The organism is Corynebacterium sp. (genome assembly GCF_030826625.1).
Lineage (GTDB): Bacteria > Actinomycetota > Actinomycetes > Mycobacteriales > Mycobacteriaceae > Corynebacterium.
Genome location: NZ_JAPJNQ010000004.1, coordinates 1 through 57,671, shown reverse-complemented (window position 1 = coordinate 57,671; position 57,671 = coordinate 1). Strand labels below are relative to the sequence as shown.

Here is a 57,671-nt window from a genome sequence, read left to right as displayed (position 1 = left end):
CAATTCTTGGCGCGAAATTTCCGGGAACGAACTACCAGAAATCGTCCGCGAACTGCTGCACGGCTATTCCGGTACTGGCAGCGATACTGCAGAAAACCCGCTGCCGCAATCCGTCCATAACGCGTCCGGACATAACATGTCAGGGCATAACGCGTCCGGACATAACGCATTCGAACACACAAATGTATCCACACAAACAGTCAGGCGGCACGTATAATCATGAGCAAACTATTCCGCTATTCACTGTTCTTATTCATCCTGGTGGGGCTGCCATTCATGGCGCTTCCTGTGCTGCCGAATGCCCTCGCTTTGCCCACCCCGGCTGCGATCAGCGCCGTGTTTACCGTGGCGTATTTGGGAATCCTCATGGCGGTGGTGCGTCGCACCCGATTATGGCCAGATCGCGGCTGGGCCCCGGCGCTGTTGGCGGTACTGTGGGGCGCGGGCACCAGTTACGCCCTGGTTTCCGTGAGTGCGCCGTCGATCATCGACCTAGCCGCCCACACTGGTGCAACCACAACGGCTGCGTCCTGGGGCGGGGCCTACCCGGAAGAAATCGCGAAAGCTGCCGGCGTGGTTTTCATTTTATTGGCGTTTCGGCAGCTCAACCGCCCGTGGCACGGTTTTGTCATCGGCATGCTCGTCGGGTTAGGTTTTGAATCTTTTGAAAACCTGCTCTACGGCATCGTGATGTCGCCGATTCATCCGTCCTCGGACATCATGGGTGTGCTGCAGATTTGGGGTGCGCGAGTATTCCTCGGCCCGTTTTTGCACATCGCGTTTACCGGTTTGGCGGGCGGGGGCATCGGTTGGGCCCTGTTTGCAGCGGGCAAGTCGCTACCGTGGCGCCTGGCCCACGCGCTGGGCTGGTTTGCCGTGGCGTTCGCCTGTCACTTCGGCTGGAATATTCTTGGCGATAACCTCGTGCTGCTGATCGGCAGCAAGATCGTCACCGGCCTGGTGCTGTATTCAGCGTTTATCTACGTCTGGGTGGCCGCGTTCAAAGCGGCCAAACCCCAGAACGAGTTGTATACGGCGGTCAGCCAGTTACCAAGCAAACAGTCACCTAGCAGTGAGTCACCGAATAAGCAGCCGACTCACTAGTTACTGTTGACCAAACTGCCCGTGCACGGTCGGAGTCAGGTTGTGATAAACGTGCTTGTGCTCCTGGTATTCGGCCAGGCCGACCTCACCTAGCTCGCGACCATTGCCGGATTGCTTGTAGCCGCCCCATTCTGCCTGCGGCAGGTATGGGTGATAGTCGTTGATCCAGATGGTGCAGTGGCGTAGCCCGCGCACAATGCGCTCGGCTTTGCCCGCATCGGTGGTAAACACTGCGCCCGTCAGACCATAGATGGTGTCGTTGGCGATCTCCAGCGCTTCGTCTTCATCACGGAAGGTTTCGATGGTCACGACTGGACCGAAGGCTTCGTCGTAGACAAAATCCATGTCGGCATTGCGGTCGACGCCATCGATGACTGTCGGCAAATAATAAAAACCTGCGCCCAGATCCGATTGGCCGGTGCCGTGCTGGCCGTTGGTGTCTTCACTGGTGGCGATGCGGCCACCGGAAAGGATTTTCGCGCCATGCTCGCGGGCTTCGTCGACATAGCCGGCGACTTTCTCGCGGTGCTCAGCGGAAATCAGCGGGCCAGTTTCAGCCTTCTCGTCGGTCGGGCCGCCGAGCTTGATGTTGTTGGCGCGCTTAGCGAATTCTTCAACGAATTTATCGTGCAGCGATTCTTCCACCAGGATGCGCGAGCCCGCCGAGCAGACCTGCCCGGAGTGGAAAAACGCACCGTTGAGGGCATTGTCGACGGCCACATCAAAGTCAGCATCCGCGAAGATGATGTTCGGGTTCTTGCCGCCCAGCTCCAGGGCCACGCGCTTGACGGTTTCTGCCGCGTTGCGGGCAATCAGCTTGCCGGTCTGCAGGCCACCGGTAAACGAGACCATGTCGACGTCCGGGTGAGTCGACAGTGGGGTGCCGCAGGCTGCGCCGGCACCGGTGATCAGGTTGGCCACGCCGTCGGGCAGGCCGAGTTCTTTCAGCACCGCCATCAGCAGCATGGCGGTGTGCGGGGTGAGTTCTGCTTGCTTCAGCACGAAGGTGTTACCAGCAGCGATGGCTGGGGCAACCTTGTAGGCAACCTGCAGCAGCGGGTAGTTCCATGGGGTGACCATGCCGACGACGCCGACTGGTTCGTGGTCAATGCGCGAGCGCACATTATCCATGCCAGGGTCAATCACCCGGCCGGCCTGGTGGCCGATCAACGTGCCGAAGTGTTCAAAGGCAGCGGCGATATCGTCCATATCCACCAAAGAATCTTCGAAGCGCTTGCCGGTATCGGCGGATTCCGCGGCAGCGAAGAGTTCTTTGTGCTCGCGGATTTTATCTGCGATTCCGATAACCAACCGGCCACGGTCACGGGCCGGAACCGACGACCACACGCCGGATTCAAAAGTCTCGCGCGCTACTTTGATGGCCGCGATGGTGTCTTCATCCGTGGCTTCCGAGACCATACCCACCGTGGTGCCGTCAGCAGGGCAGCTGATGGTGCGAGTGCCGCCTTCCTGCGCCTGGCGCCACTGGCCACCGATGAACAAGCTGGCCGGTGCGTCGTTTCCGGCGCGGTAGACGTCGGCAAGCAAATCCGTGGTGGTCGGGTCAAACAACGTGCTGCGATTGTTCGCGTTGGTCAAAATGGCACCTTTCGCTTGGGTCTCATCATTTCTGAAAATCCCAATTTTACTGCGAAAGGTGGCCACGCGCTGTGCAAGTTTGCTCACGCCCGTGGCAAGAAACCTTTCAACCGCAACAGTTTATCCATGCCGTTGACCGCTCCATTGCCCAGATTTGGTTCATCTCCATTGCGCGCCATAGTCTGCTTTATCCAGTTGATCTCAGCTGAGATATCGGCCAAGTTCATCGGCGTTCCATTGCCAGAAATCGCGGAGGCTACGCCGGATAACTTACCGTCAATGAACAATGGTCCGCCGGAATCACCAGGCTGTGCATACGCTCCGTCTTTGTGATGAACGGTATACATTTTGCCGTTGTTATAGCTGCCGTTTTGATAAAGGTTTTTCACTTCTGCTTGGGAGTGCGGCAGCCGTTTGTGCGAGGTGCTATCCCAGCCGTAGAAGGTTCCTACCTGGCCCGGCTTCGGCGCTTCAGTAGCCAACTCTGGATAGCTGTCGAATGTGAATGCGGAGTGCGTGGACATACGCACCAGGGCAATATCGCCGGTTGGTGCATGGTAGGCCTCTTCGGTGCCATCCACTCCGGTCTTTTCAACACCGGTGTGCAACAGGTGTGCCGTAGTGCCGTTGCCGAAGCAGTGTTTTGCTGCCAAAATCCAGTGCGGGCTGATGGCAGTTCCGGTACATCCGCCAACGATAACGACGTTTTTCGCCAGTGCATCGTCGTCAGACACTGGGGCGGCGCCTTGGACTGCTTGCGCAGATGGAGTGGCAATGATGCTTGTTGCCACCGTCACGGCAGCAGCTAAGGATAGCGCAATCTTATTTATACTCATGTTCCCTCGGAGTTCCGAATAGAAAATTTTCTGACAGGAATTTACAGGTTGGACGACGACAGCAGCGGGCTACCCTGGTTAGGCCGGGCAGGTTTCGCTGGCTGCTGCTTTCCAGGTTTTGTTTGCGCGGGTTTTGATTCCTGCTTTTCTGGCTGCGCAGGTTTTGGCTGTGTCTGCTCTGACTGCGTCTGCTCTGGATTTGGTGCCTGCTCCTGAGTTTGCTGCCCGTCCTCTTTATCTTTTTCCGCCCCCGGCTTCTTCAGCCCCTTCTCCTGCAAAATTTTGTCCATGCCATTGACCGCGCCGTTGCCTAGGTTCGGCTCGTCACCGTTTTTCGCCATGGTCTGTTTGATCCAGTCCAACTGTGCAGAGATATCGGCCAAATTCAGTGGCACGCCGTCACCGGAAATTGCGGAAGCCACACCAGAGAGCTTGCCGTTGATGAAGAACGGCCCGCCGGAATCACCTGGCTGCGAGTACGCACCGTCTTTGTGGTGCACGGTATACATCTTGCCGTTGTCGTAGCTACCGTCCTGGTACATACCTTGCACCTCAGCCTGGGAGTGCGGCAGCCGCTTGTGCGAGGTGTTATCCCAGCCGTAGAAGGTTCCTACCTGGCCTGGCTTCGGCTCTTCAGTGGCCAGCTCTGGGTAGCTGTCAAAATCAAATGCGGAGTGTGGAGACATGCGCACCAAGGAAATATCGCCACTTGGCGCGTGATAGACCTCTTCGGATCCTTTAGTGCCGGTCTTTTCAATTCCGGTGCGCACCAGCTTTGCGGTGGTGCCGTCACCGAAGCAATGCCGTGCTGCCAGCACCCAGTGTGGGCTGATGGCGGTGCCGGTGCATCCGGAGACGATAACGACGTTTTTCGCGTTTGCATCGTCATCCGAGACCGGAGTTCCGCCCTGTACGGCGTGAGCAAACGGGGTGGCGATGCTGCTTACCGCCATTGTGGCGGCAGCAACAAAAGATAGCGCAATCTTATTTATTCTCATGCGCATTACAATACTTTATTCGGAGAATTCTTGTAATGATCTGAATATGGGTCACAAGTTATTTAATGAATGCGATAATCTACACACTGCTAACACCGGAGCTGCTGCTTTTTGCTGCTGCTTTTTGCTGCTGTTTTTTGTTAAGGAGTCCTCATGAGCTATTCAAAACTGGCACAATCGTGCATCATTGCCACGTGGGCAGCATTAATTATCCCTATACTGTTGATGATTTTTGTTGACTCCACCGGCGGACTGTGGCTTCTGGTTCCAACTTTCCTGACAGCTGCTGCTGTTACTTCTTTTTGGACAGTAAAAGCCACAAAATAGCTTCGTCGGAACAGCAAGAAACCCCCGGAATCACAGCGGACTGTTGCCTACAAGGTGATCTGGGGGCTTCACTATAGCTGTACTGCTGGCGTGCTATTCGCACCGCGGTTACCAGCCAGGGTCAATAACACCGGCTTTATTCGGAGAAGTCTTCCTTCCAGCTACGAACCGGATTCGAATTATCCGACAGGTCCGAAGAACCACGCAGCGGCGCCTGCATGTGCAGGTACTCCAAGTGGCGATCGTAGAGGTCAAGCACGTTATTGATCAGCTGATCCTCGTCGTAGCCATAGACGTCAAAGCCCATAGAGCCATTGTTGTCGAAGACCTCCAAGCGATAATAATCACTATTTCCGTCCACGAAATCCGGGCTTTCAGTCTGGATTGGGTACAGCTGATAACGGAACTCGCGCTCGTCGCCCAGCGCAATTTCCAGGTCTAGCTGTGGCAACTGGCATTCTTCAACCAGGCTGGTGAGCAAACGGGCATCCAGGCCTTCGTTGCGCAACTCGGTACAGAGTTTCTCCAGCGCAGGGGTAGCGGTGTTGTCGAAGTACTCGGTGATTTCCTTGCCACTTGGCCAACGGTTTGCCCGACCAATACGGGATTTCCACCGCGCCCCGCCGACGCGACCGGCGATCGCGGAATGCAAAGCCACCGCACGCGAGTCACGCTGGATATTTTCTTGGCGCAGCGACTTCCACAACGAGAACATCACCATCCACATCACGAACGCGAACGGCAGGCCCATTATCACTGTCGCCGCCTGCACCGCGGCCACACCACCGATGCCCAGCATGCCCAGGGTCAGTACACCAACGGTCAGCGACCAGAACACGCGCAACCACGGTGCACCATCCTGGCGGTGGTCGATGATGTGCGAGGTGAAGTTCGCCATCACCAGCGCACCGGAGTCCGCCGAGGTGATGTAGAGCAGCAGACCACACAGGGTGGCCAGCAAAATCAGGGCCGATGCACCCGGGTAGGTGCCCAGCAGTTCGTAGAAGCCAGATTCTGGCTGTGCCATCGCGGTTTCGGCGAATTCTTCGTTGTTGCCGCCCATAACCAGATCGAGCGCGGAGTTACCGAAAAACGACATCCACAGCACGATGAACAGGAACGGGAACATCAAGGTACCGATGACGAATTGGCGCAGGGTGCGGCCGCGGGAAATGCGTGCCAGGAACAAGCCGACGAAGGTTGCCCACGCGATCCACCATGCCCAGAAGAACAGCGTCCAGGCTTCCATCCATGCAGCGACGGAATCTTGATCGTCAGCGTAGGCGTAGGTGTCCATCACCCATGCCGGGAAAGTCGCCAGCATCGTGCCGACGTTATCGATCAGCGCGTTGAGCAGCCAGGCGGTCTTGCCAGCGATCAAAACGTAGAGCCCCAGGAAGATGGCAACAGCAACGTTGAGCTCCGAAAGACGACGAATACCCTTGTCGACGCCCGAGATCGCAGAAATCGTCGCCACGATCACGCCGACGGCAACCAGGGTGGCCTGCAGCCCCATGGTTAGCTCGACGTCGAAAATGATGTGCAAACCGTAGCTCAGCTGGACGACGCCGATACCCAGCGAAGCAGCAATACCGAAAACGGTGCCCAGCATCGCCGCGATTTCCACCGTGTGGCCGGCCGCGCCGTGAATGCGCTTACCGATGATTGGGTACAGCGCAGAACGGATAGCCAGTGGCATATTCAGGCGGTAGGCGAAGTAGCCGAAAGCCATGCCCATCAGCGCGTACATGGCCCAGCCGACGATGCCGTAGTGGAACATCGCCCAGGCGACGGCTTCTTTCGCCGCGGCATAGGTTTCTGGGTCCGTTGTTGGCGGCTCGAAGTACTGCGTGAGTGGCTCGGCAACACCAAAGAACATCAGGTCGACGCCAATACCGGCGGCAAACAGCATCGAGGCCCAGGTGTACAGGCTGTACTTCGGACGCGAGTGGTCCGGCCCCAGGCGGATATTGCCGGTGCGGGAAAATGCAACCACCAGCACGAAAATCACCACCGCGGTGGCGGTCAAAATATAAAACCAACCGAAGTTGGTGGCTATCCAGCTGGTGATCGCGTTCAGGTTGTCTTCCGCGGATTCCGTCGCCAAGAACGTATACAGTGCAATGGCCAAAATGATCGCACTGGAAAAACCAAACACGACCCAGTTCGGTTTCGCGGTTGGTACGTCATCACCGTGGTCATAACCAGTTTCGGCGCGGAAGGTGCCCACGAGCGCCCGCGGGATAAAGCGCGAGGCCTTATTTTCCGAGGCTTTATTTTCCGAGGCCTTATTTTCCGGGGTGTTATTTTTGGCCGATTGCGGTTTAGCTTGTTCAGCCACCACCATCTCCTTACGTTCTACTGCTGTGCGGATTTTTTGAGGCAGTTTTGAAGAAATTTTCAGATTCCAAGCTTTTTGACTGTATACCATCACACACTTATTGGCTAGGTCTATTTTTCGTCGCTAGGCTGGATTGTCGATTCGCGCACGGCTCCCGCCGTGGGCATGAGCAGTAGAAAGGACGCAGCGTGAGCATTTTTTCGCGACTGTTTAATTCCCTGAATTCCGCGACCTCGGCGAAGAAGGCCTCGACAAACTCGGTGCCAGTTACCGATGAGGTCAGCGACGTCGTTGTCGTCGGCGGTGGATCTGCAGGATCGGTGGTTGCCAACCGCTTGACCGAAGACCCAGATACCCGCGTCGTCGTCCTGGAAGCCGGACGCCCAGACAGCATTTGGGATTTGTTCATCCACATGCCTTCGGGCTTCTCCTTCCCGATCGGCGATAAAGACTACGACTGGATCTACGAAACCGAGCCAGAGCCAGAGATGAACGGCCGCCGCGTGCCGCATGCCCGCGGTAAGGTGCTGGGCGGTTCCGGTTCCATCAACGGCATGATTTTCCAGCGCGGCAACCCGCTGGATTATGAAAAGTGGGCAGAAAATCCGGGCCTGGAGCACTGGGATTACGCTCACTGCCTGCCGTACTTCAACAAAATGGAAACCGCCAAGGGCGCAGACGCCGACGATCCACGCCGCGGCCACAACGGCCCGCTGTATCTTTCCCGCGGCCCGGCCACCAGCCCGCTGTTCCAGGCACTATTCAAGTCCGTGCAGGAATCCGGCTATGAGCTGACTAACGACGTCAACGGCTACCGGCAGGAAGGCTTCGCGCCTTTCGACCGCAATATTAAAAAAGGACGCCGCCACTCGTCGGCACGCGCCTACCTGCACCCGATCTTGCAGCGCGAGAACCTGGAGGTACGCACCCAAGCCTTCACCCGTCGCGTGATTTTCGACGGCACCACCGCCAAGGGCGTGGAATACGAATGGCAGGGTGCTACCCGACGTATCTACGCGGACAAGGTCATTCTCGCTTCCGGCGCTATCAACACGCCACAACTGTTGCAGCTTTCCGGCGTCGGACCGCGTGAGTTGCTGGAAGAACACGGCATTGACGTCGTCAAGGAACTGCCAGGCGTGGGCGAAAACCTGCAGGATCACCTCGAGGTCTACATCCAGTATGAGGTGGACACGCCGCATTCCTCGCAGCCGTACCTGCGCAAGTGGCGTTGGCCGTTCATGGGCCTGCAGTGGTTGCTGACCCACAAGGGGCCGGTGGCGACCTCCCACTTTGAGGCCGGTGGCTTCGTGCGTTCCAATGACGACGAAGAATACCCGAACCTGATGTTCCACTTCCTGCCGATGGCGGTGCGTTACGACGGCACCCCAGCCAAGGTCAAGCACGGTTTCCAGTGGCACGTCGGCCCGATGTTCTCCGATACCAAGGGCTGGGTGCGCATCCAATCGGCAGACCCGCACGTCAAGCCGAAGATGCTGTTTAACTATCTGCGCACCGAGCAGGATCGCCGCGAATGGGTCGAGGCCGTGCACAAGGCACGTGAGTTGATGGCCACCGACGCGATGGCAGAGCACGGCACGCGCGAATTCTCCCCAGGCCCAGAGGTGCAGACCGACGAGGAGATCCTGGAGTGGGTACGCAACGACGGCGAAACCGCTTTGCACCCTTCCTGTACTGCAAAAATGGGTGCCGAGGACGATCCGATGGCCGTCGTGGATCCCGACACCATGCAGGTCTGGGGCACCGAAGGCTTGTACGTCGTCGACTCTTCGGTATTCCCGTCAATCACCAACGGCAATATTTATGCGCCGACGATGATGGTGGCCGAGAAGGCAGCAGATTTGATCAAGGGCAAGAACCCTCTGCCTGCGAATAATGTGCCGTTCTACCGTGCCGGTCAAGACATGCCGTTGTATGCCGAAGGAGAAGAACGCCGCGACCACGTCGAGGCGCCTAGCTCCTGGGAGTAATGAAAACCGATCCTAATTAAGCACGCGCGCTGATCGTGGCATCACACCACGCGCGCTGAGGTTTTTGCTCCACCTGCTTGCCCGGCGCGCTTGCTCAGCAAGACGTCGGCAAGCAACATCGCGGCCAAGCTAATTCCGAATAGCGGCAAGAAGCCGCCCACGGCAACCAGGAATACCGCCACGATGATCCACTGTTTGGTGCTCAGCTTGGTGCGTGGCCCTGGGATACCTGCGGTCGCGCCCGGGGTTGGACGGCGTTTCCACCAGATCATGTAGCCCAGCACCACCAGGCCCGCGATGGCCAGCGCGGTGACCAGCAGCAGGATCTGCAGCGGCAGACCAAACATGATTCCCATGTGCAGGTAAATACCCCAGGAAGTCAGCTTGGAAAACAGTGGCAGTTCGGAAAATGGCAGGCGGTCAATGACTTCGCCGGTCTCACCATCGACGGAAATAGCATCCGAGGTGGTGCGCCATTCGGTCCAGCGCTCGCTGGCCTGCCAGCCGTGCTCAACGCTTTCGCCTGGGTACATGCGCAATGAACCAGTCAGGCCCTCTTCACGAGCCGTCGCCAGAACCTGATCGGCTTGTTCGGCGATTTCCTCCGGGGTCCAAGCACGAGCTTCAGCTTCTGCTTCCGCGCCGCCGCCACCGCCGTGGCCAGCGTGTTCTGCGTGCTCTGCGTGCGGGTCTGCCGCAGCTTCCGATTGTCCACTGAGTTCCGTGGTGATCGGATCCGCCCGCCACTGCAGCGCTTCCACGGTGCGGTTCACGTTTCCGCCGGCGTAGGTAGACCAGGTGATTCCGGTAACTGAGAGCGCCAGCATGCCGATGAGCATCCAGGTACCCGTCACGCCGTGCAGGCTGACCAGGCGACGACGTCCGGTGCCTTTGTTTTTGGCATCTTTAGCATCCTTAGCATCGTTGGCATCGTTAGCGTCACCATTTTTCGCTTCTTTGCCGGTCCTAGCTTTACCGAACCCGAATAGCTGCTGCACCCTTTTGTTGCGGGAAGCCCACAACACCAGGCCGCCCAAGGCAAAGAACCACAGCCAGCTGGCTGCCAGCTCCGAGTACAGCTCACCTACTGGGCCCAAGTGCATGCTTTCGTGCAGGTGGGAAATCCACCGGCGCAACGGCAGCTCGCCTAAACCGGAATAGGAAGGCTCGTCGCCGACTACCGATCCGGTGTACGGGTTGACGAACACGCTGCGCAGTTCCGCCTCATCGATGGTTTCGTCGATCAGCAGCACGCGGGTGGTCTCACCGGGTTCTGAGGATGGCCAGACCTGGGCAATATCCAAATCCGGGAAGGCTTCGTGGGCCTTATTCACCTGTTCTTCCAGCGAAACCGTGTTGGTAACACCTTCCGCCCCAGGTGGCGGGGTAACGGTCAAAACGTCCTGGTACACCAATTTTTCTGCGGTGGGTGCGACTGCGTACAGCGCGCCACTGATGGCTGCGATGAGCAGGAACGGTCCGATGAACATGCCTGCATAGAAATGCAGGCGTCGGAGCAGCGCAACAAGTGCATTGGGTTTGCGTGCGCCACGTGAATTGCGCGCAGAGGTCTCGTCGACGGCGCCAGCAGGCATCGTGGTAGATGCTTGCGCTGGGCGATCTTGGCGTAGAGTCATGGACAAAAGCCTTCGGGTTCGGGGACTAAAACTTGTTTTGGTGAAGTTCTCGTCTGCAGCCGCGAACTACACAAAGTAGTCGCACCGCGAATGGAAAAAGTTCCCAAGCATTTTTAACGTTTCGGATTGGTGATCTTTTCAAGTCAACCGGTTGAAACTTCCCAGTGAAATACGCGTGCGACGCAAAATTGTTAGATTAGCACCCCCTCTAAATTAACAATTTTCGCCAGTTCTCCGAATAATGCGCAATTACGGCTCGCTTCAGCCACACCACCGCGAGGTTTGCAACCACACGACTTAAACTGCTGGGCATGACTTCTCACGCTGAGTTGAATCATCAAGCACCGCACAATCACGCGCTGCAGATCTCCACTGGCAATTACACCGCCACGATCGACCCACATGGTGCTGGCCTGGCCACCTTACTTTACGACGGAAAACCCCTGGTAGTGGGCTATCAGCACGCGCGTCCGTTCACCGCCGGAGCGCTCCTCGCACCGTGGCCGAACCGCACCGGCGACGGCATCTTTTCCCACCACGGCACCATCCACCGCCTGCGCTGCAACGAAACCAACCACAACAACGCCTTGCATGGCTTCGCTGCCGAAGCTACGTGGGAAATCACCGAGCACTCCCGCAGCGCCGTGACTTTGCATTGGCAGGGCCCGGCGCGCACCGACTGGCCGTGGCCATTGGTCTATTCCATCACCTGGGCACTTGCCGACGATGGCCTGTCCGCAGAACTCACTGTCACCAATACTGGCACCGAAACTGCCACCGACACCGCCCACCCCGGCACAACCTCCAGCCCTTTCGGCGTGGGCTGGCACCCGTACCTCAGCGCATTGGGCGCACCGCTGAATGAGTGCACCTTATCCATGCCAGCAGCCACGAACCTGCCGCTCGACCCAGACCGCCTGCTTCCGGCGGGCCCAGAAATTCCGGCGACGGAAATCGTCGGCAAGCAACAAGCCATGGCGGGAATCACGCTGGACCATTGTTTCCGGCTGGAGGAACCGCAGAGCGACGACGGCCCCGCGCACACAGTCGAGCTGCGCAAGGCCGACGGCCACGGCACGCAGCTATGGGCAGATGAGCATTTCGGCTGGTGTCAGGTTTATACTTCCCCGGAATCCGCCCCGAATATCGGGCGTGCCGTTGCCGTGGAACCGATGACCTGCCCGCCGAATGCGCTGCGCAGTGGGAAAAGCCTGCTGGAACTTCCCGCGGGCACAACCACGCAATTTCGTTTCGGCATTGTTGCGGTCTAGTTTCTTCCCCTTTTTCTTCCCCTTCCTAGACCCCACCTCACCCTAAACCAACCCTTTAGGGTTATGATGATTACGCCACGACGCACCGATCAAGTGATGATTACCTAAGTTAGGCGGTTTTCGCTGGTTGGCGCGTATTCACTCTCCTTCACGCAGGGACCGAGCAGGCCAGATACCCCGGCCTTCATCGGCTTTGGGGAAGGCCTATTTATTCCGGGAGGTTCCCGCTATGCAGGAAGATGGCCTGCTTTTGAATGCGTCCTGGGTGGACTACACCCTGGTGGCAATCTATTTCTTGTTCGTGCTGGGCATCGGCTGGGCAGCGAAGTCGAAGGTATCGAGTTCCATCGACTTCTTCTTGTCCGGACGCTCGCTACCAGCCTGGGTGACGGGCCTGGCGTTTATTTCCGCCAACCTGGGTGCCGTCGAGATCGTCGGCATGTCCGCCAATGGTGTGCAGTACGGCTTCGAAACGATGCACTACTTCTGGATCGGCGCCATCCCTGCGATGGTGTTCCTGGGTATCGTGATGATGCCGTTCTACTACGGCTCGAAGGTGCGCTCGGTTCCAGAGTTCATGCGTCGCCGTTTCGGCACCGGCGCACACCTGGTCAACGCACTGTCTTTTGCCCTGGCGCAGCTGCTAATCGCCGGTATTAACCTGTTGCTGCTGGCCAAGGTCGTCAACTCGCTGCTGGGCTGGCCATTGTGGGTCACCCTGGTGATCGCCGCGGTCATCGTACTTTCCTACATCACCTTGGGTGGCCTTTCTGCCGCCATCTACAACGAGGTGCTGCAGTTCTTCGTCATCATCGCTGCCCTGCTGCCACTGACCTTGATCGGTCTGCACAGCGTCGGCGGTTGGAGCGGCCTGAAGGAAAAGGTCGCCGACCCGGGCCACTTCAGCGCCTGGCCAGGCACGGAAATTTCCGGCTTCGACAACCCGATCGTTTCTGCCATCGGCCTGGTCTTCGGCCTCGGCTTCGTGCTGTCTTTCGGTTACTGGACCACCAACTTCGTTGAGGTGCAGCGTTCCATGGCCGCGGATTCCCTGTCGTCGGCACGCAAAACCCCGATCATTGGTGCTTTCCCGAAGATGTTCGTGCCGTTCATCGTCGTGATCCCCGGCATGATCGCCGGCGCTACCGTCACCCCGCTGTTGGATGGCTCCGCTGAGCCGAACGACGCGATGCTGTACCTGATGCGTGATTTGCTGCCCAACGGTCTGCTTGGTGTTGCTTTGGCTGGTCTGCTGGCTGCCTTCATGGCCGGTATGGCCGCGAATATTTCGGCGTTCAACACCGTGTTCTCCTATGACTTGTGGCAGACCTACGTCGTCAAGGATCGCAACGACGATTACTACACCGGCGTGGGCCGCTTGGCGACGATCGGTGCCACCGCGATTGCCGTGTTCACCGCGCTGCTGGCCTCGAACTTCGGCAACGTCATGGATTACCTGCAAACGCTGTTCGGTTTCTTCAACGCGCCACTGTTCGCCACGTTCATCCTGGGTATGTTCTGGAAGCGCATGACCCCGACCGCCGGTTGGGCTGGTCTGGTTGCCGGTACTGGTTCCGCGATTGTGTACTGGGCGATCGCCACCTTCAGCGGCGCCGAGGCTGGATTGTTCAACCTGCCTGGTCAGGGCACCGCGTTCGTCGCAGCGTCGCTGGCCTTCGGCGTCGACATCCTGGTGTCCGTCGTCGTTTCGCTGGTCACCAAGCCGAAGCCGGACAAGGAGCTGGTGGGCTTCGTCAAGTCCGTCACCCCGAAGGAAAATCTGACCGATTCCACCGAAGACGGCCTGCCGTGGTACCGCCGCACCGTCCCGTTGGGTGTGCTGTGTCTGGTGCTGGTCGTTATCCTCAACATCATGTTCATCTAGCTAAGGAGCACGCACGATCATGACTAAGAAATCATCCGCGAGCCAGAACTCGCAGCGCTCCCACACCGCCGGCGCATTCGACATCCGCAACGTCATCGGCGCATTGTTGGGCTTGTACGGCCTCATCTTGCTGCTCAGCTTCCTCTTCCTGGACCCCGGCGTCGATGCCGCGACCGGCGCCGCGAAAGATTCTTCGTACAACCTGTGGACGGGCGTGGCGATGCTAGTTGCCGCCGGAATTTTCTTCTGGTGGACTAAGGCAAACCCGATCAAAATCGACGAGGCTGAGACTAGTGCTGCCACTGAGGCTAGCGCTGCAGCTGAGCCACAATCCGGCGAACCCACCACCCGCTAATTCTGGAGTTTTCCATGCAGCATCCGATGCGCATTACCCGCACCCAGCTTGCCGACGGTCGCGAGCTGCTCTATTTCGACGATACGGAAGAATATGTCTCGGGGCAGCACACTCGGGCGCTCGTCGACAAACGCGAGCTCCCAGCGACCAGCAGCGCTTCCCAGCTGCGGCAGGATCCGCTGACTGGTGCCTGGTACACCTACGCGGCGCACCGGATGAACCGCACGTTTTTGCCGCCAGCGAATGAAAACCCGCTGGCACCGACCCGTCCGGGCCAGCTGCCGACCGAGATTCCTGCCGACGACTACGACGTCGTGGTGTTCCAGAACCGCTTCCCGTCGTTGGCGAAGTCGGAATTACAGGCTGGCTCGGGTGCTGATTCTGGCTCTGCCGGCGCTCCTTTCGTTCCCACCGCACCCGGCCACGGCCGCTGCGAGGTGGTGTGTTTTACCTCGGATTCGCAGGCTTCATTTCGTGACTTGCCTTTTCACCGCGCTCGCACCGTCGTCGAGGCGTGGGCGCACCGCACCAAAGAGCTTTCCGCGCTGCCCGGCATCGAGTATGTCTACCCGTTTGAAAACCGGGGCGAGGAAATCGGTGTCACGCTGCAGCACCCGCACGGCCAGATTTATGCTTATCCGTTCGTGCCGGAGCGCGCCGCGCAGATCGCTGCCCGTGCGCAGGAATTTCGGGAGGCGCAAGGCGGGGCTGACACTGGCACTAGCGCTGGCACCGGCCCAGATCTGTTCGATCACATTCTGGATTCCGAGCATGCCGACGGCCAGCGCATCGTCGTCGAGGGCGAGCACTTTACGGCTTTCGTTCCTGCGGCTGCGAAGTGGCCGGTGGAAATCATGCTCATGCCGCACCGCGCGGTGCCGAATTTCGCAGAGCTGACTGACGTCGAAAAGCACGAACTGACCCGGCTGTACCTGGATCTTCTCGGGCGCATGGATCGGTTCTTCCCGGGCGTCGAGCGCACGCCGTATATTGCGTCGTGGAATCAGGCGCCGGTCAATGCGCCGGATGATGGACGCTTGCACCTGCAGCTGTTCTCGTTGATGCGTTCGCCAGGGCGCATGAAGTTTTTGGCTGGTAGCGAGTCTGGCCAGGGCGCGTGGATTTCCGATACCACCCCGGAGCGCATCGCCGAGCGCTTCCGCGAAGTCACAGAATAAGAACGCAATACAGCGCAATAGTGCGCAGAATTAGAAAGTCGCTGATCACGATGGTTCATTGGTTTTCCACCCGCACCCCTGAGCAGGCAGTCGCCGATGTCACGGCGCTGTATCGGGAACACTTCGGAGCTGCAAAGCCCGCTGTGCCTGCTGAGCCCGCCGGCGTGTGGTCGGCGCCGGGGCGCGTAAACCTGATCGGCGAGCACGTCGACTATGCCGGTGGCATCTGCCTGCCCTTCGCACTGTCGCAGCGCACCTATGTTGCCGCGGCGCTGAACAACGACGGTGTCTACCGCGTGGTTTCGCAGTTCGGAGCTGAGACCATGCACACCGAGATCGCCATGGATCAGGTATGCCCTGGTTATCCGGCTGATTGGGCGGGGTACGTCGTCGGCACCGTGTGGGCGGCGAGCCTGGAACTGTCTGGGTTGGATCTGCCTGGCTTGGATTTGCCTGGGCTAAACATCGCGATCATCTCGGATGTGCCGGTCGGCGCAGGCTTGTCCAGTTCTGCTGCCCTGGAATGTTCGGTGGCGTTGGCTTCCGCGGATTTGGCCGGGCTTGACGACGATGCCCGCACCGATACTTCCCAGTCGTCCATTCGCACTGCGCTCATGCAGGCGGCGATCCGCGCGGAAAACGAGGTCGTCGGGGCCTCCACTGGTGGTTTGGACCAGCGCATTGCGTTATTCGCCGAGCCGGGCCACGCGCTCGCGATTGATTTCGCCACCGATTCCACCCACCAGGTGCCGTTCCAGATCGCCGACCGTGGCTTGGCCGTGCTGATCACCAACACGAATGCCCCGCACACGCTTGCCGACGGCCAGTACGCCTCACGTCGTGCCGTCGTCGATGGCGTCACCGCTGACCTGGGCGTGAGCAGTTTGCGTTATGCAGACGATGCGGAAGTTGCATCCGCGCGCTGGGCAGCGGCAAACACGCCCGAGGGTGTGGATGACGCGGAGTGGCAGGAAACCGTCGCCAAGCGGGTGCGGCATATCGTCAGCGAAATTGCCCGCACAGCGGAGGCGATCGAGCAGCTGCAGGCGGGTGATCTGGCCGGTTTTGGCGAATCCATGCAGGCTAGCCACGCTTCGCTACGTGATGATTATGAGGTGAGCGTCGCGCAGCTCGACGTCTCCGTCGAGGTCGCGATGAAACACGGCGCGCTCGGTGCGCGCATGACCGGTGGTGGTTTCGGTGGTTCGTCAATCGCGTTGTTGCCTGCTGAGAAGGTTGAAGAGACCGCGGAAGCCATCGCGCAGGCGTTTGCCGAGGCCGGTTTCGCCGAACCCGAGTTTGCGGTGGCGCTTCCGGGGGCGGGTGCGCGGCGGGAAGCATAGCGGAGCATAGCGCGAGCTGCAGATTCTGGGTTTCTGCGGGTTCTGGGGGCTCTCGTGCACTAGCCCAATAATGCAAGAGGAACAACTGCGCATCCGATGCGGAAGTTGCATCCGCGCGCTGGGCAGCGGCAAACACGCCCGAGGGTGTGGATGACGCGGAGTGGCAGGAAACCGTCGCCAAGCGGGTGCGGCATATCGTCAGCGAAATTGCCCGCACAGCGGAGGCGATCGAGCAGCTGCAGGCGGGTGATCTGGCCGGTTTTGGCGAATCCATGCAGGCTAGCCACGCTTCGCTACGTGATGATTATGAGGTGAGCGTCGCGCAGCTCGACGTCTCCGTCGAGGTCGCGATGAAACACGGCGCGCTCGGTGCGCGCATGACCGGTGGTGGTTTCGGTGGTTCGTCAATCGCGTTGTTGCCTGCTGAGAAGGTTGAAGAGACCGCGGAAGCCATCGCGCAGGCGTTTGCCGAGGCCGGTTTCGCCGAACCCGAGTTTGCGGTGGCGCTTCCGGGGGCGGGTGCGCGGCGGGAAGCATAGCGGAGCATAGCGCGAGCTGCAGATTCTGGGTTTCTGCGGGTTCTGGGGGCTCTCGTGCACTAGCCCAATAATGCAAGAGGAACAACTGCGCATCCGTCGGCACGCCGATACGCATGGCTTCCCGTGGTGACCACGATTTTGTCGACAAGCCGGGAACCAAGTTGTTCTCCCAGCCAATTCAGATGCCGCACGTCGCGGTCTGTGGGGACCGGGCTGAGTTTAACCTCAAAAGCAATGACCTTGCCGTCGTAACGCTCCAGAATCAGATCGACTTCTCTGCTTCCACCTTGCAACCGCAGGTGTGCTGTCTCTGCCTCGGCTGCCTGGCCGGCTGCGCGAACCGTCAGGGTAACCAAAGATTCAAACAGCTGACCGAACAGCTCCCAGCTGCCCGGATCACGCGAGACCAACATTTCTGCTGTGACGCCCAGCAAGGCTGCTGCAATTCCCGGATCAAAAATCTGATGTTTGGGCCCGGTGGTCAGGCGTTTCAACGGCGTGCGGTTCGGGTGCCACGCCGGGACGGGATCAAGCAACCAAAGTTTTTGCAGCATATCGCGGTAGCCCTGGGCTGTTTCTTTGGAAGTTTTGTTGCTGTCTCCTGCCGTCGCCGCATCCAGTATTTTGTTGTATGCCGTCGGCGTCGACGATGCTGCAGCGTAGGCACGCCACCAGGCCCGCAAGGATTCCGGTTTGCGCACCAACAGTCCTTGCTCCGGAATATCGCGGTCAATAACCCGGTGGATATAAGACGCTACGTGCTGCCTGCGGGCGCGCGGCGGCAGCGTGCGGATGCCTGGCAGCCCGGTCGAGCAAATTGCTTCGGCATAATCGGCCAACTGCCAATCAGTTGCACCACTAATTTCTACGCGGGGATTTTCTACACGGAAATCATTTTTCTGCTCGAATAGTTCCGCTATCCGGACACTAGGCTGCGTGTTGTCACGTTCTGCCACCGATAGCGGGCGCATGCGCAATGACAGAATCCGGCCTGCACCGGAGTGCGTGTCGACGCCACTTGTGGGGGTAGCGCTACCAGTCAGCAAATACCTGGTAGCCACGTGCTTATCGACGTTGCGCCGCACCGCATCCCACACCTGCGGGACATGTTGCCATTCATCAAGACAAATTGTGCCCGGGCCCTGCAAGATTTTATCCATCTGGGCGTAGAGCAATTCGCGCTCGTTATCCCGGTCTAGATGCCAGGTTTCATCTGCCCGACGGATGCTGGTTTCGGACTTGCCGACGCCTTTTGCCCCATCGATCGCGATCGCTGTGAGACCATCCAGCGCTTCCAGTTCGTCATCGATGTAGCGCCAAAGGTAATTCTTCGCGTTGCCGCTTGATCGTGCATTGCTTGATTGTGCATTGCTGCCTGATTTTTCCTGGCCATCTGATTGATACCCGCTAAGAGCCATGACCTCGATATTAGCACTGAAAACGACCGTTTATCTCTTTGCTACCCGACCGTTTATCACTTAGTTACTAGTCTATTTATCACCATTCTAACCGACCATTTAACACCTCATTAGCACGCCGTTTATCATTCTTTTAACCGGCCGATTATCATTTCTTTAACCGGCCGTTTATCACCGCATCACCGTACCGACTAAGGTATGTGCCGTGTTGCGTACCATGCTGAAATCTAAGATTCATCGAGCCACCGTCACGCAGGCGGACCTGCATTATGTCGGCTCGTGCACCATCGACGCGGCTTTGATGGAGGCCGCGGACATTCTCGAGGGCGAGCAGATCGACATCGTTGACATCAACAACGGCAATCGCCTGACCACTTATGCGATCACCGGCGAACGCGGGTCGGGCATCATCGGAATCAACGGAGCGGCCGCGCGCCTGATAAACCCCGGCGACCTGGTGATCATCATCGCTTATGCGCAGTACAACACAGAGGAGCTGCACGATTACCGCTCGCGCGTCATCTTCGTCGACGAGCAGAATAAGCAGGTGGAAGCCGGCGCCGACCCTGCGCATGCTCCGGAAGGCTCGGATCTGCTGAACCCGCGACACCCAGAATAAGCGTGATTCCGGTTGCTGAAGAACGCTGGATGAAGGCGCCGTAGATAATCAGCGCGAGAAAATCGCTGCTAGATAATCACTGCTCCAAACGCATAACCGAGCAGCACCGAGCTGGCAATGCTGACCACACCGGGGACCAGGAATGGGTGGTTAAATACCGCCTTGCCGATACGCGTGGTGCCGGTGTCATCCATTTCGACGGCCGCCAGCAGAGTTGGGTACGTCGGCAAGATGAACAGCGCGGATACTGCCGGGAACGCGGCGACGGCGGTAACCGGGTTGACGCCGAGAGCGAGCGCAGCGGGCATGAGCGCTTTCGTGGTCGCTGCCTGCGAGTACAGCAGTGCCGCACCGAAGAAGAGCACGACGGCCAGCAGCCACGGCGAAGATTCGAGCACACCACCAGCCAAGCTCTGGATATCGTCGAGGTAGTGGTTGATCAGCGTCGTACCCAACCACGCGACACCCAGCACGCAGACACAAGCAGACATACCGGATTTGAATACCGGCGTATTGAGCACATCACCCGCCGGAATTTTCGTGAGCATGACGATGATCGCCGCGGCCGTCAGCATCACCGTCATGATGGCTTCGTTACGTGGCAACGTCGGATCGGCAATCAGGCCGACCTGCTCGGAGGTCACCGTCGCCCAGGCCATGACGACGACGATTGCCGTAATAAACACCAGAACAGAAGCCTTCGCGCCCGCGTCTGGTTGGTAGTTGTGCGCACCGCGTGGTTCCGCAACTAAGCCTTGAGCCTTGCGTTCGAGGTAAACGGGGTCGTCGACAAGCTCTTTGCCAAATTTATTAGCCAACCAGGCGGCCGGGAAGATCGACAGGAACGTCGCCGGCATGACGACGGCAAGCACCTGCAAGTACCCCACGCCTTGCGGTTCCAGCAGGCCAGCCAACAGGACGACGGCGGCGGAAATCGGCGAGGCACAAATCGCCATCTGCGAGGCCACCACCGCGATCGACAATGGACGCGACGGGCGGACCTTGCCCTCTTTGGCGACTTCCACGATCACAGGCAGCGTCGAAAAGGCGGTGTGGCCGGTACCTGCGAGCACCGTCATCAGCCAGGTGACAATTGGCGCGTAAAAAGTGATGCGCTTCGGGTGTTTCCGCAGGAAACGCTCGGCGATGTGAACAAGATAATCCATACCGCCAGCGCGCTGCATCGCAGCAATCGCAGCGATGACCGTCATGATGATGCCGATGACGTCGAAAGGAATATCATCCCTGGTCACCGGGATTCCAGAAAGGCCCAGCAGGACGACGCCCAAACCACCGGCCATACCAATGCCGATGGAACCAATCCGCGCACCCAAGAATATGGCAGCGAGGACGATGACAATGTGTACGATAACCACGTCTGTCTCCCCTGTAGTTAGTTGCTCTCGCGATGCTGCTAGCTGCTCTCGCGATCTCCATCTCTATTGTCGCCTCAATTGCCAGGTTTTATTGTCCAAAGCTCGCCATTTGTGGTGGTTCCCATATGTGTTTTGCACCTCCATACGTCTAGGCGTTAGGACGGTTGCCACTCCTTCCCTGATCTAATTTCACGTTTTCTGATTGGATTAAATATTCGATACTGACATTAGACCATAAGAAAACTTGTTTGGTTAAATCTGCCTGCACATTACACTGTGCAATGTTCGATTGTAAGGTGATGACGTTTATGTTAAATCGCCACTTAACAGCACATTAACGTCAAGAATGACGGTTACTTCGAACGCCGCCGCAAGTTTTTAGGGAAGCAATAAATTCGAACACCATTTCGTTTTCAAACAATCACCGTTAAACTTAAAATATCTTCATTAGCAATCACGTTCGGGGAGCAAATCATGGCAGACAACAACAAGCACGACGAGTCTTCCGATTCTTCGCATGCCGACGGCGCCTCCACCGCGTATTTCACCCATTGCAATCCAGACAGTAAACACGCGCAAACGATGCTCAAACTCCGTCGGCATGAATATCTTGCGTGGAAGACCGCTATTAATCTCGCCGACGATGATTACGACTTGATGCTTCAAGAGATGATTGCGAACAGCGGGTTCAATTCCTTTAAAGTCAGTGCCATCATCAACGCATACTATCGTATGATTGACCTGCCAAAACTCCGCGCACTTGCCACCTCGTTGTGGCATATTGATCTCGATCGGTGGATCGCGATTGACCGCGCCATGCTCAAAGCTGGCACTGTGAATGCGCGGTTGTTCTCGATAATCGACGATTTGTTAGTCGACTATTTAACCCCCACAAAACCGGCACAACAAATGCCATCAAAGCGGGCGATTTCGCGCCGAATCACCAGGGAGATTGAACTTCACGACGAATCTGTGCGCGACAAAACCAAAAAGCAGAAGCCTTCTCGCCCAAACTATGAGGTCACGGATATTCCATGTGTCCTCCGGAATGAAAACGACACGCACGAATTCCGCTTTGAAACTGATGCGGAAACGGCAATCACGGTCGATGCTCATATCCGCGAACACGCCAAACAAGCAGGGATTTCACTTCGCGACGCCACCATTGAATTGCTTTTGAGCAAAGGCCAGACCAACGTGACTTTAAACTGCTACCGGGCTAGCGATGTCGCTAATGCTCCACTGTTTGTGTCCACAACAACTGGCGGTGGCGTGCAGACTTTGCTTGGCGACGCTGCTGACCATCTCGCTTCGCAAGCGTCTAAACACTATGACATGGATGCGACCACAAACGCTGTAGTTGCTGGTTATGCCACTACTCCAACGATGCGCTCTGCTGTGGTTGGTCGTGATGGGCATTGCCGATTCCCTGGGTGCACCCAACCGGCGACCAACTGCCAGATGGATCATGTCGTGGAATACGACCAAGGCGGTCCAACAACCCCGACGAATTTAATCGCATTGTGCCAACACCACCACAACATCAAAACTGACAAACGCGCCCGCCCAATCTTTGAACCAGCGAGCGGCACAATCGTGTGGTTGTTCGCCGATGGCAGTTGGCAATCAACAGAGGCCGACGGCCCCTTAGCCCCTTCCAATCGTCGTTGGGTTCAGACCGTTGCGCAAAAAATGAATTGTCACCGCAAAGAACAGCGCGAGCAAGCACAAAAAGAACATCAGAAACAGCATCGGAGACAACTTCAGAAACAATCGAAAGAACAGGAAGGAACCGGAGGTGATAACAACCGGGAGCAAGCATTCCGAGAGTTACAAGTACAAAATGAAACCCAATCAATAATGACGAAAACTCAGGAAGAGCAATTCTGGCATGACAACGTGTTCCGTCTGGAACACGCGATTAACAACCCGAATCTGCATGCAATCAAGATTGAGGCCTGCCAGGAACAACTAGCGATGATCCGCGCAGCAATTGTGAAATTGAAAGAAAACGGTCCTGGTTCGGATGCCGACGGCAGTGCACACGAAAGTGCCTATGATTTCAATGCCCACTCGGGAACATCAGGCAACTTCGAACCGAACAACGGCACGTCTTACAACGACACAGCTTCGGGCAACAGCTCGACGACAAACAACGACACTGATGATGAGCCGCCATTTTAAAAAAACTATCCGTCGTCAAGCAAGCATTCTGTCAAGATAAAATCAGCAAAACCAGGCGCGGTGAAACTCAGGAATCCATGCCGCGGGGCTTCAATGATCCCTTTATCCATCAATGAGCGCCGCAACTCACTGATGTCCGTCGTCTGCACTCCCAAGGTATCTGCGATGGTCGCACGCTTAACATGTTGAACCTGCTGCTCAGCCATTGCAGCTAAGAAATCCATTTCGCGCCGCGTCGCCTTCTTCCACCGAGCTCGATAAAAATGATTCTGGCTTTCTCGTACTTTCACTTCAGCGGCGACAAAATCAGAGTGCGATAAAATGGTTCCTGCTTTCGGGAAATCAGCTGCCTTCCATACCTCGTCCCCAATGAGCTGCAAAAAATATGGATACCCTGCAGCCATCTCGAGTGCTGCAATCTTTGCCGAACTATCCCATTTAACGTCTTTGCTTCGCGCGGGATTAATCAAAGCTTCAGCTGCAGCTTCTCTCGACAGATTCTCCAAATACGTGTACTCGAAGCGCTCAGCAAAACTCACTGCATCCGTAATTACATCCTGGGTGTGACTCAAGCCCGCACACACCGTCATCAACGGCACATCAGGGGATTCCGATTGCATGTGCTGCCAGGCATAACTGAGAGCCCGTAATCCTGCAGCATCTGCTTCCTGTACTTCGTCGATAAGCAAGACAATTCCGTTTCCAGATTTCTTCTCTTGCTCACCAGCGAGCGACATCACCTCTTGTAGCTGTCTCGACAAAGCAGCCCATCCCTGAGGCTTTTCTCCCGCACCACCAGAAGCAACCGCAAAACCACCGAAACTGAGCGAGATTCTGTCCAGTAATCCTTTCAACGAATTACGCGCTGAATCCACCCAGGTGCTGCTAATCCGCTCAAACCCCTGCAACAGGGAATCCAAGAAAATTGCATCCCCAGCGGTAACCCAAACCGTCGAAAAGCCCTGTTCTTCAGCAAGATGCTGGACGGCACGCAGAAAACTCGTTTTACCAACGCCCCGGGGCCCCACAAATGCTCTGATGCGCCCTTCTAGGGCAGGTTCGTCGGCCATAAACATCAAAGATCTTTCAAGATCTTTCAGCTGCCGCTCGCGGCCGGGCAAATGAGTTGTGACTCGCCCTGGGGTGTAAGGACTTTTCTGACTTCTCTGCATCATTTCCTCGTCATTCTAAAATTGATAGTTATTGATAATTCGAACGGTTCTATCAATTGCTATCAATACTAAGGCGGGTCGCTCCCAAATGTCCAGGTAGTAGCGTCAAGAATTTAAGGTTTTCGCCTTGATAGTTATTGATAATTCGAACGGTTCTATCAATTGTTATCAATTGCTATCAATGGCAAGCATTCCGCATCATTCCCAGCAACATGCCAGAATGAAACCATGAAGGTCATCTCCACCAATGTCGCCGTCCGTCGGGCTGATCCGAGTGGAAGGCATACATACACCGGCATCGACAAGCAGCCACAGCCCGCGATTGAACTCAAGATTCCCGGCCCACATTATGGCGACGGTTCCGGTGTCGCTGGTGATTCCATCGGCGACCACGAACACCACGGAGGCGCCGACAAGGCCGTCTACGCATTCGCCCGCGAAGAGCTCGACTACTGGGAAAACGAGCTCGGCCGAGAATTCCGCGACGGATACTTTGGTGAAAACCTCACCACCACTGGGCTTAACCTGCAATCGCTGCTGATCAACCAGCAAATTAAAATCGGCGACGCACTTTTAGAAGTCTCCATCCCACGCAGCCCCTGTGCCACGTTCGCAGGCTGGGTTAACGAACCAGGTTTTCTGAAATCCTTCACCGACCACGGCGACTGCGGAGCGTACTTCCGCATCATCACACCAGGAACAATCACCGCAGGTGACAGCATAGAATTCGTCGGCAAGCCAGGTCACGACGTCACCATGGGCATGGCGTTCCGGGCGAAAATGGGGGATATGGAGCTGGCGCGGTACGTCGTCAAGGTTGGTTGCTTGGCGACGGTGCACCACGAACAGTTAAAAGCAAAGCTCACGAAGTATGACGCGCGCCAGCAACGGCCGCAACACCAGCAACACCAACAACGCTAGAAACGGCAGCAGCAAAGCGAGCAGCGCCAGCAACGCTGCACCCTCACGCTCCCTACTGCCTAAACTTATCCGCCAAGCCCCGGGCCGCACCGGCAAGCAACTGTACATCGGCGCCAACCAGCACAAACGCAGCTCCGGCGTCCAGATAAGCCTGCGCTTGCTTCAGATCGAACGCGTTCACGCCAACCGGCTTTCCCGCATCCTGACATGCCTTCATCGCACGAGAAACCGCATCCAGCACATCCGGGTGCGTCTGTTGACCCAACACGCCCATCGAGGCAGCCAAATCAGAAGGCCCAATGAACAACTGGTCAACGCCATCGACAGCAGCAATCTCTGCAGCGTTGTCCACAGCAGTCGCCGACTCCAATTGGATGGTCAGGCTGACGTGGTCGGAAGCATTCTGTAAATAGTCTTCCACCGCGTTCCACCGGGAAGAACGCGCCAATGCGGCACCGACACCACGCACACCACGTGGCGGGTAATGCATCGCCGCAACCGCATCGCGGGCCTGCTCAGCAGTGTCAACCATCGGAATCATGAGATTCTGCGCACCGAGATCCAGGTACTGCTTAATCAGCGCGGTGTCCCCAACCGGGACGCGCACTACCCGCGTCGCACCATAGGCGTCGGTAGCACGCAACAGGTCGGTGACGGTTTCCAGGCTGTACGGCGAGTGTTCACCGTCGACAAGCAGCCAATCAAAACCGGCCGAGGCAACGATTTCTGCAGCGACCGGCGAGCCCGAAGAAATCCACGCGCCCACCTGCGGGCCGGTCTCCTCGTGCAGCTGCTGGGCAAACGTGCGAGGCAATTTTACTGGAATCGGCATGTGATGGTTCCTAGCTTTCCGTAATCGGCGTGCACGGTATCTCCTGGGTGCACCCACATTGGTTTGGTGAACGAGCCTGCCAAAATAATATCGCCTGCGCTGAGGCTGTCACCATGCGCATGTAGTTTATTTGCGAGCCACGCCACGCCCATCGCCGGATGATCCAATACCGCGGCGGCCACCCCGGTGTCTTCAATCGCTTCGTTGCGGTACAGCAACGCGGATACCCACCGCAGGTCCACAGCATCCGGTGCCACGGGGTTTCCCCCATAAATCATGGCACCCAGGGCAGCATTATCCGAGATCGTGTCGACGATAGTGCGGCCCTGCATCTCAATCCGGGAATCTAAGATTTCTAGTGCAGGAACGACGTATTCGGTGGCGCGTAAGACATCAAAAATGCTTGCCGACGGGCCGTGCAGATCGTCTTTCAGAACAAACGCCAGCTCAACCTCGATACGCACGCTGGAGAAACGGTCATGGTCGATGACAGAACCGTTTTCAAAAATTTGGTCTGCGAAAATCGCCCCGTAATCCGGTTCAGTGATGCCGGTTGCTTCTTGCATCACTTTCGAAGTCAGTCCGATTTTTCTGCCGACGAGTTTACGACCATCGGCGATTCCACGACGAACCCACTCTGCCTGCACCGCGTAGGAATCCTCCACGGTCATCTCGGGATAGCGCTTGGTCAAAAGCTCTACGGGTTTATGGTCTTTTTCTGCCTGCGCAAGTTCGTCGGCAACCGCGATCTGCTGCTCTTTGCTCAACATGACGTTCCTCCTTCTAACCTGGCCATCAGTCCGGGTTTAAAGCTGATTTCCCAGCTTATATTCGCCCTTCTTCCAATCTGGAAGCTTGTCTTTGCCATCATCTGGGCGGGTGTACGAGAAACCATCAGCACCAATAGTTTGCTCCATCTCAGAAGCGTCCGTACGCGAGGTCAGCGGAACTGGGTTTCCATCCAGATCCAAAACCAGGGATCCTTCGCTGTACCAGGACGGCACGACGGGCGTGCCCCACCAGTCACGGCGCTGGTTATCGTGGACGTCCCAGGTCACGGCTGGGTTGTCCGGGTCTCCGGTGTAGTAATCCTGGGTGTAGATCTCAACGCGGTGTCCATCTGGGTCGCGCAGGTACAGGTAGTACGCGTTGGAAACACCGTGGCGGCCTGGGCCGCGTTCAATACGGTCCGATTCCCGCAATGCACCCAGCTTGTCGCAGATAGCGATGATGTTGTGCTTTTCGTGTGTCGCAAATGCGATGTGGTGCATACGCGGGCCATCGCCACCGGTCATAGCGGTATCGTGCACGGTGGGCTTCCGGCGCATCCAGGCTGCGTATACCGTGCCCTCAGAGTCACGGATGTCTTCTGTGATGCGGAACCCAAGGTCTTCCATGTAGCCCACCGCGCTCGGTACATCCGGGGTGATCTGATTGAAGTGATCCAGGCGCACGATTGCACCTGGGATGTGTGCATCGTAGCTCCAGGCCAGACGCTCGCGGTGTTCTACTTCGTAGAAGAATTCATAGGGAAAGCCCAGCGGATCCTGCACGCGCACGGAATCACCAATGCCTTTGACGAAGCCATCCTTGTTTCGTCGCACCTCACAGCCGCGTGCTTTATAGAATTCCTCCGCCAGATCCAGGTCTTCTGGGCTGCGCACACGGTAGGCAAACGCGGCCACCGCAGCCTGCTCGCCTTTCCGCAGCACCAAGTTGTGATGGATGAATTCCTCGTAGGTACGCAGGTAGATCGCATCATCATCCTCATCGGTGACGACGAGCCCGAGCGTGTCGACGTAGAATTTACGGGATGCTTCCAGATCCGTAACCACGATTTCCATGTAGGCGCAGCGCAAGATATCTGGTGCTTGAACTTCTGGGGATTGAGTGTCAGTCATGATGACTCCTTAATACAGACGGCTAGCACCAGATCTGTGGTTGACCTGGCGCCGGGGCGGCATGGGATAGAGACTGGGAAAGGTTTTAGTCTTGCTTTCCGAAAACAGGGTTGTGAACTTTGTCCAGGTTGATGTGAACTGCTTGCTGGTCGGTGTAGAAATCAATCGAGCGATAACCGCCTTCGTGGCCCAAGCCAGAAGCCTTCACACCACCGAATGGGGTGCGTAGATCGCGGACGTTGTTTGAGTTCAGCCAGACCATGCCAGCTTCCACGTTTTGTGCGAAGTTGTGGGCGCGCTTCAGGTCGGAAGTCCAAACGTAAGCTGCCAAACCGTACTTGGTGTTATTCGCCAATTCCAGGGCTTCTTCTTCCGAATCAAACGGCGTGATTGCTACTACCGGGCCGAAGATTTCTTCTTGGAAAATCTTCGCATCCGGTTTCACATCGATGAATACGGTTGGCTGCACGAAATTGCCTTCCGGGAATTCTTCCGGACGTCCACCGCCAGCAGCCAGGGTGGCTTCCTTTTTGCCGATTTCGATGTACGAGGTCACCTTTTCGTAGTGCTCCGGGTGTACCAGTGCACCGACTTCCGTCTTGGGATCCGACGGCAGACCAACCTTGACGCGCTTGGCCTGCGCAGCATAGCGCTCGACGAACTCATCGTAGATATCACGCTGAACCAGGATGCGCGAACCTGCGGTGCAACGCTCGCCGTTCAACGAGAACACGCCGAAAATGCAGGCACCAATCGCGGTTTCCATATCCGCATCATTGAAAACGATGGCTGGAGACTTACCGCCCAGTTCCATCGACAAGCCTTTCAAGTGCGGTGCGGCGTTAGCGAAAATTGCTTGGCCGGTGCGAGATTCGCCGGTAAAGGAAATCAGTGGTACATCTGGGTGCTTGACCAGTGGATCACCGGCATAGCCTTCTTCACCGTAACCATTGACCAGGTTGAATACGCCCTTCGGCAAGCCTGCTTCCTCAAAGATTCCTGCCCACAGTTGCGCTGAAAGCGGGGTGAACTCGGCCGGTTTCAGCACCACGGAGTTGCCCGTCGCAATAGCTGGAGCTAGCTTCCAGGATTCCAGCATGAACGGAGTGTTCCACGGGGTAATCAAACCAGCAACGCCGATAGGTTTGCGGTTAACGTAGTTGATCTGACGGCCCGGCACCTTGTAAGCGTCATCCGCTTGAGCGACGATGAGATCCGCGAAAAAGCGGAAGTTTTCCGCGGCACGCTTGGCTTGGCCGGTGGCTTGCGTGATGGGCAGGCCGGAGTCAAAAGATTCCCAGGCAGCAAGTTTTTCCGCACGCGTTTCGACGACGTCGGCGATTTTATTGAGTACACGTGCACGTTCACGTGGCAGAGCGTTCGCCCAAGAGCCGTTTTCAAATGCTTCCTTAGCGGCAGCAACTGCTTTGTCTACATCCTGCGGCTTTCCTGATGCCGCGGTGATATAGGTCTTGTTCGTCACTGGGTCCAGTACATCGAATTCTTCGCCGTCAATGGATTCTACGAATTCACCATTGATGTAATGCAGAATCTTTTCTGGGAGATCATTAGGTTTAGCTGCATCATTATTGATTGCGTTCATCGTTAGCTCCTTGCCTGATAGTTATTCGTAGCTGTGTGGTTCTGTGCTGTGTGGTTCTGTATTTTCGCGGTAGCTGCGTGCTGTCGCCATGCGATGCTCCAGTGCTTTACGACTGAGATAATCCGCATCCGCGCCGGCCTCGATCAGATCGACAAGTTGTGCGTGTTCAGCAACGGATTCGCGTGCGCGCTGCGGAATATAACGAAAGGTAGAAACTCGGTGATAATTCAATTGTTCCCACTGTTCACGCAGTAGCTTCATGAGGCGGCTATTCGGGCATTTCTCGAATAAAACCTCATGAAATTGTTGGTTAAGCCGCGTAAATTCTTCCGGTTCCGTGGCAATATCTAGCTGCTGCATCTGTCGATTCAGCTCGCGGGCTGCAGTTAAGTCTTCAGCACCAAGATGAGGCGCCGACAGTGCAGTAGCCGCAGCTTCTAGCGTGGCAACGATTTCCATGGTTTCGAAATAAGCGTTGCGGTTATGCATCGTCACTTTTGCGCCGACGTTGCGCTCATAGGTGACCATGCCTTCCGCTTCCAGCTGACGAATTGCCTCACGGACAGGTACGACGCTGACCTGGAGTTCGTCGGCAAGAGCGGACAAGACTAAGCGGTGGCCGGGTTCAAATTCTCGCGTGCGGATCTTTTCACTGATCCATGCATAGGCATGCTGCGATTTGGACTGGACCGCCGAGTCCCGGAGAGAAGTTGTCATGCCCCCTCACTATCACGAAATCGCTGATAGGCCTTTTTGTTCTCCCCAGTTGGCGGGAACAAACCGTCGAGGCTGGCGCCTTGCGCAACCTGGCCTGCGACCCATTCATCTTCGTGCTCTTTCGCCAGCGCACCGTCGGCGATTTCTTCGGCTAGTTCCCGAGGAATAACGATGACACCATCATCATCACCGACGATCACGTCGCCAGGAACAACAGTGGCGTTACCGCAAGAAATGGCGATATCGCTGTCCCAAGGCACGTGTTTACGCCCCAGAACACACGGGTGCGCGCCCTGGGTAAAGACCGGCAATCCGATTTCGCGTACTGCTTCATAGTCACGCACTCCACCGTCGGTGACCACGCCTGCAGCACCGCGGGTTTGTGCTCGCAGCGCCAGAATATCGCCGAGCGTGCCCGATCCTGCTTCTTGCCGACCTTCAATGACGATGACTTCGCCTTCGCGTACCGTGTCGAAAACTTTCTTTTGTTCGTTCAGGCCACCGCCGTGTTTTTTAAACAGGTCTTCACGGCCTGCCACAAAGCGCAGTGTGCGAGCACAGCCAACCAGCTTGGTACCCTTCGTCTGCGGGTACACGCCCTCAATTACAGACTGGTCGATGCCATGTTTCCGCAATTGCGCAGACAACCCTGCGGTGGGGGCTTTCTTGAGCTTGTCGACGAGATCTGCGGGCAGAGCCTGTTCGGGTTCTGCTGCGTTGCCGCTTTCTTCTTGACCGGCAGGTGGTAACCCTGCTGATTCACGGTCGCCGAATGCATCTTCCCGGAGTTTGTCATCTATCTGTGGCAAACTTCCGAGCTCTGGATCAAATGAGCCAGGACCATCAACAACTGTCGTGCGCAAACGGCCGCTGCTCATAGGACTGTCGGCACCTGGAACATCAACTTCCACTTCCACAACGTCGCCAGGCACAATTACACTCGACCCACGCGGGGTACCCGTCAGGATGATATCGCCTGGTTCAAGCGTCATGTGCTGCGAAAGATCAGCGACAAACTGTGCGAGTGGAAAAATCAGATCTTTGTCTGTCGTGCCGTCTTCCTGCACCACTTCACCATTCACCCAGGTGCGCAAGCGCAACGCGGCTGGATCAATAGCAGAAGCATCCATAAGCTCCGGACCAATCGGGGTGTATCCATCCCGCGATTTGGAACGAGTATTAGACCCTTTATCCTGCGATTTGTAGTCATACAACCCGAGGTCATTCGATGCGGTGACATAGCCGACGTAATTCCAAGCGTCGGCAAGAGAAACGTTGCGGGCGGGCTTTCCGATAATCAGCGCAATTTCGCCTTCAAAAGCCAACAGTTCAGTCCCCGCAGGGCGCTCCACCTCGGAACCCGAAACCGCAAGAGTACTCGTGGCTTTCAGGAAATAGCTGGGCTGTTTCGGGCGGCGACCGCGCTGAGCCGCACGAGATTCAAAGGCGACGTGGACGGCAATGACTTTGCCCGGTTTCTCCGGAAGGATGTCGGGAATAGCCATGAAGAATCCTTTTCTGTAAAGAAGCATTTTCGAAGAGCTTTCGGACAAGCACTTGCCCAAATCGTATATCATCTCTAACATCACTGCAAGTGGTTCACTTCACAACATAGTGCTATATATAAGTCGCCACACACCAACGCATTGGTAGCCACGCGGACAACAAGGCAGGATCAACTAATCCACTACTCCGCCTATCACCCACACCCCCCTCGAAAGGACGTTTATGTCGGTAACGCCCACCTCCACAACGGTCTCGGCGAAAGAACGTCGCCGCGTCGTTGCAGCGACCACCATCGGTACCGCGATCGAATGGTACGACTATTTCCTCTACGCTGCCGTCGCTGGCCTCGTATTCAACCAGCTCATGTTCGGCCCGCTAGAAGGCGGCTTGGCGACGATTATCTCCTTCGCTTCGGTCGGCCTGTCGTTCCTGTTCCGCCCGCTCGGCGCGTTCCTAGCCGGCCACTTCGGCGACAAGCTAGGCCGACGCACCGTCTTGATGGTCACGCTGTTTGCCATGGGCGGTGCCACCACCCTGATTGGTGTGCTGCCAACCTACGACACCTGGGGAATCTGGGCTCCAATTCTGCTGATCACACTGCGCATCATCCAGGGAATTTCTGCAGGTGGTGAGTGGGGTTCGGCTGTGCTGCTGGCGGTAGAGCACGCACCCAACGATAAGCGAGGCCTATACGGCTCTGGACCACAGGTCGGTGTGCCTCTCGGTTTGCTGATGTCGTCCGGCGTTCTGTCGATCATGAACACCATCGCACCAGGTGATGCATTCCTGGAGTGGGGCTGGCGCATCCCATTCCTGTTCAGCATCGTGCTGGTCATTGTCGGTTATGCGGTACGAATGGGAGTTGACGAATCCCCAGTTTTCCAGGAAATCTCCGAACGCAAAGATGCCGAAGCTTCCAACCCCATTGGCATCTTATTCAAGCGCTATCTGCCACTAGTGCTGACTGCAGCACTGGTTTTCGCCGGTAACGGCACTGTTGGTTACATGACCACCGGTGGCTATATCCAGAACTACACCACCAACCCTGACGGCCCCATTGGCCTAGAGCGCGGTGATGTTTTGAATGCGGTGACGCTGTCGGCTGTGACCTGGATGCTGTCAACCCTGTTCGCCGGCTGGGTCTCAGACTATATTGGCCGCCGAATGACCTACCTGATCGGATTCGTGCTGCAGGGCATCGGCGCCGCCGCGCTGTTCCCTCTGGTCAATACCGGGTCATTGGGCATGCTGTATTTGGCTTTGATTGGCCTCACCGTTGGCTTGGGCCTAACCTACGGCCCGCAGTCCGCGCTGTACGCTGAGCTGTTCCCGGCCTCTATTCGCGCCTCCGGCGTATCCATCACCTACGCCATCGGGTCTGTACTTGGTGGCGCATTCGCACCAATGATCGCCGCAGCTTTACTGGAAGCAACAGGAACTACTTTTGCCATCTCCGGCTACCTGGTCAGCGCTTGTATCGTTGGTTTCATCTGCGTATTCCTGCTGCGCGAGCGCAAGGGCATCCCTTTGGGGCCTGAACATGAGCAAGAACAAATGACTGGACAATTCACGTTCGGCAAAAATAAGTAGCCAGCAACCAGCAGCCAATAATCAGGTCCCAAACTAGCTTCTGCCATAAGTTCAACCATAAGGGCGTGTGCTTGGTGGTTAACCCTTTAACCCGGCACATGCCCTTATTTTTGCGCCCACAGCGAAATGATCATAAGACGCGCATATAACACTTCCAGAAAAGTGTTGTATAGATCGCAATGATCATATATGATCCTAGAATAAGACCCAGTTCACAGATCAAAGCATTATTTGATCTAGCTCATAAATTCTCCCGCCGCTTTCTCACTCAATCCACCCTTAACCCGGTATCGGAAAGAACGGCGTCGAATAAGCAGCAAGGAGCAAAACAGTGCAGTTTCATCACAATGGCTACGTTTCACAGGATCCACGTGTTCTTCCTGCCGCAGGATATGGCATTGACCGTGCAGAAGAACTCCCGGAAACCATGGACGTACTCATCGTCGGCTCTGGCCCTGCCGGCATGATTGCTGCTGCCCAGCTGTCAAGGTTCCCGAATATCAATACCCGCATTATTGAGCGTCGACCACACCGTCTGGAGCTCGGCCAGGCAGATGGTATTCAGGCACGCTCAGTAGAAACCTTCCAAGCTTTCGGTTTTGCTGCTGAAATCACGGAAGAAGCCTATACGATCACCGAGATGTCGTTCTGGAACCAGGACCCAGAAAATCCAGATGCCATCAAACGCGGTGCACGCCCCATTGACGACGAACATGGTATTTCCGAATTCCCACACCTGATTGTGAACCAAGCCCGCGTCTTGGATTATTTCGCCCGGGAGGCACAGCGCGGGCCAGCTCGGATTAAACCAGATTATGGCTGGGATTTCGTTTCTTTGGAAGTCGGCGACCTCTCCGAGGACTACCCGGTTACTGCCGTCGTCGAGAACACTGAAGGCGAACAGCGCACTATCCGGGCAAAATATGTAGTTGGCTGCGATGGTGCTCGGTCCAAGGTGCGCAAATCTATCGGCCGCAGCTTCCAAGGCAACCAGGCAAACCATGCTTGGGGTGTGATGGACGTCGTCGTCGATACGAACTTCCCGGACTGGCGGACAAAATGTGCGATTCATTCCAAGGCCGGTTCCATTCTGCATATCCCACGCGAGGGCGGATACCTCTGCCGGATCTATGTTGACCTCGGCGAAGTTCCCGAAGATGACAACCGCAAGGTTCGGGAAACACCGATTGAGAAGATCATTGAGAAAGCAAACGAGATTTACTCGCCATATTTCATTGACGTGAAAATGGTTGCCTGGCACTCTGTGTATGAGGTTGCGCACCGACTTGTCGACGGCTTCGATGACATCAATGACACACCCCGCGTATTTTTGACTGGCGACGCCTGCCACACCCACTCTGCCAAAGCAGGTCAGGGCATGAACGTTTCCATGCAAGATGGTTTCAATATTGCCTGGAAGCTCGGGCATGTTCTCGACGGACGCGCACCAGAAGAACTATTGTGCACCTACCACGGTGAACGCCAGCCAGCCGCAGAAAATTTGATTAACTTTGACCGCGAATGGTCTACCTTGATGGCCACGCCACCAGAACAGCTGGAATGCCCTGATGCCGTCGAAAAGTATTACGTCGAAGCCGAGGAGTTTGCAGCCGGTTTCCGCACCCAGTACGAGCCCAACATGATCGTCGGTGACGCTACCCATCAAGATTTGGCGACGGGCTTCGACGTCGGCAAGCGTTTTAAATCCTATGAAGTACTGCGCCGTTCCGATGCCCTGCGTACGCATTTGGGCCACCAGCACACAGCTGATGGCCGCTACCGCATTTACGCTTTCGCGGATCGCCCACAGGCCGGCGCAGAATCAAAGATGACTGCCTGGGCGGACGCCGTCGAGGAGATCGTCGCCAAGTTCACCCCGGCTGATCAGGATGAAAACGCCTATTTTGATATTAAGGCGATCTACCAGCAAACGAATCACTGGGATTGGGAAATCCTGGATGCGCCGCGGCTGTTCCGTCCGCGTAATGGCAAATTCCAGGTCCCTAACTGGGATAACGTCTTCGGCGTGGTTTCCGACGAGCATGACATCTTCGAAGCCCGGGGAATTTCGCGTGATGGCGCGGTTGTGATCGTACGCCCAGACCAATACGTCGGTGCGGTGTTGCCACTGGATAAACCCGAGGCTGTGGAGGAATATTTCGCCCGGGCTTTGCGCCCGCAGCGATAGCAAGCCAGAGTTATTCCCCAAGCACTGTCAGCGGGACGACGAAAACGCCGTCGTCTCGTTGGTACGCCAGACCGGTCGGGACGACGACGATGAGTGCTTCCGGCGGCCGAATGATTTTTGCGCTCACCCGCAACAAGTTCTCCGCTGCCGCGTCGATGGCATGCTGGCCAAGTTTCACCTCCAGCCCGATCCACGCACCATCGGCGGCTTCCACAACTGCGTCGATTTCATCCCGGCCTTTCGAATCACGGTAATGAAATACCCCGCGCGCTTTATTTTTCTGCGCGTAGACTCGCAAATCATGGACCACCTGGCTTTCAAATAAAAACCCGAGTGACTCCGGCTCTGCCAATAACCGATCAGCATTCGCCCCGAGTAATTCGGCCGCCAATGAAGGGTCGCACAAGTGACGCTTTGGTGTTTGTAATGCGGCGGTCCGTGAACGCAGCTTCGGTGCCCAGGCTGGTTGATCCTCGGTTAAAAACATACGCTCGGCGAAATCATGCAGCACAGATGGTGCAGTTTCGCCGATGGGCAGTGCCGCAGCATCATTCATCCTGCGGCCAATCGCGCTAAAAGTAGCAGGTTGCGCCGATAAAGCTGCAATCGCCTCCAGAAACACGCGGATCCGACGTGGATCCCGGCGCGGACCAGCAACAGAAGGAAAGTCGTGCTCACACGTGTCGTCAAGATACGAGTGGTTCATCTCTACTGCGGCCTCGTGCGACATATTCAATGCGCCCGGCCATCCACCTCGGACAACGCGCGCGATGAGCTCGGAAAAATCACGTTCGGATTCCGCGATCGCAGGTGATTCCCCACGCAATAACGCGGCCAAGGAAACCTCCCCGGTGGAATCGCCGGTTTCCTGCAACGTCATCGTCCGCATGCGCAAGCGACGAAACCGCCCTGCGCCAGAGTGACGCATTGGATGCTCATCAGGAGTAGCAGAACCAGTGAGCAGAAATTGGCCCGCTTGCCGACGACGGTCCACCTCGTGGCGCACTTCATTCCAGACTTCCGGCACCACTTGCCACTCATCCAGCAAACGCGGAGTCTCGCCGTGCAATGCGGTGGCGGGTTGTTCGCGCGCTCAGCCTAGCAGCCTGCGGCATTTCTCCACTTCTGCCTAATGGATTTCTCCGGTAGAACCTAGTGGATTTCTCCAGCAGAAGGTGCGGCATTTCTCCACACATCAGCCGCAATTACGTCAGGTCGATTCCAGCACTATCTCGCTCAGACTTCATAGTCGCGGAGCTATACACTTGAGTTATTATTCCGCGATTCTTCCTCGGACAGTTTCTTGTCAAATGATCGCGTCTTGTACTCGCGCAGCATCACCAAGACCACGGCGCCACTTACAAAACCTAGGCCAACTGTCTGAGTAATTCCCCAGACATCAAAAATTGACAGTGCTTGCAAAATGCAACCTGCGAGCGCTATGCCAAGTGTATTACTGGAATCAGGAATAGGGTTTCGTACCAAGTACAACAGAACCGCAGCTGCTAAAGCGAATACCAAAAGGTTTTCAAAATTCAGACCACCCCCAAAAACCGTTGCCAGCATTAAAAGCAAAATTAGACAGCCGACGAAGAGTGACTGTTTTCGAACTTTTTCATGCTCTACATCATGCTTGCTCATGCAAGTTCATGATAATCACCAAAGTACTCAATGACTAATGTCGCGTCAACACTCTTCGTGTGATATAAGTCACTTTATGGTGTTCATATTGCTTCAAGCACTGTCAGCGGGACGACGACAACGCCGTCGTCTATTACACACGTGATTTCTCCATCATTGGATAATGGATTTCTCCAGCAAAAGGTGCGGCATTTCTCCACCGGCGTGCAGCTCGAGCTACAGTAGCGATCACTACGGCAGGTCAAACTACGGCAGGTCGATCCCATCCAGCGGGTCTTCTTCGCGGCCTTCCTCCGGTGCTTCTTCCACCTCGCACAAAGTGACGGTGGCACCGGTCGGATCCGCGATCAAGCACAGGCGCCCAAACGGCGAATCCCACGGCTCGCGGATGACCTCGCCGCCAAGTTCAGCACAACGACGTGCGGCCTCGTCGGCGTCGGCAACACCCAAATACGTCTGCCAAAAGCCCTTGACCTGCGGCGGGAACTGCCCCTCGGCCTTCCACAACCCTGCGAAAGGCGCGCCGTCGGCCATCGCCGCGGCATAGGTGCCGTTCGGGTACACGCCGTCAGCATCGGCTTCGTCGTCAGTCAGCGTGCGGATGCCCCAGTCGAATAGCTCGTGGTAAAACTCCACCGCATCCTCGAAACCGGCATTACAGGTCAGCTCGTGCCACACCGGGGTCGACGGCTCACCAGCAGCGATAAACTTATCCTCCCCCTTCGGCTGCAGCAGGCCAAACAATCCGCCGGCGGCGTCGGCAAGCACGGTCATGGTGCCCAATTCCACCTCGCGCGGGTCGGCCAACACGGAACCGCCGAGCTTGCGTACCTTCGCGATGTCCGAATCGATGTCGGCGCTCAAGAAATACGTCACCCACGTATCCGGCGCGTTGGTGCCCTCCGGCTGCGGGATCAAGCCCGCGACAGGCAAGCCCTGCAGGCGCGCAATGCGGTAATCGTCGCCAGAGATCTCCCAGCCCAACAGCCCGGAATAAAAATCGGCCGCGGCCTGCGGGTTTGAGGTGGTCAGATCCGCCCAATAGGGCATGCCAACTTCAGCAATAAATGCGGGCATTACATGTTCCTCCACTTCTCGGGATCAAAATCGTCGTCGGCGGTGGCTTCGTCGAAGTAGTCGTCGTCGCCAAGATCGTCGTCGTCAAGCTCGTCGGCCGCAGCCACGACCACGCACTCGTCGTCAATGCACACCACATCGCCAGGGTGCAGCGCGGCGCCACGCTTGTCGACGGGCGCGCCGTTGACAGTCACCGCACCGGCAGCGATCAGCTCTTTCGCCTCCCCACCGGTGGCGACCAGGCTGGCCAGTTTGATGAATTGGCCGAGCTTGATCGCGTCACCGCTGATGGGAACCTTGGGGTAATTATCCGCAGTCGTCATAGCGGCCAGGTTACCGAACCGCCGCGGTGGCGATTAAACACAGCCGCCATTACACCTGGTCGCGTGGGGTAATCTGCATGGTGTCGATATTCATGTGCGCCGGTAGTGCCGCGACCCAGCGCACGGCCTCGGCGATGTCCTCGGCGCTCAGGTTCAGCTTGTCGGCGTAGACCTCGGCGGCCTTCTCGGCATCGCCGCGGAAACGATTCAGCGAGAACTCCTCGGTAGCCACCCGGCCCGGGTCAATCTCGGTAACCCGCAGCGTCCCCGGGTTTTCCAAGCGCAACACCCGGTTGAACGCGCGCACCCCGTGCTTAGCGGCGTTATAGCCCGCGCCACCGGCATACGGGGTCCAGCCAGCCACCGAACCGATGTTGACCACCAGGCCGGCGTTGTCGCCTGCAGCGTTATCGGTAGAAGCCAGCAACGACGGCAAAAATGCCTTGGTCACGCGCACCGTACCGGCGACGTTGATCTCGTACATGCGATCCCAATCGTCCAGCGAAGATTCCGCGATCGATTCCAGCCCAATCGCACCACCGGCGTTGTTGACCAGCAGGTCGATGCGTACGACGGCTGCCGCCAGCTTGTCGACGCTTTCCTGGCTGGTCACGTCCAGCTGGTGCGCGGTGGCACCGATCTCGGCAGCGAGTTTCTCCAACCGGTCCATGCGCCGGGCGGCGATGACTACGCGCCAGCCGTCGTCGGCAAGCGCTTTCGCGGTGGCGGCACCAATGCCGGAGGATGCGCCGGTAACCAGGGCGGTTTTCTGCTGTGGGGATGCAGTGGTCGCGGAAGTCTCAGTGGAATCAGTCATGCGTCACATTTTAGTGGACACGGCTGAGCTCGCAGGGCCGCTCGGCGGCTATGGTGGATAGCGATGAAACTGCAATCCTGGACACTGCCATCCTGGACGCCGCAATCCTGGCGGTGGTTCCTGCTCGCGCCCGCGTCCGTGGCGCTCGGGTGGGCGCTGGATGCGGTGGGGCTGCCGGCGGCGTGGATTATCGGCGCGATTTTGATCTCTGGCACCTGGAGCTTGTCGACGGGCGAGCAGCTGAATGTGCACCCGGTGTTTTACCGTTTCGGTCGCGGCATCATCATGACGTTGGCAGCGGTGCCGTTGACGCAGATTCCGGCGGCTGACCTGCTGCATTTCTTGCTTCCCGGGTTGTTTGTGACCGCGTTTACGGTGACCGTGGGCGTGATCGGTGGAGTGCTGTTATCGCGCGCGCAACCGCGACACATCAGCCCAGAGACGGGTGTACTGTCGATGTTGCCGGGTGGGGCGTCGGTGGTGTCCACCTTGGCAATCGATTTCGGGGCGAATTTCCGTTATGTCATGCTCACGCAGTTTTTGCGGGTGCTGGCCTTGTCGCTGACGCTGCCGATGATCGTGCATCTATTTATGAGCGAGCAGCTTCATGAACAGGGGTTAAGCAACGAGAGCCCGTGGTGGATGCTGCTGGTGTTCGCCGTGATTGCCCTGGGTGCCGAGCCCGCCGCACGACGGTTGCACGTGCCCGCGCCGACGGCGTTGGGGCCGCTATTGGCGACAGTGCTGGCGGCCGCCGTGCTTCCCGACGGCGTGGAGGTGGCACCGCCGGCGTATTTGGCGATTGTGGCGTTTTTGTCCATCGGCTGGGTGTGCGGTGGTTCGCTGCAGCGCGATACTCTGGCGTTTTTCTCGAAGCAGTTGCCTGCGACGTTCGCGTTTTTGGGTGCGCTGATGGCAGTGTGCGCGCTGAGCGCGTGGCCACTGACGGCGTGGCTGGACATCACCTATTTCGAGGCTTACCTCGCGACCAGCCCCGGCGCGCTGGAGACTGTGTTGGCGTTGTCTGCGGAAGGCAGCGCTGGTGCCGAGGTGGTGGCGATCCAGATCATCCGCTTGTTGGCGGTGCTGTTGCTGGCGAGCTGGTTGCCGCAGGTGCTGCACGCGGTGCGGAAGCTGCGGCGATAGGTACGGTTTGACCTCTTTTGCGTTATGAGCATAGGGAGCGTGTTTATCACGCGCAGACAGCGCCGTATAAGCTCGAGCAGCACAGCCTGCAATTTTTGCCCGATGATGACGGCTGGAACAAAAGATAATAAGCGCTTCAGTCTTATGAAAGCCACTATTGTTCACTTACGAGGAATAAGACAAGGAGAAGCTAATTATGCATAAGGCGTTACTCAATGGGCTACTTGGTGTAGCCATTGGCGGAATTGCAATCCTTATAGTGTGGGTCACACTTCCCTCCCCTGAATCTCCTTGGTTCTTCTTTGCCACTTTTCTAGCAATAACCGCTATCAGTGCTGCAGCTGAAATCATCCAAGCCTTAATAAAAAGAAAGAGAAAGAAGCCGGATTCAGACCCAACCTGAACATAACACTCAACATAACACCGGTGTTATGTTATGCGGGAAGTTAAGGTGTTATGTTCAGGCATCTGGGTCACCGGACTCATTCTTACCGCCCTCATTCTTGACGACGCGATAGCGTTGCTTGGGGCTGCGCTGTGGTTCGGTACGATCTGCATAACCGGTTTTTACCAGTGTGTTGAGCGCTTTTTGTACAGCCGTTCGGCTCAGCTGGGTTTCGTTGACCAATTCCGTTGTCGACCATGATTCCTTTTCTCCCAACAACTGCTTCACCTGGTCAGTAGCGGTTCCATGGCGTACTTCTTGGATCACTCGACGTTTATAAAAAGTGATAGTGAAATGCGTCAGGGAGTTTTTGTATTTCGGTGGTGGCATGAGCGCTTTCGCAAGCGCTTGTTCAATCACCGCAATACCAGAACCCCTGTTTTCCGCGACAGGACCACCGTCATCGAAGCGAAGCTCTTCCAAGAACGTTGAAAGACGCTGGTTGCGCGAGCTAGTCACGCCAGCTTCCCCCAAATTTTCCGTGGTCACACCACCATAGAGACCACCTGGGTTGGTGATCTCTAGCCGGTCTTCATACATCATGATCTGCACCTGGCTGCCGCGCGCTTCCGGTGAATAGTCGCGGTGCATCAGCGCATTTACCAAGGCCTCGCGCACAGCTTCCAGTGGGTAATCAGGCATGTCGGTGCGATAGACCTCACCGATCTTGCTAGCAGTGCGCATATTCTTGCGCACCATAGTAATGCCAGCTTCTACCATATCCGGGATGGTTCCAGGCAAAGTGGCACTATCGAGGAACCGAACACCGTCGGCCAGATCACCAATTTCCGTACCAGGGATGAGAGCAAATGCCACGGTTAACCGTGGGAAGAACTGCTGCGGGTAATCACCCATCGTGAGCAGCGCGGCGAAGGTCGGGTGATCGTCGGCAAGCACCCCAAGCCGATGCTGCGCAACATCGTTGCCCTGCGCGAACGTTTTTGGGCGCAGCTCTTTTTGTCGACGCAGAAAAGACTCCAGTAACTCGGTGTCCAAATCCTCTGGGCCAGCACCTTCTACCGGGGCATAATCCCAGGTTGGCTGTTGTTTTTCTTCCAACAACCGATCAATTTCATATTGCTTGAGCAAGCGCTCGCCGTCGCCCGTGCGGGTATAGGCACCTTTATATAAGCCCCGGTCAGCGACATAACAAGGTTTATCTTGCCGACGCAACGGCTCAACTTCGACGACAACCAGTGAGCTGCCTTCGAAAACATGGGTGGACACATCTGGGCGCACCATCGGGGTCAGTTGCTCGCACCGCGTCGCAATTGCATCGGTGGCCTGCGTGCTATCGAAACCCTCGATGGGAGAATACCCGTTCTGTTCATCGAGTCCCACCAGTACGATACCACCGTCATCGTTGGAAAAGGCAGACAGGGTTTCTAGTACGTTCTTGCCGACGCGTGATTTCACCTCCACCCGCTGGGTTTCCCCAACTATGCGCAGGTGATGAATCATTTCGCGCAGCTGCTCAGCATCCATATTGTGAGCATAACACTCAACATAACACTGGTGTTATGTTGAGTGGGAAGTTAGGGTGTTATGTTGCATCGGAAAACGGGCCAGCCGTATCTTAACTAGCAAAAGACAACCCTAATTATCATTAGATCTCTTCCTCGTCTTCTTCTATCCCCTCATTTGTTTGGCTCAAAATATGAAGGGGATCTTTTTTATTATCTGGCTCCTGTTGGACACATTCTCTTCGCCCGTCAATGTGCTCACTCAGACTCGGAGAAATCGAACCCCACATAGGGTCTAAAATAAAATCAATACCAGACCGACGTGCATGTTTTGCAGCTGGAACGAAGTCACTATCTCCCGAGATCATAATGATCTGGTTAACAACGTTTCTCTCAGCTAACGAGGCGATATCCAAACCTATGCGCATGTCAACGCCTTTTTGGGTTATTTCCAACACGAAATCATTCTCTTGCAGATTGAAGTGTCCCAGGTTTTGTTCCGTTTGAGTAGATGGGAAAATCTTCGAACATGCCCAAAAAATTTGACCAGGATGCAAAGGACCGCGTAGTCCGCCTCGTGGAAGACCGCATCTTGGCGGAAAATATGTCGATGCAATCCGCGTGCCAAGCAGTAGCCCCAAAGCTGGGGGTTTCATGGCACACGGCTCGTCAATGGACTTAAGCCTGCTCGCCGTTCGGGAACCATCCTAGAACCTGTGCCTGAAGATTTGGCCGCCGAAAACGCAAGGCTACGCCGTGAAAACCAAGAACTACGCGACACCAATGAGTTGTTGAAAGCTGCCTCAGCTTTTTTCGCATCGGAACTCGACCCGAAACGTTAAGAAATGATCCGGTTCATCGACGAATACCGGAATCGTTTCTCAGTCGAGTTTATTTGTACGACGTTGAAGAACAATCGCGAAGGTGGCTTCATTACCTCGCGTGGTTATCGCCAGTCCAAAGCTCGTGGGCAAAGCGCTCGCCGCCTTCGCGATACTGTGCTGGTTGAACGTATTAGTGCTGTTCATCAAGCTAATTACGGTGTCTACAGTGTGCGGAAAATGTGGCATGCTTTACGCCGTGGCCGAATCGATATCGGCCGTGAACACACCGCCAGATTGATGCGTCTGGCTGGTGTTTCTGGCAAAGGTAAAGGCCGGTCACCGGTGACCACTCGTAGATCAAAGACGGTGGATACGCGCCCGGATTTAGTCCAACGCGAATTCAGTGCCGCAGCACCGAATAAGTTGTGGGTCGCCGATATTACTTACGTGCGCACGAAGAAAGGTTTTGTCTACACCGCTTTTGTCACCGACGTTTACTCCCGACGGATCGTTGGGTGGGCGTTATCAGACTCGATGCGCACTTCAAGCACTGCCGCTGCAAGCTCTCAACCAGGCGATAGTGTGTGCAGAAGAAACAACAGGTTTGGTGCACCATTCAGATCCCGGGTCGCAGTATGTCAGCGTGGTCTACAACGAGCGGCTAGCCCAGCACGGGATTGCCGCTTCTACCGGGACTGTTGGTGACTCCTACGACAATGCTCTAGCTGAGAATGTCAACGGTTCTTACAAGAATGAGCTGATCCATACTCGCAGGTGGGATGATGTTGTCGAGGTAGAAATCGCGACATTCGAGTGGGTGTCATGGTGGAACGAGACAAGGCTCCACCAGAGCTTGGGGTACCGCACCCCGGTCGAGGTTGAAGACGCGTTTTGGGAACAAGATGGGTCCCGGGAAATAATGGAAAATAAGGTAAATGCCTAGGAACAAAACCCAGTACACTTCACTGGAATATGTTGCTGTGGGGACTATTTTACCTGGTTGCGCGTCGTAAAAAACGATTTTTCCGTTGACTTTCTCCCAGTCCCACGTATGCCCACCACCGTCTTTCCAGTCAGCCGACGCTACACCGCGTGCACCTTCAGGGACCGCCCTATTCATCTGGTGAATAGTCGATTGGTTCCAGCTTTTACCCCTAGTCTTTTTGACTGCTCTCCAAAGTGGTCTGTATCTACCATCTGTCGTCTGGAAACTGATAGCGGTCGCTAGACCCGCATTGGTCCTGTCTGCATTGGCCGGTAGCGGGCTGCGCATAGGTTCCATCTCGGCTCATCCCCGCATGCGCGGGGAAAACAGTTGGCGAAGCCCTGCTTTAAGCGCGTCCATGGGCTCATCCCCGCATGCGCGGGGAAAACAACCTCGACCTGGTATGTGCGGCTACCGCCACGGGCTCATCCCCGCATGCGCGGGGAAAACATGGCACGCAGTGGGTGGACGATCCATTTCATGGGCTCATCCCCGCATGCGCGGGGAAAACATTCCCAGTACTGGGAATTTATACTGGGCAGCGGGCTCATCCCCGCATGCGCGGAGAAAACTTATGTAACGCAATAGCGGCGGCAATGCCTGACGGCTCATCCCCGCATGCGCGGGGAAAACAAAACCGGCAGCGAGCACGCCTCAACCAGCCTGGGCTCATCCCCGCATGCGCGGGGAAAACTTAAACCCACCATTAGCGAGCAACAACGCCACGGGCTCATCCCCGCATGCGCGGGGAAAACGTATTACCCCGCATTATGGGCGAGTGTGGCTGAGGCTCATCCCCGCATGCGCGGGGAAAACTTTCTTCATCGGCATGCAAACAGTAGCTATCAAGGCTCATCCCCGCATGCGCGGGGAAAACGACGAAAGTTTCGGCATCGAAAGTAAACATAGGGGCTCATCCCCGCATGCGCGGGGAAAACCTGCCATAACCTCATAAGCAGAGTTCAGTAGGGGGCTCATCCCCGCATGCGCGGGGAAAACGACCCCCCAATGGATTTTCCCAATTTTTCCGCTGGCTCATCCCCGCATGCGCGGGGAAAACTTACTGTAGCCATGGCTGAATACACACCCCAAAGGCTCATCCCCGCATGCGCGGGGAAAACTGGGCGATGCCCACAGTCACGGCAATCAGCGCGGGCTCATCCCCGCATGCGCGGGGAAAACACCACCGCGGAGGTTGCTCGGACCAACCGTGAGGGCTCATCCCCGCATGCGCGGGGAAAACTGGAGCTGGAGGAAAAGCAGCTGCGCGCTGACCGGCTCATCCCCGCATGCGCGGGGAAAACGGTGGACCCGGCGGGTAAGGCTCACCGCGCGTAGGCTCATCCCCGCATGCGCGGGGAAAACCGCCAGCTGGCAACACTGGAAGCCAGCGTCCCAGGCTCATCCCCGCATGCGCGGGGAAAACATTCACCTCTCCGACTATGCGGTACCCGGTATGGGCTCATCCCCGCATGCGCGGGGAAAACCCGGATTCGCGGGAGGTTGACGTGCTGGCGGAGGGCTCATCCCCGCATGCGCGGGGAAAACCATGGGCGCAATCCGGATCGGAACCACCACGAGGGGCTCATCCCCGCATGCGCGGGGAAAACAGCGTGGCGGAATAACCTGTCCAGACAGCACCGGGCTCATCCCCGCATGCGCGGGGAAAACCATCACCGAATAGGCGGGGGCATTCGCAGGGTGGGCTCATCCCCGCATGCGCGGGGAAAACCGATCATCGGTGCCAGTGGCAGCAACCGAGTTGGGCTCATCCCCGCATGCGCGGGGAAAACGAAGAGCTGGCTGCAAAAATTGACCGCATTCACGGCTCATCCCCGCATGCGCGGGGAAAACTAAGCGCGGCTGGATAATCGAACAAGATCTACGGGCTCATCCCCGCATGCGCGGGGAAAACGGCATGTGGCTCGGTGATGGTTGGTCCCATGCGGGCTCATCCCCGCATGCGCGGGGAAAACTTTGTGCTCACCACAAACCGCGCGGCAGGTAGCGGCTCATCCCCGCATGCGCGGGGAAAACCCTCCTTGAACTGGTTCAATGGAGGGCAATCGAGCCAACTAGATACAACTTATCATGCGGCAACTATCCACATGAAGCCCCGCTAGCGCGGGGAAGAATGAGAACCATTATCAAGTAAGGGCTCACCCCTGCTGTCGCAGGGACAGTGTTTAATTTAATACCTAGAAAACCACAGCTCAATAACACCACTTGTAAACGTGATACCTAATTTGTTAACTTACTCGATAAGGGATTGAACGAATCAAGATTGAGCCACCACGTGGGCCTTGTTATCACCAATAAGAACAACTCGAAATAATCACCACAGAAAGCACACAATGAGAACTCCACCACTTTTACCAAAATCTACAATTGATTTTGCAAACACCATGGAATCGTGGGTGGCAAGTAAAAGCCGCCAGGCGAAATCATTGTGGGCAAAAACTGGTGACGAATCCGGCCATCTCAATCTTCCGCAGCACCTCGCCGACAGCGCATGCGCCGCCGCAGCTGTCTTTGACATATGGGTAAGCAATGCCACCAAACAGAATCTCAGCCACCATCTTGGAATTTCAGTAGAACAGCTTCGTATCCTGTACACGTTCCTAGCTGGAACACATGACATTGGAAAAGCGTGCAAAACCTTCCAGACCCAAATTGAAGCAATCCAAGACTATTCTCACTTAGTAACCAACGTGACAGATGCGGGCTTGGACACCACAAAAAGCACACTCGAACTAGGCAGAGAAAAAATGCCCCACGGAGTTGTTTCTGGGGTTATTTTACAGTCCTGGCTTACCACGCATGGCGTAAAACCAAAATTAGCAATCTGGCTCTCGTCGACCGTCGATGCTCACCACGGCATCGCGTCGCCAAGCTCAGAACAAGACGCCATCGCACGGGTCATCGCAGATTATTCCCAATCTTGGCGCAATGTCCACAACGAATTGCTTGACGCGATGGCAGAAGCGACAAATTTTCACAAAATCATTGCCCCTCTAGGACGAGCACGAAATTACCTGGCAGGCGATGCCCAACTGCTTACAGGGCTAATCGTCATGGCCGACTGGATCGCGTCGAACGCCGAAGCTTTCCCGATGCAGGTCACAAAGAGTCAAGTCGAACGAATCACGAATGGCATGGCCACCACAGACCTCACCGAACCATGGACGACGGATCTGCCGCCCCAAAACATCGACCTCCTTCTCAAAGAATCGTTCGGCTGGCCAGAAACGTTCAAAGCGCGGAGCATCCAAAAAGCCATGGTAGAGATCGCCCAGAGCATACAAGAACCCAGCCTTATTATCCTCGAAGCCGAAACTGGCGTCGGCAAAACCGAAGGCGCCCTGGCGGCAGCCCACGTCTTGGGACATGCACAGCAGTCGCAAGGCATATTTTTCGCTGCTCCTACCATGGCCACCGCGAATGGCCTTCTCGAACGCACCATCAACTGGGCCGAACGCACCACGGAGACGTCGTCAGTCGCATCCCTCTACCTTGCCCATTCCAAAAATCAACTGTCCCAGCCTTACCAAAAGCTCCGGTTTCGCGGCATCGGAGAAAACAGAATCGACCCCAATAATTCGAATAAAACTAGTGGTGATGTCGTTGCTAGTTCTTGGATGAGCGGTCGACGACGCGGATTACTCTCAAACATTGTCGTAGGCACAGTGGACCAGGTTCTCATGCTTGCTCTACAGCAGCGTTACTCGATGCTCCGGCACGCGGCATTAGCTGGAAAAATCATCATCTTCGATGAGGTTCACGCCTACGACGCCTATACTTCCGATTACTTGGAAACCACCCTCGAATGGCTCGCATTTTACGGCGCATCCGTCATCATGATGTCCGCCACCCTGCCACCCCAACGTCGTCAAGCACTCATTGAGGCATATACCGGGGTGCAAACTGATGAATCTCCGCAAGCATATCCACTGATCACAGTCGCCAATGAAACGACAACGCAGTACGTGACGCCGGAACCAACGCCAACTAATCTCGTCGCACAGGTTCACACCATTGGCGATGAACTCGCTGAGCTCACGATTCTGCTGCAAGATTTGCTTGTCGACGGCGGTTGCGCGCTGATTATTTGCAACACGATTGCCCGTGCACAAGAAACGCTGGCTGCCGTTGAAAAGAAATTCCGCAGTGAAGTCGAACTCCATCACGCGGGGTTTACTGCACGTGATCGCACGGCAAAAGAAGATGCGCTCCGTGCTCAGCTCGGACCAAATGCTGACCGTTCGACGACGCGCCCGTTCCGCAAAATCGTCGTTGCAACCCAAGTTGCCGAGCAAAGTCTTGATATTGACGCAGACGTGTTATTCACAGACATTGCCCCCATTGACCTGCTAATACAGCGTCTTGGACGCGTTCATCGCCACCAGCGACCAGCCACCGATAGACCTGCAGCGCTGCGTAATCCCGCCATGTACGTCCGCGGAATTCATACCCACAGTCCGATTCCGGAGATCGATAGCGGGGCTATGACAATTTATGATCCAAAAATCATCCTCGCAACGCTGCTGCACCTACCGGATACCTTTCGCCGACCCGACGACATCGAGCCTCTCGTGCGAGAAGTCTACGACGGGGAGCAAAATATTCCCGCCGCATGGCATGATGCTTGGCACGCTGCCGACGAGGAAAGTCGGGCGCGGGTGGAGCGCGCACATGCGCGTTCTCAGACCTACCGCACGTGTTCACCATTCGCTGCTAAGAGTTTGGAGAGGCTATTCGAGAGAAAACACCAAGATACCGTGAACAACGATGATGAAACCGGCGCTGCCCAAGTGCGAGACGCCGAACCTGCCGTAGAAGTAATCCCCATCGTAGAAACTGAATATGGCTACGCCCCCTGGGGTAAGGACACCGAAATTCTGCAAGGTTCAGAATTGAATTATTCGGATGCTTTCTACCTGGCAACGAGTACCGTGCGGCTACCAACGCGAATGACGAGGTACGACCGGGATTTTGACGACGTGATCAGCACACTCGAGAAAAATACGCCCGAGGAGTGGTCACAGCACTTTTTGCTGAAAGGACAGCTTGCACTCGCACTGGATACAGACAGCTCGTGCACATTAGGACGGTTTCGTGTTCGTTATTCAAATAGACTTGGAATCGAATGTTTGATCGATGACGATAACATTCGTGTTACTGACAGCAAATAGGCTTAACTACAAACACCAAGACAGCTAGTCAACAGACCGTACAAAATAAGAGGTAATCATTATGCCCACTGCCCAACCAAGAGATACAGCCACACCCGGCACTTTTAATCTCATCGATGAGCCCTGGATTCCATGCAGGACTCTCGATGGTGCTCGCAACTTAAGCATTCGTGAAATTTTCGATGGTTCTGGCAAAGCCCTAGCGATCGTTGGAGATTCCCCTACGCAAGATTACGCAGTTTTACGAGTCCTTCTCGCAATTTTCTGGCGCGCACACCACCATGAACTCGCGGAAGAGCTCACAAACCGTCGTTCACTTGCACAGTTTGAGTGGGACGAATGGTGGACTGAAACCCGTGCACAATTAAACTCCACCGGTGCAGATGACACAGTTTTAGATTATCTTGCGACGGTTCATAACCGTTTCGATTTACTCGACGCGGAAAATCCGTTTATGCAGGTGGCAGATCTACACACGTCATCGAATACTCAACAAGAAGTAGCACGCATCATTCCTGACGCAGAACAAGACTACTTCACCATGCGTACCGCCGCGGGCCGGCAAAGTTTGTCCTACCACGAAGCAGCACGGTGGTTGATTCACACGCACGCCTTTGATTACTCCGGAATTAAATCTGGCGCGGTCGGTGATGAGCGAGTCAAAAGCGGCAGAGGGTACCCCATTGGTCAAGGCTGGGCAGGGATGACCGGCGGCACCTATGTCATCGGCAGCAACCTGTTAGAAACGCTCATTCTCAACACCCCAGAATCGGCCGTCATCGACACTGGCAAAGATAAACCGGTCTGGGAACGAAAGCAGGATACCGCGGCTCAACGCTCCAAAGAACCCCAGCCACAAGGACCAGCTGACCTTGCTACTTGGCAGTCACGTCGCGTGAGGTTATTCGTTGACGCGGACAATGCCTTGGTGACACGTGTCTTGGTGAGCAACGGGGATCAAATCCCCGATGCTGGCAAAAATGTCCTCAACGATCCGATGACCCCTTATCGCTATAGCCCCAATCAATCGAAAAAAGGCCTGGATGCCTACTACGCACGCCCTTATGACACTCAGCGAACCATGTGGCGCTCGCTCGATCCGCTGATCGTCGTCGACGGAGATCCTGGATTCAAAGGGAAAGATCGCGCTCCCATCAGGCCTGCAAACCTCGCCAACCTCGCGCGAATTTCCAAGGTGACTGGGAACTCTGAGACTCTCGACGTCGCTATCGTATCTATGGAATACGGAGCACAATCGTCATCAGTCGCAACCATCGTGTCTGCGAATATCGGATTACCCCTGCACCTGTTGCGTGACGACAGCCTGTCGACAGCACATCGGCAAATCGTTCGCGATGCTGCCCAAGCAACCAAAAATGCCGCAATTTCTTTGGGCTGGTTCTCCGGACAACTGGCAGTAGCTGCAGGCGGTGACTACGCCTTTGATGCCGACGCCGCTGACCGCCTATACACGATCCTTGAACCACAATTCATTTCTTGGCTGCGCAACCTTAGCCCAGATGACATCGACGATCAGGCCACGGCATGGCAGAAGCAAATCAAGCAAGAGCTCCTGTTCATCGCCGAAGAGCTCGTTCGAGGCGCCGGACAAAAAGCGATGATTGGAAGAACTCTAGAAGGAGATGATGAAGCAAATGCACGAATTATTAATGCCGGATCGTTGTACCGGGCATTGCGCTACAGACTGAGAAAGGATCTACCGCTGCTAGAGAACTAGAAATCTACTACAACTCAAGGAAAACTGATGACTGAAACAAATCTCAAACACAGTGTCAGCTCCACGGTGTCACAGCTGCAACGTGACTATCTCGAGCGTGGCCAGACACCGGACGGTGCACACGCTCGGGGTGTGCTTGCAGAACTCCGGAAGAGCGTATCTCGTAGCGTCGAACACGACCCGCTGAGTTTACAACGCGTACTCATGACCATGAATCCCCCACTCAGCGACATAGAACTCGGACGCTCGGACGCCATGTCGCCATCTGAAAAGGCAGCCTTCCACGCCCTTTCGCTGTTCGGACTGCACATGCAGAGCGCATCAGCACCAGTACACGTTGCCTCTGCATCCTTTGCTCACGCATGCGGTCAGCTCTACCGCGGGGCAGACAGCAAATCGATCAAGCTTCGATTCGACGCAATGCAGGCTGCTGGTAGCGAGGAATCCCGCATCATTCACCTTCGCTCACTGATTTCCCTGCTGCGGTCGCAACAGCTGGGCTTTCACTACGGGCAATTCGCCGTGGATCTGCGTAACCTGACTCACCCGCAACGCCGTACCGGGGTTCTGCTGCGGTGGGGCCGTGATTTCGCCGTCGGAGCTATGCGCCCGTCTGCACAAACCAAAACCGAACCAACTTCTTAATCTTCTCACCCGAAAGGACAATTTTATGTCTCTCATTGTTGATATCCACGCTCTGCAAACCATTCCTCCATCACTGATCAACCGTGATGACACCGGGGCACCAAAATCCGCTGTATTCGGTGGAACCCCACGTCAGCGAGTGTCTTCACAATCGTGGAAACGCGCCATCCGCAAATTCTTCGAGGACAATTTTGATCCAGAGCAGATCGGTGACCGTTCTAAGCGTTTACCGGAAAAAATCGCACGCAAACTTGAAGACGCTGGTCTGGAACAAGCTGAAGCAATCAGCCGTACAGAACAGCTGTTCAAAGCAGCTAAAATCAAAACCTCGGTGCAAAAGCTATCCAAAAAAGACATTGAAAACGGAGTGGAGGCAAACCCATATCCAGAAACTGGATACCTGTTGTTCTTGAGCCAGCACCAAATTGACCGCGCTGTGTCAGAGTTGCTGGAACGCGATGGCGAAAATTTGAAGAAGAATGAGGCCCAAGAAATCCTGGACACCGGACACTCGGTGGACATGAGCATGTTCGGTCGCATGGTCGCTGATGATGCTGCGTACAACGTGGACGCCTCGGTACAGGTTGCCCATGCCCTGGGAATCCACGTGAGCGCACCAGAATTCGATTTCTTTACCGCAGTCGACGATCTGGCTGAAGAAGGTGAAGAAACTGGCGCTGGCATGCTCGGTACCGTCCAAATGATGTCATCGACGCTGTACCGTTACGCCACTGTCAACGTTGATTCACTCACCGAGAATCTGGATTCCCGCGAAAACGCGGTCCAAGCAACAGAACAGTTCATCGATGCTTTCATCAAGTCGTTGCCAACAGGCAAAATTAACACCTTTGCCAACCAAACTCTGCCAGAACTTGTCTACATCACCGTTCGTGATTCTCGGCCAATTTCGCTGGTTAATGCCTTTGAATCACCAGTTGAGGCTACCGAATCGGCGTCTCGTCGCGAGGTTGGCGCACAGAAGCTCGCAGAAGAAGCTCACGATATTGAGACTGTCTACGGCTTCACACCGCGTGCTGCATTCGTGCTTGGTATCGGTGATTTGACGAAACCATTCCAGGATCTCGCAGAAACCATCACGCTCCCGGAACTCAAGGATAAAATCACCGATGAGCTACGCCGCGCAGCTGGAGAGTAAAAATGACGTATTCACTGTTACTGCTATTGAAAGGGCCACTCCAGTCTTGGGGCGATGCCTCACGGTATAGCACCCGTGCCACGGCTGAACGCCCCAGTAAGTCTGGGATTATCGGCTTGCTGGCTGCTGCCGAAGGGCGTCGGCGCACAGACTCAGTGGAAGACTTAGCAGCACTGAAATTCGCTGTTCGAGTCGATCAGTCAGGAAGACTGCTGCGCGATTATCAGACTGCGCAACCGTGGCAAACTAAGCCCTCGGCGCCTGCGAAACTATCAACCCGATATTTCCTGTCCGATGCAGCGTTCGTTGTCGCCATTGAGTCAGACACCAAAGAGCTTCTCGACGGCATGGCCGAGGCACTTCGCAACCCGAAGTTTCCGTTGTTCATGGGGCGGCGTTCTTGTCCAGTGCATCCAGGGCTAGTCATCGGAGTCACCGAGCACGATGCAGAAACCGCGCTTCGTCAGCATAAAACCTGGCATGCCACAAAAAACCACCAGGAGAACGCTCCGCGGACTGTATACCTCGCAATTTATCGCGATGCTGAAATCACCGAAGAAGGTGCAGAAGCACGACAAGACGTGCCTATTTCCTTCGACCCACAACACCGTCAATACGGGTGGAGAGGTGTAATCCGATGCGACGATGTGACTCTCGATAACCCACAAGGCAGAGAAATCAGCTCTGATCCGGACCGATTTTTTGAGGCGGTGCTACGCGCATGACCACACTGACACGCGTACAAATCAACCCAGCTCGTCGCGGAGGGCGAAAACTCCTCACCGATCCACAAGCCATGCACGCTGCGGTGCGAGCATCGTTTCCACCAGACTTAGACGACTCCACTGCACGCGTCCTGTGGCGTGCTGATAAACGACAACATGACCATGTGCTCTACATCGTGGGCCCCGAAAAACCCACCGGCAACCATTTAGTGGAACAAGCCGGTTGGGAAACCCGCCCCGCAGAATCTGCGGATTATCAACGCTTCCTTGACACGTTGATGATCGGGCAACACTGGCATTTTGAACTCGTTGCTAACCCAACCTATTCGGAGTTCGAAAAAGGCAAACGCGGGAAAGTACGGGCACACGTATCAGCCGAGCATCAGCTGAATTGGCTACACAAGAAAGCTGCTCAAGCTGGTTTCGAGGTTGACACAGCTGCAATCACTGAGCGCTGGACCGACCACTTCCACCGTTCAAAGCAGGATGGAAAAAACAGTCGACCAGTGCGCATCGCAAAAGCTCGTTTTACAGGTACCTTGCGGGTCACTGATGCAGCCAAGCTGCGTACTGCCCTTACCCAAGGAATCGGTCGGGCCCGCGGCTACGGATGTGGCTTACTCACTCTCGCACCGGTGCGGTAACGGCGATGCCCACACCAAATGAAGTACCGGTCACGCGCAAAGCCCTATCTCAAATGAGTGACCGCATCTCGTTCCTTTATGTGGAACGAGCAGTGGTTAACCGTGATGGAAATGCACTCACCATCATGGACCAGCGGGGCGTGGCTCACGTACCAGCCACGAAACTCGCTGTGCTCATTCTCGGCCCCGGCACCCGAATTACTTATGCAGCCATGGCGCTGCTCGGTGATGCTGGTGCAGCAACGGTCTGGGCTGGGCAGCGTGGTGTTCGCTATTACGCACACGGTCGGTCACCAGCCAAGTCTTCGCGCATGGCAGAAATCCATGCAGAAATCGTCACCAACCAGCGAAAACGTCTCGACTGCGCACGAAAAATGTATAGTTTACGTTTTCCCGGTGAAGACGTATCTGCCCTGACCATGGCGCAATTGCGCGGGCGCGAAGGTGCGCGCATGAAAAGAGTCTATGCTGCAGAGGCCAAACGCACCGGGGTTGCGTGGAACCGCAGGGAATACGATCCCAACGATTTTGATGCTGCAACACCCATCAACCAAGCATTAACCACTGCGAGCGCATCGCTGTACGGCATCGCACACGCTGTCGTAGTTGGGCTAGGATTCATTCCCGCACTAGGAATTGTTCATAACGGCACCGACCGGGCATTCGTGTACGACATCGCAGATCTCTACAAAGCTGAAATCGCTATTCCCGCAGCTTTTTCAGCCGTGGCAGCCGCGCCAGATAACCCAATTCCTCTCGTTCGACGGCTGCTACGCGATGCAGTCGTCGACAAGCGCCTCATGCAGCGGATGGTCCATGACCTCAAATCTGTCATGAGCGTTCCTGACGAAGAACCATTTAGTGACGCTGAACTCTACTTATGGAGTGAGTTGGAAGTGGTCTCTGCAGGCATGAACTGGTCTGAATTTGAAGAGGCGCAACCGCAATGATCGTTCTCATCGTGACTGCGTGCCCGGCCGGGTTGCGCGGCGACCTAACAAAATGGCTCACCGAACTCAGCCCAGGGGTTTTCGTCGGCACTCCTTCTGCGCGCATCCGTGAATTGTTGTGGGCAAGAACCATCGAGCTATGCAAAGACGGCCGGGCCCTACTTGTGCAAGCAGCGAAGAATGAACAAGGAATGGAGTTTCGCACGCACCGTCATGACTGGGAGCCAGCCGATTTCGACGGCCTCACCCTGCTCATGCGCCCGCAAAAACGAAAAACCGGCACCCGACGAACCGGTTGGAGCAACGCACGGCAACAGCGGCGTTCTTACAACCAGCGATGAATCCCGATGCTCGTCGCTTCCCGCACAATATGGCACGCGATAGACCATGAAGGCCTTCATATCGGCCACGACAACACCGCCCACAGGAAGTAGAAACCAAGTACTATCGCACCGAGCCCATCAACACAGGCTCGTAAAAGAAGCGGAACTAAACCCAGAACGATTCACATTCAGATATACACAGCATGATTCAGGCCATACTAAATCTGCTGCTCAGCTGGGAAGTCTTCCCCAACCGGGGCTCAATCTGGTTTTTTAAATGGCACTTTCGGAGCGATGACCACTGGGTCGAGCGGTTGCGCTTTCCTCCACCTCTTACCAGCAATCCATGCAAAGGGCGCGGAGTCTGTTTCTTCATGCGGTACCAACCGCACAGACACTGATTCCCCATCTTCGGGCACAGGAAGATCAAGTTGTTGTGCGATTTCCCGGTGATATTTGAAGTCACCAAGAACGACGACGCCTTCTGGCTGCAGCGCGCTACGTGATCCCCCGTTGTAGCGCACACGCTTCATATAGTCTTTTTGCTGCGCCACGGTTGCGACGATTCCTCGGGGGATGATCATTTCTTGCGCGGTGCGAAAGAGCTCGTTGAGCCGTGCAGCCCCAGAGGAGCAATTCAATATTCGGTTTCTATCTTCCTTCGACAATTGCAACAACGTGTTGGGAGGAAATGGCGCATCAAAATGCAGCCACACAATCGAATCTCTGCCATGTTTAGCGATACTCCGTTTGCGATCACGGTTGCCGCCTTTAGTCAGTATTTCGTCTTGAATGTGGACGAAGCCGACGCGAAACGTACTTTTAGCGTCATCCGCATGGCAAAGCATGCCATAATGCCCGAGGGCTTCCATCGGGATCAACCTTCTGAAAAGCAAGTACTAACTGCTGCAGAGCTTCTTTCGGCGTCATTTCTGAACTCACTTCCTCCCCTAAAGTAGCTCCAACTGTCGCACCCGGGTGGGTTCGGCAGACACAAAGCCGTCGGCAATGGGTAATTTCTGCAAGGCTTTTTAATTTGTTCACCGAGTGCTTGTGCCACTGGCGGTGGAAATGCATTGCCGACTTGCCGCCATTGTGCGGTTTTTCCGCCAGCCCACTGCCAATCATCCGGGAAACCTTGGATCACTCCACCCATACGGACGGTCAACCGCGGCATAGCTTGTGCTGGATCAACCGTGAAATCTGCAGACGGCGGTTCGGCAGCAATCGAGGTTCCTTTTACGCCCAGGTTTTTCCAGGCTTCTTTCGCTCGGGTAGGCCCCACATCAGGTCCTCCGTGCTTTTTGCTGCCGCCCACCAACGTTGGTGCAACTTTATTCGCATTACGCGCCCACTGTTTTGCACCTGGCCAACCATTTTCCGCCATCAGCTCATACAGTGCTTGGCCCACGGTGACATGCTCGGTAGCAGCCTCGGGCCAACTAAAGAACTCCGCAAACTCATTCTTGAGCGCGACCAGAATAAACCGTGGACGCAGCTGCGGCACACCATAATCTGCTGACTGCAGCAGCTTCCAAAATGACGTATAGCCCAAGCTTTCTAACCGACGAATAATGTCATTGCGGTAAGCGGTGAATCGTTGTTGCCCAAGCCCTTTGACATTTTCGAGCAACACCGCCGAGGGATTGATCTCTTCGATTAGACGCAATGCTTCGGGAAAAAGATCGCGTTCATCATCAGCGCCTAGCTGTTTACCCGCGATAGAAAACGGTGGGCACGGCACACCCCCTGCGAAGAGATCGATCTGATCCCGCCATTGCGTACCGTCGAAATCGTGCACATCCATTTCGTGCACGTTCCAGCCACCATGCGGCCCAGTTTCTCCGCGATTCAACCGCAGAGTCTCAGCTGCCCAGTTATCAATTTCTACTACCGCCGCATGATCAAATCCCGCGTTTTCCAACCCGAGTGCTTGCCCACCTGCACCAGCACAGATCTCCAAGGAGGTCAGTCGCGTTGATGTCATTGGCGGATCCTTTCCGAAAATGCGGGGCACCAGTGTTGTGTTCCGCTTGCTCGTTACCAAGCATAAACATGAGCTGAACGCACCCGCTAAAAATAATCGAACATGTGTTCGCTTTAGGTATAGGGTTAAACCCTCCCCAAGGCCACCCCAGAGCTAGCC

The 57,671-nt window shown here is 56.1% G+C and carries 50 protein-coding genes, 2 pseudogenes and 1 CRISPR repeat array (1 of these 53 running past the window's edge); of the genes and pseudogenes, 28 read left to right on the top strand and 24 right to left on the bottom strand.

What is annotated here, in order from left to right; translation table 11 throughout:
• Together RCH87_RS01295 and RCH87_RS01290 are read left to right on the top strand one after the other, a co-directional pair.
• Positions 1-217, top strand: partial view of a hypothetical protein gene (locus RCH87_RS01295; protein ID WP_306514942.1) — the final stretch only. It extends 518 nt beyond the left edge of the window; only the last 217 of its 735 coding nucleotides appear in the window; the start codon falls outside the window, past its left edge; it ends in the stop codon at positions 215-217.
• A gap of 2 nt (positions 218-219) precedes the next feature.
• Positions 220-1,104 (top strand): PrsW family intramembrane metalloprotease, encoded by an 885-nt coding sequence (locus tag RCH87_RS01290; RefSeq protein ID WP_306514941.1) that lies wholly within the window; start codon positions 220-222, stop codon positions 1,102-1,104.
• Here RCH87_RS01290 and RCH87_RS01285 read toward each other — a convergent pair whose 3' ends face one another.
• The 3 genes from RCH87_RS01285 to RCH87_RS01275 form a co-directional block, all read right to left on the bottom strand.
• Positions 1,105-2,703, bottom strand: coding sequence for an aldehyde dehydrogenase family protein (locus RCH87_RS01285; protein WP_306514940.1), 1,599 nt, complete (start codon positions 2,701-2,703; stop codon positions 1,105-1,107).
• Positions 2,704-2,786: 83 nt separating this feature from the next.
• Complete coding sequence (locus RCH87_RS01280) at positions 2,787-3,539, bottom strand: trypsin-like serine protease (protein WP_306514939.1); 753 nt, start codon at positions 3,537-3,539, stop codon at positions 2,787-2,789.
• Positions 3,540-3,580: 41 nt separating this feature from the next.
• Positions 3,581-4,537 carry a trypsin-like serine protease gene (locus RCH87_RS01275; RefSeq protein ID WP_306514938.1) on the bottom strand — a complete coding sequence of 319 codons (957 nt, stop codon included), beginning with the start codon at positions 4,535-4,537 and terminating at the stop codon, positions 3,581-3,583.
• Between the two features lie 153 nt (positions 4,538-4,690).
• On the opposite strand from RCH87_RS01275, the gene RCH87_RS01270 reads away from it, so the two are divergent.
• The gene (locus RCH87_RS01270; protein ID WP_306514937.1) at positions 4,691-4,864 is read left to right on the top strand and encodes a hypothetical protein; all 174 of its coding nucleotides are present in this window, start codon (positions 4,691-4,693) and stop codon (positions 4,862-4,864) included.
• Between the two features lie 136 nt (positions 4,865-5,000).
• Here the strand turns inward: RCH87_RS01270 and betT are convergent, their stop codons facing one another.
• Positions 5,001-7,211 carry a choline BCCT transporter BetT gene (gene betT, locus RCH87_RS01265; protein WP_306514936.1) on the bottom strand — a complete coding sequence of 737 codons (2,211 nt, stop codon included), beginning with the start codon at positions 7,209-7,211 and terminating at the stop codon, positions 5,001-5,003.
• A 212-nt stretch (positions 7,212-7,423) separates the two neighbouring features.
• Between betT and betA the strand changes: the two genes are divergently transcribed.
• A complete protein-coding gene (betA, locus tag RCH87_RS01260) occupies positions 7,424-9,196 on the top strand; it encodes a choline dehydrogenase (protein WP_373690888.1) in 1,773 nt (590 codons plus the stop codon).
• A 41-nt stretch (positions 9,197-9,237) separates the two neighbouring features.
• Here the strand turns inward: betA and RCH87_RS01255 are convergent, their stop codons facing one another.
• Positions 9,238-10,833 carry a PepSY domain-containing protein gene (locus tag RCH87_RS01255; RefSeq protein WP_306514935.1) on the bottom strand — a complete coding sequence of 532 codons (1,596 nt, stop codon included), beginning with the start codon at positions 10,831-10,833 and terminating at the stop codon, positions 9,238-9,240.
• A 311-nt stretch (positions 10,834-11,144) separates the two neighbouring features.
• Here RCH87_RS01255 and RCH87_RS01250 point away from each other — a divergent pair, with 311 nt between their 5' ends.
• From RCH87_RS01250 to RCH87_RS01225, 6 genes are all read left to right on the top strand, one after another.
• Positions 11,145-12,104, top strand: a complete 960-nt coding sequence (locus RCH87_RS01250; protein WP_306514934.1) for an aldose epimerase — start codon at positions 11,145-11,147, stop codon at positions 12,102-12,104.
• A 229-nt stretch (positions 12,105-12,333) separates the two neighbouring features.
• Positions 12,334-13,989, top strand: coding sequence for a sodium:solute symporter family protein (locus RCH87_RS01245; protein WP_306514933.1), 1,656 nt, complete (start codon positions 12,334-12,336; stop codon positions 13,987-13,989).
• Between the two features lie 19 nt (positions 13,990-14,008).
• Positions 14,009-14,344 carry a hypothetical protein gene (locus RCH87_RS01240; protein ID WP_306514932.1) on the top strand — a complete coding sequence of 112 codons (336 nt, stop codon included), beginning with the start codon at positions 14,009-14,011 and terminating at the stop codon, positions 14,342-14,344.
• A 14-nt stretch (positions 14,345-14,358) separates the two neighbouring features.
• Entirely contained in the window at positions 14,359-15,522 is a 1,164-nt protein-coding gene (gene galT, locus RCH87_RS01235) for a galactose-1-phosphate uridylyltransferase (RefSeq protein WP_306514931.1), read from the top strand.
• Positions 15,523-15,572: 50 nt separating this feature from the next.
• Positions 15,573-16,865: a galactokinase gene (gene galK, locus RCH87_RS01230; RefSeq protein WP_306514948.1), complete on the top strand. Its 1,293-nt coding sequence runs from the start codon at positions 15,573-15,575 to the stop codon at positions 16,863-16,865.
• A gap of 146 nt (positions 16,866-17,011) precedes the next feature.
• Positions 17,012-17,404 (top strand): hypothetical protein, encoded by a 393-nt coding sequence (locus RCH87_RS01225; RefSeq protein WP_306514930.1) that lies wholly within the window; start codon positions 17,012-17,014, stop codon positions 17,402-17,404.
• Between the two features lie 59 nt (positions 17,405-17,463).
• On the opposite strand, the gene RCH87_RS01220 is transcribed toward RCH87_RS01225, so the two are convergent.
• Complete coding sequence (locus RCH87_RS01220; protein WP_306514929.1) at positions 17,464-18,822, bottom strand: ATP-binding protein; 1,359 nt, start codon at positions 18,820-18,822, stop codon at positions 17,464-17,466.
• 205 nt (positions 18,823-19,027) lie between these two features.
• Here RCH87_RS01220 and panD point away from each other — a divergent pair, with 205 nt between their 5' ends.
• Entirely contained in the window at positions 19,028-19,441 is a 414-nt protein-coding gene (gene panD / locus RCH87_RS01215; protein ID WP_306514928.1) for an aspartate 1-decarboxylase, read from the top strand.
• Between the two features lie 68 nt (positions 19,442-19,509).
• On the opposite strand, the gene RCH87_RS01210 is transcribed toward panD, so the two are convergent.
• Positions 19,510-20,817 (bottom strand): anaerobic C4-dicarboxylate transporter, encoded by a 1,308-nt coding sequence (locus RCH87_RS01210; RefSeq protein WP_306514927.1) that lies wholly within the window; start codon positions 20,815-20,817, stop codon positions 19,510-19,512.
• A gap of 474 nt (positions 20,818-21,291) precedes the next feature.
• Between RCH87_RS01210 and RCH87_RS01205 the strand changes: the two genes are divergently transcribed.
• On the top strand, positions 21,292-23,001 hold the full coding sequence (locus tag RCH87_RS01205) for an HNH endonuclease signature motif containing protein (RefSeq protein ID WP_306514926.1): 1,710 nt from the start codon (positions 21,292-21,294) through the stop codon (positions 22,999-23,001).
• Positions 23,002-23,006: 5 nt separating this feature from the next.
• Here RCH87_RS01205 and RCH87_RS01200 read toward each other — a convergent pair whose 3' ends face one another.
• A complete protein-coding gene (locus tag RCH87_RS01200; protein WP_306514947.1) occupies positions 23,007-24,173 on the bottom strand; it encodes an AAA family ATPase in 1,167 nt (388 codons plus the stop codon).
• A 228-nt stretch (positions 24,174-24,401) separates the two neighbouring features.
• On the opposite strand from RCH87_RS01200, the gene RCH87_RS01195 reads away from it, so the two are divergent.
• The gene (locus RCH87_RS01195) at positions 24,402-25,094 is read left to right on the top strand and encodes an MOSC domain-containing protein (RefSeq protein WP_306514925.1); all 693 of its coding nucleotides are present in this window, start codon (positions 24,402-24,404) and stop codon (positions 25,092-25,094) included.
• Between the two features lie 52 nt (positions 25,095-25,146).
• Here the strand turns inward: RCH87_RS01195 and RCH87_RS01190 are convergent, their stop codons facing one another.
• The 6 genes from RCH87_RS01190 to RCH87_RS01165 form a co-directional block, all read right to left on the bottom strand.
• A complete protein-coding gene (locus tag RCH87_RS01190) occupies positions 25,147-25,926 on the bottom strand; it encodes an HpcH/HpaI aldolase/citrate lyase family protein (protein ID WP_306514924.1) in 780 nt (259 codons plus the stop codon).
• The gene (gene hpaH / locus RCH87_RS01185; RefSeq protein WP_306514923.1) at positions 25,911-26,696 is read right to left on the bottom strand and encodes a 2-oxo-hept-4-ene-1,7-dioate hydratase; all 786 of its coding nucleotides are present in this window, start codon (positions 26,694-26,696) and stop codon (positions 25,911-25,913) included. The genes RCH87_RS01190 and hpaH overlap by 16 nt, the downstream gene beginning before the upstream one ends.
• 36 nt (positions 26,697-26,732) lie before the next feature.
• Positions 26,733-27,827: a 3,4-dihydroxyphenylacetate 2,3-dioxygenase gene (gene hpaD, locus RCH87_RS01180; RefSeq protein WP_306514922.1), complete on the bottom strand. Its 1,095-nt coding sequence runs from the start codon at positions 27,825-27,827 to the stop codon at positions 26,733-26,735.
• 85 nt (positions 27,828-27,912) lie between these two features.
• Entirely contained in the window at positions 27,913-29,430 is a 1,518-nt protein-coding gene (gene hpaE / locus RCH87_RS01175; protein WP_306514921.1) for a 5-carboxymethyl-2-hydroxymuconate semialdehyde dehydrogenase, read from the bottom strand.
• A 21-nt stretch (positions 29,431-29,451) separates the two neighbouring features.
• On the bottom strand, positions 29,452-30,147 hold the full coding sequence (locus tag RCH87_RS01170) for a GntR family transcriptional regulator (RefSeq protein WP_306514920.1): 696 nt from the start codon (positions 30,145-30,147) through the stop codon (positions 29,452-29,454).
• On the bottom strand, positions 30,144-31,652 hold the full coding sequence (locus tag RCH87_RS01165; RefSeq protein WP_306514919.1) for a fumarylacetoacetate hydrolase family protein: 1,509 nt from the start codon (positions 31,650-31,652) through the stop codon (positions 30,144-30,146). Before RCH87_RS01165 ends, RCH87_RS01170 begins: the two co-directional genes overlap by 4 nt.
• A 223-nt stretch (positions 31,653-31,875) precedes the next feature.
• On the opposite strand from RCH87_RS01165, the gene RCH87_RS01160 reads away from it, so the two are divergent.
• Together RCH87_RS01160 and RCH87_RS01155 are read left to right on the top strand one after the other, a co-directional pair.
• Positions 31,876-33,243: an MFS transporter gene (locus RCH87_RS01160; protein ID WP_306514918.1), complete on the top strand. Its 1,368-nt coding sequence runs from the start codon at positions 31,876-31,878 to the stop codon at positions 33,241-33,243.
• A gap of 331 nt (positions 33,244-33,574) precedes the next feature.
• Complete coding sequence (locus RCH87_RS01155) at positions 33,575-35,431, top strand: FAD-dependent monooxygenase (protein ID WP_306514917.1); 1,857 nt, start codon at positions 33,575-33,577, stop codon at positions 35,429-35,431.
• Between the two features lie 10 nt (positions 35,432-35,441).
• On the opposite strand, the gene RCH87_RS01150 is transcribed toward RCH87_RS01155, so the two are convergent.
• The 5 genes from RCH87_RS01150 to RCH87_RS01130 all read right to left on the bottom strand — a co-directional run bounded on the left by RCH87_RS01150 (position 35,442) and on the right by RCH87_RS01130 (position 39,289).
• Entirely contained in the window at positions 35,442-36,479 is a 1,038-nt protein-coding gene (locus RCH87_RS01150; RefSeq protein WP_373690887.1) for an ATP-binding protein, read from the bottom strand.
• Between the two features lie 209 nt (positions 36,480-36,688).
• Entirely contained in the window at positions 36,689-37,072 is a 384-nt protein-coding gene (locus RCH87_RS01145; RefSeq protein ID WP_306514915.1) for a hypothetical protein, read from the bottom strand.
• Between the two features lie 246 nt (positions 37,073-37,318).
• Positions 37,319-38,149 carry a VOC family protein gene (locus RCH87_RS01140; protein ID WP_306514914.1) on the bottom strand — a complete coding sequence of 277 codons (831 nt, stop codon included), beginning with the start codon at positions 38,147-38,149 and terminating at the stop codon, positions 37,319-37,321.
• Positions 38,149-38,472, bottom strand: a complete 324-nt coding sequence (locus RCH87_RS01135; protein WP_306514913.1) for an RNA-binding S4 domain-containing protein — start codon at positions 38,470-38,472, stop codon at positions 38,149-38,151. The genes RCH87_RS01140 and RCH87_RS01135 overlap by 1 nt, the downstream gene beginning before the upstream one ends.
• A gap of 49 nt (positions 38,473-38,521) precedes the next feature.
• Positions 38,522-39,289: an SDR family oxidoreductase gene (locus RCH87_RS01130; protein WP_306514912.1), complete on the bottom strand. Its 768-nt coding sequence runs from the start codon at positions 39,287-39,289 to the stop codon at positions 38,522-38,524.
• A gap of 63 nt (positions 39,290-39,352) precedes the next feature.
• Here RCH87_RS01130 and RCH87_RS01125 point away from each other — a divergent pair, with 63 nt between their 5' ends.
• On the top strand, positions 39,353-40,435 hold the full coding sequence (locus RCH87_RS01125; RefSeq protein WP_306514911.1) for an AbrB family transcriptional regulator: 1,083 nt from the start codon (positions 39,353-39,355) through the stop codon (positions 40,433-40,435).
• Between the two features lie 460 nt (positions 40,436-40,895).
• On the opposite strand, the gene RCH87_RS01120 is transcribed toward RCH87_RS01125, so the two are convergent.
• Together RCH87_RS01120 and RCH87_RS01115 are read right to left on the bottom strand one after the other, a co-directional pair.
• Complete coding sequence (locus tag RCH87_RS01120) at positions 40,896-42,365, bottom strand: ATP-binding protein (protein ID WP_306514910.1); 1,470 nt, start codon at positions 42,363-42,365, stop codon at positions 40,896-40,898.
• Positions 42,366-42,486: 121 nt separating this feature from the next.
• Positions 42,487-42,801 (bottom strand): NYN domain-containing protein, encoded by a 315-nt coding sequence (locus tag RCH87_RS01115; protein WP_306514909.1) that lies wholly within the window; start codon positions 42,799-42,801, stop codon positions 42,487-42,489.
• 24 nt (positions 42,802-42,825) lie between these two features.
• Between RCH87_RS01115 and RCH87_RS01110 the strand changes: the two are divergent.
• The 4 genes and pseudogenes from RCH87_RS01110 to RCH87_RS10385 all read left to right on the top strand — a co-directional run.
• Positions 42,826-43,025, top strand: a pseudogene (locus RCH87_RS01110) (hypothetical protein).
• Positions 43,026-43,059: 34 nt separating this feature from the next.
• Positions 43,060-43,185: a transposase gene (locus RCH87_RS01105; protein WP_034658154.1), complete on the top strand. Its 126-nt coding sequence runs from the start codon at positions 43,060-43,062 to the stop codon at positions 43,183-43,185.
• A gap of 3 nt (positions 43,186-43,188) precedes the next feature.
• A complete protein-coding gene (locus RCH87_RS10390; protein WP_373690886.1) occupies positions 43,189-43,872 on the top strand; it encodes a DDE-type integrase/transposase/recombinase in 684 nt (227 codons plus the stop codon).
• A pseudogene (locus RCH87_RS10385) lies at positions 43,775-43,984 on the top strand (IS3 family transposase); the annotation flags it as partial. The gene RCH87_RS10390 and the pseudogene RCH87_RS10385, both read left to right, overlap by 98 nt.
• Positions 43,985-43,987: 3 nt before the next feature.
• Here the strand turns inward: RCH87_RS10385 and RCH87_RS10380 are convergent.
• Complete coding sequence (locus RCH87_RS10380) at positions 43,988-44,440, bottom strand: toxin glutamine deamidase domain-containing protein (protein ID WP_373690885.1); 453 nt, start codon at positions 44,438-44,440, stop codon at positions 43,988-43,990.
• A 12-nt stretch (positions 44,441-44,452) separates the two neighbouring features.
• Positions 44,453-46,189: a CRISPR direct-repeat array (repeat unit 28 nt; unit sequence GGCTCATCCCCGCATGCGCGGGGAAAAC).
• Between the two features lie 317 nt (positions 46,190-46,506).
• On the opposite strand from RCH87_RS10380, the gene cas3 reads away from it, so the two are divergent.
• The 8 genes from cas3 (at position 46,507) to cas2e (ending at position 55,543) form a co-directional block, all read left to right on the top strand.
• On the top strand, positions 46,507-49,344 hold the full coding sequence (cas3, locus tag RCH87_RS01095; RefSeq protein ID WP_306514907.1) for a CRISPR-associated helicase Cas3': 2,838 nt from the start codon (positions 46,507-46,509) through the stop codon (positions 49,342-49,344).
• A gap of 61 nt (positions 49,345-49,405) precedes the next feature.
• Positions 49,406-51,082: a type I-E CRISPR-associated protein Cse1/CasA gene (gene casA, locus RCH87_RS01090; RefSeq protein WP_306514906.1), complete on the top strand. Its 1,677-nt coding sequence runs from the start codon at positions 49,406-49,408 to the stop codon at positions 51,080-51,082.
• 27 nt (positions 51,083-51,109) lie between these two features.
• Complete coding sequence (gene casB / locus RCH87_RS01085) at positions 51,110-51,727, top strand: type I-E CRISPR-associated protein Cse2/CasB (RefSeq protein WP_306514905.1); 618 nt, start codon at positions 51,110-51,112, stop codon at positions 51,725-51,727.
• Positions 51,728-51,752: 25 nt separating this feature from the next.
• Entirely contained in the window at positions 51,753-52,883 is a 1,131-nt protein-coding gene (gene cas7e / locus RCH87_RS01080) for a type I-E CRISPR-associated protein Cas7/Cse4/CasC (protein WP_306514904.1), read from the top strand.
• A gap of 2 nt (positions 52,884-52,885) precedes the next feature.
• Positions 52,886-53,608 carry a type I-E CRISPR-associated protein Cas5/CasD gene (gene cas5e, locus RCH87_RS01075; RefSeq protein ID WP_306514903.1) on the top strand — a complete coding sequence of 241 codons (723 nt, stop codon included), beginning with the start codon at positions 52,886-52,888 and terminating at the stop codon, positions 53,606-53,608.
• Positions 53,605-54,252, top strand: a complete 648-nt coding sequence (gene cas6e / locus RCH87_RS01070; RefSeq protein WP_306514902.1) for a type I-E CRISPR-associated protein Cas6/Cse3/CasE — start codon at positions 53,605-53,607, stop codon at positions 54,250-54,252. Before cas5e ends, cas6e begins: the two co-directional genes overlap by 4 nt.
• 5 nt (positions 54,253-54,257) lie before the next feature.
• The gene (cas1e, locus tag RCH87_RS01065) at positions 54,258-55,202 is read left to right on the top strand and encodes a type I-E CRISPR-associated endonuclease Cas1e (protein ID WP_306514901.1); all 945 of its coding nucleotides are present in this window, start codon (positions 54,258-54,260) and stop codon (positions 55,200-55,202) included.
• Entirely contained in the window at positions 55,199-55,543 is a 345-nt protein-coding gene (gene cas2e, locus RCH87_RS01060; protein ID WP_306514900.1) for a type I-E CRISPR-associated endoribonuclease Cas2e, read from the top strand. The genes cas1e and cas2e overlap by 4 nt, the downstream gene beginning before the upstream one ends.
• Before the next feature lie 242 nt (positions 55,544-55,785).
• Here cas2e and RCH87_RS01055 read toward each other — a convergent pair whose 3' ends face one another.
• Together RCH87_RS01055 and RCH87_RS01050 are read right to left on the bottom strand one after the other, a co-directional pair.
• Positions 55,786-56,397, bottom strand: a complete 612-nt coding sequence (locus RCH87_RS01055) for a NaeI family type II restriction endonuclease (protein ID WP_306514899.1) — start codon at positions 56,395-56,397, stop codon at positions 55,786-55,788.
• Between the two features lie 5 nt (positions 56,398-56,402).
• Positions 56,403-57,512 carry a DNA cytosine methyltransferase gene (locus RCH87_RS01050; protein WP_306514898.1) on the bottom strand — a complete coding sequence of 370 codons (1,110 nt, stop codon included), beginning with the start codon at positions 57,510-57,512 and terminating at the stop codon, positions 56,403-56,405.
• Between the last annotated feature and the right edge of the window lie 159 nt (positions 57,513-57,671).

Excerpts from the sequence above, each read along its gene's own strand:
- casB (WP_306514905.1), top strand. The coding sequence starts at position 51,110 with ATGACTGAAACAAATCTCAAACACAGTGTCAGCTCCACGGTGTCACAG.
- RCH87_RS01275 (WP_306514938.1), bottom strand. The coding sequence starts at position 4,537 with ATGAGAATAAATAAGATTGCGCTATCTTTTGTTGCTGCCGCCACAATG.
- betT (WP_306514936.1), bottom strand. The coding sequence starts at position 7,211 with ATGGTGGTGGCTGAACAAGCTAAACCGCAATCGGCCAAAAATAACACC.
- RCH87_RS01250 (WP_306514934.1), top strand. The coding sequence starts at position 11,145 with ATGACTTCTCACGCTGAGTTGAATCATCAAGCACCGCACAATCACGCG.
- RCH87_RS01135 (WP_306514913.1), bottom strand. The coding sequence starts at position 38,472 with ATGACGACTGCGGATAATTACCCCAAGGTTCCCATCAGCGGTGACGCG.
- RCH87_RS01125 (WP_306514911.1), top strand. The coding sequence starts at position 39,353 with ATGAAACTGCAATCCTGGACACTGCCATCCTGGACGCCGCAATCCTGG.
- RCH87_RS10390 (WP_373690886.1), top strand. The coding sequence starts at position 43,189 with ATGATCCGGTTCATCGACGAATACCGGAATCGTTTCTCAGTCGAGTTT.
- hpaD (WP_306514922.1), bottom strand. The coding sequence starts at position 27,827 with ATGACTGACACTCAATCCCCAGAAGTTCAAGCACCAGATATCTTGCGC.
- RCH87_RS01270 (WP_306514937.1), top strand. The coding sequence starts at position 4,691 with ATGAGCTATTCAAAACTGGCACAATCGTGCATCATTGCCACGTGGGCA.
- cas1e (WP_306514901.1), top strand. The coding sequence starts at position 54,258 with ATGCCCACACCAAATGAAGTACCGGTCACGCGCAAAGCCCTATCTCAA.
- cas2e (WP_306514900.1), top strand. The coding sequence starts at position 55,199 with ATGATCGTTCTCATCGTGACTGCGTGCCCGGCCGGGTTGCGCGGCGAC.
- cas7e (WP_306514904.1), top strand. The coding sequence starts at position 51,753 with ATGTCTCTCATTGTTGATATCCACGCTCTGCAAACCATTCCTCCATCA.
- cas3 (WP_306514907.1), top strand. The coding sequence starts at position 46,507 with ATGAGAACTCCACCACTTTTACCAAAATCTACAATTGATTTTGCAAAC.
- RCH87_RS01170 (WP_306514920.1), bottom strand. The coding sequence starts at position 30,147 with ATGACAACTTCTCTCCGGGACTCGGCGGTCCAGTCCAAATCGCAGCAT.
- RCH87_RS01195 (WP_306514925.1), top strand. The coding sequence starts at position 24,402 with ATGAAGGTCATCTCCACCAATGTCGCCGTCCGTCGGGCTGATCCGAGT.
- RCH87_RS01140 (WP_306514914.1), bottom strand. The coding sequence starts at position 38,149 with ATGCCCGCATTTATTGCTGAAGTTGGCATGCCCTATTGGGCGGATCTG.
- RCH87_RS01055 (WP_306514899.1), bottom strand. The coding sequence starts at position 56,397 with ATGGAAGCCCTCGGGCATTATGGCATGCTTTGCCATGCGGATGACGCT.
- RCH87_RS10380 (WP_373690885.1), bottom strand. The coding sequence starts at position 44,440 with ATGCGCAGCCCGCTACCGGCCAATGCAGACAGGACCAATGCGGGTCTA.
- RCH87_RS01145 (WP_306514915.1), bottom strand. The coding sequence starts at position 37,072 with ATGAGCAAGCATGATGTAGAGCATGAAAAAGTTCGAAAACAGTCACTC.
- RCH87_RS01050 (WP_306514898.1), bottom strand. The coding sequence starts at position 57,512 with ATGACATCAACGCGACTGACCTCCTTGGAGATCTGTGCTGGTGCAGGT.
- cas6e (WP_306514902.1), top strand. The coding sequence starts at position 53,605 with ATGACCACACTGACACGCGTACAAATCAACCCAGCTCGTCGCGGAGGG.
- galK (WP_306514948.1), top strand. The coding sequence starts at position 15,573 with ATGGTTCATTGGTTTTCCACCCGCACCCCTGAGCAGGCAGTCGCCGAT.
- RCH87_RS01255 (WP_306514935.1), bottom strand. The coding sequence starts at position 10,833 with ATGACTCTACGCCAAGATCGCCCAGCGCAAGCATCTACCACGATGCCT.
- RCH87_RS01290 (WP_306514941.1), top strand. The coding sequence starts at position 220 with ATGAGCAAACTATTCCGCTATTCACTGTTCTTATTCATCCTGGTGGGG.
- RCH87_RS01240 (WP_306514932.1), top strand. The coding sequence starts at position 14,009 with ATGACTAAGAAATCATCCGCGAGCCAGAACTCGCAGCGCTCCCACACC.
- RCH87_RS01280 (WP_306514939.1), bottom strand. The coding sequence starts at position 3,539 with ATGAGTATAAATAAGATTGCGCTATCCTTAGCTGCTGCCGTGACGGTG.
- RCH87_RS01120 (WP_306514910.1), bottom strand. The coding sequence starts at position 42,365 with ATGGATGCTGAGCAGCTGCGCGAAATGATTCATCACCTGCGCATAGTT.
- RCH87_RS01245 (WP_306514933.1), top strand. The coding sequence starts at position 12,334 with ATGCAGGAAGATGGCCTGCTTTTGAATGCGTCCTGGGTGGACTACACC.
- RCH87_RS01190 (WP_306514924.1), bottom strand. The coding sequence starts at position 25,926 with ATGCCGATTCCAGTAAAATTGCCTCGCACGTTTGCCCAGCAGCTGCAC.
- hpaE (WP_306514921.1), bottom strand. The coding sequence starts at position 29,430 with ATGAACGCAATCAATAATGATGCAGCTAAACCTAATGATCTCCCAGAA.
- hpaH (WP_306514923.1), bottom strand. The coding sequence starts at position 26,696 with ATGTTGAGCAAAGAGCAGCAGATCGCGGTTGCCGACGAACTTGCGCAG.
- casA (WP_306514906.1), top strand. The coding sequence starts at position 49,406 with ATGCCCACTGCCCAACCAAGAGATACAGCCACACCCGGCACTTTTAAT.
- RCH87_RS01165 (WP_306514919.1), bottom strand. The coding sequence starts at position 31,652 with ATGGCTATTCCCGACATCCTTCCGGAGAAACCGGGCAAAGTCATTGCC.
- galT (WP_306514931.1), top strand. The coding sequence starts at position 14,359 with ATGCAGCATCCGATGCGCATTACCCGCACCCAGCTTGCCGACGGTCGC.
- cas5e (WP_306514903.1), top strand. The coding sequence starts at position 52,886 with ATGACGTATTCACTGTTACTGCTATTGAAAGGGCCACTCCAGTCTTGG.
- RCH87_RS01200 (WP_306514947.1), bottom strand. The coding sequence starts at position 24,173 with ATGCAGAGAAGTCAGAAAAGTCCTTACACCCCAGGGCGAGTCACAACT.
- RCH87_RS01160 (WP_306514918.1), top strand. The coding sequence starts at position 31,876 with ATGTCGGTAACGCCCACCTCCACAACGGTCTCGGCGAAAGAACGTCGC.
- RCH87_RS01205 (WP_306514926.1), top strand. The coding sequence starts at position 21,292 with ATGGCAGACAACAACAAGCACGACGAGTCTTCCGATTCTTCGCATGCC.
- RCH87_RS01130 (WP_306514912.1), bottom strand. The coding sequence starts at position 39,289 with ATGACTGATTCCACTGAGACTTCCGCGACCACTGCATCCCCACAGCAG.
- RCH87_RS01220 (WP_306514929.1), bottom strand. The coding sequence starts at position 18,822 with ATGGCTCTTAGCGGGTATCAATCAGATGGCCAGGAAAAATCAGGCAGC.